This is a genomic window from Mycobacterium sp. NGS45 (genome assembly GCF_059812645.1).
Genome location: NZ_JCALDB010000027.1, coordinates 1 through 49291 on the forward strand (window position 1 = coordinate 1; position 49291 = coordinate 49291).

At 67.8% G+C, this 49291-nt stretch carries 48 protein-coding genes; 17 read left to right on the forward strand and 31 right to left on the reverse strand.

Annotated elements, in window-relative coordinates; all coding sequences use genetic code 11:
- Positions 1-108 precede the first annotated feature (108 nt).
- Entirely contained in the window at positions 109-642 is a 534-nt protein-coding gene (locus AC5Y3P_RS19980; protein ID WP_500047676.1) for a peptidase, read from the forward strand.
- 464 nt (positions 643-1106) lie between these two features.
- The gene (locus tag AC5Y3P_RS19985; protein WP_500047677.1) at positions 1107-1505 is read left to right on the forward strand and encodes a transcriptional regulator; all 399 of its coding nucleotides are present in this window, start codon (positions 1107-1109) and stop codon (positions 1503-1505) included.
- Here AC5Y3P_RS19985 and AC5Y3P_RS19990 read toward each other — a convergent pair.
- Genes AC5Y3P_RS19990 through AC5Y3P_RS20000 form a run of 3 tightly spaced genes read right to left on the reverse strand, consistent with a single transcriptional unit; the run spans position 1502 to position 4359 of the window.
- Positions 1502-2602: a hypothetical protein gene (locus AC5Y3P_RS19990; RefSeq protein ID WP_500047678.1), complete on the reverse strand. Its 1101-nt coding sequence runs from the start codon at positions 2600-2602 to the stop codon at positions 1502-1504. The genes AC5Y3P_RS19985 and AC5Y3P_RS19990 overlap by 4 nt on opposite strands.
- Positions 2599-3090 carry an ImmA/IrrE family metallo-endopeptidase gene (locus AC5Y3P_RS19995; RefSeq protein WP_500047679.1) on the reverse strand — a complete coding sequence of 164 codons (492 nt, stop codon included), beginning with the start codon at positions 3088-3090 and terminating at the stop codon, positions 2599-2601. Before AC5Y3P_RS19995 ends, AC5Y3P_RS19990 begins: the two co-directional genes overlap by 4 nt.
- 48 nt (positions 3091-3138) lie before the next feature.
- Positions 3139-4359 (reverse strand): hypothetical protein, encoded by a 1221-nt coding sequence (locus AC5Y3P_RS20000; RefSeq protein ID WP_500047680.1) that lies wholly within the window; start codon positions 4357-4359, stop codon positions 3139-3141.
- 203 nt (positions 4360-4562) lie between these two features.
- Between AC5Y3P_RS20000 and AC5Y3P_RS20005 the strand changes: the two genes are divergently transcribed.
- From AC5Y3P_RS20005 to AC5Y3P_RS20020, 4 genes are all read left to right on the forward strand, one after another.
- Positions 4563-5219, forward strand: a complete 657-nt coding sequence (locus tag AC5Y3P_RS20005) for a DUF6474 family protein (RefSeq protein WP_500047681.1) — start codon at positions 4563-4565, stop codon at positions 5217-5219.
- A gap of 147 nt (positions 5220-5366) precedes the next feature.
- Complete coding sequence (locus AC5Y3P_RS20010; RefSeq protein WP_500047682.1) at positions 5367-5603, forward strand: type II toxin-antitoxin system antitoxin MazE7; 237 nt, start codon at positions 5367-5369, stop codon at positions 5601-5603.
- The gene (locus AC5Y3P_RS20015) at positions 5590-5943 is read left to right on the forward strand and encodes a type II toxin-antitoxin system PemK/MazF family toxin (protein ID WP_500047683.1); all 354 of its coding nucleotides are present in this window, start codon (positions 5590-5592) and stop codon (positions 5941-5943) included. Before AC5Y3P_RS20010 ends, AC5Y3P_RS20015 begins: the two co-directional genes overlap by 14 nt.
- 100 nt (positions 5944-6043) lie before the next feature.
- The gene (locus AC5Y3P_RS20020) at positions 6044-6598 is read left to right on the forward strand and encodes a hypothetical protein (protein ID WP_500047684.1); all 555 of its coding nucleotides are present in this window, start codon (positions 6044-6046) and stop codon (positions 6596-6598) included.
- Positions 6599-6671: 73 nt separating this feature from the next.
- Here AC5Y3P_RS20020 and AC5Y3P_RS20025 read toward each other — a convergent pair whose 3' ends face one another.
- Complete coding sequence (locus AC5Y3P_RS20025; RefSeq protein ID WP_500047685.1) at positions 6672-8141, reverse strand: flavin-containing monooxygenase; 1470 nt, start codon at positions 8139-8141, stop codon at positions 6672-6674.
- A gap of 86 nt (positions 8142-8227) precedes the next feature.
- Between AC5Y3P_RS20025 and AC5Y3P_RS20030 the strand changes: the two genes are divergently transcribed.
- Positions 8228-8857: a TetR/AcrR family transcriptional regulator gene (locus tag AC5Y3P_RS20030; RefSeq protein ID WP_500047722.1), complete on the forward strand. Its 630-nt coding sequence runs from the start codon at positions 8228-8230 to the stop codon at positions 8855-8857.
- 158 nt (positions 8858-9015) lie between these two features.
- Positions 9016-10035, forward strand: coding sequence for an alpha/beta hydrolase (locus AC5Y3P_RS20035; RefSeq protein ID WP_500047686.1), 1020 nt, complete (start codon positions 9016-9018; stop codon positions 10033-10035).
- Between the two features lie 27 nt (positions 10036-10062).
- On the opposite strand, the gene AC5Y3P_RS20040 is transcribed toward AC5Y3P_RS20035, so the two are convergent.
- From AC5Y3P_RS20040 to AC5Y3P_RS20050, 3 genes are read right to left on the reverse strand one after another with little or no spacing between them, the layout of a single operon-like run.
- The gene (locus AC5Y3P_RS20040) at positions 10063-10491 is read right to left on the reverse strand and encodes a hypothetical protein (protein WP_500047687.1); all 429 of its coding nucleotides are present in this window, start codon (positions 10489-10491) and stop codon (positions 10063-10065) included.
- A gap of 52 nt (positions 10492-10543) precedes the next feature.
- On the reverse strand, positions 10544-11548 hold the full coding sequence (locus AC5Y3P_RS20045; protein WP_500047688.1) for a PHP domain-containing protein: 1005 nt from the start codon (positions 11546-11548) through the stop codon (positions 10544-10546).
- Positions 11549-11582: 34 nt separating this feature from the next.
- Positions 11583-12044, reverse strand: a complete 462-nt coding sequence (locus AC5Y3P_RS20050) for a hypothetical protein (RefSeq protein WP_500047689.1) — start codon at positions 12042-12044, stop codon at positions 11583-11585.
- Positions 12045-12129: 85 nt separating this feature from the next.
- On the opposite strand from AC5Y3P_RS20050, the gene AC5Y3P_RS20055 reads away from it, so the two are divergent.
- Positions 12130-12450: a WXG100 family type VII secretion target gene (locus tag AC5Y3P_RS20055; RefSeq protein WP_500047690.1), complete on the forward strand. Its 321-nt coding sequence runs from the start codon at positions 12130-12132 to the stop codon at positions 12448-12450.
- A 3-nt stretch (positions 12451-12453) separates the two neighbouring features.
- Entirely contained in the window at positions 12454-12747 is a 294-nt protein-coding gene (locus AC5Y3P_RS20060) for a WXG100 family type VII secretion target (RefSeq protein ID WP_500047691.1), read from the forward strand.
- 29 nt (positions 12748-12776) lie between these two features.
- On the opposite strand, the gene AC5Y3P_RS20065 is transcribed toward AC5Y3P_RS20060, so the two are convergent.
- Positions 12777-13127 (reverse strand): hypothetical protein, encoded by a 351-nt coding sequence (locus tag AC5Y3P_RS20065; RefSeq protein WP_500047692.1) that lies wholly within the window; start codon positions 13125-13127, stop codon positions 12777-12779.
- A 64-nt stretch (positions 13128-13191) separates the two neighbouring features.
- Here AC5Y3P_RS20065 and AC5Y3P_RS20070 point away from each other — a divergent pair, with 64 nt between their 5' ends.
- The 4 genes from AC5Y3P_RS20070 to AC5Y3P_RS20085 all read left to right on the forward strand — a co-directional run bounded on the left by AC5Y3P_RS20070 (position 13192) and on the right by AC5Y3P_RS20085 (position 15840).
- The gene (locus AC5Y3P_RS20070; RefSeq protein WP_500047693.1) at positions 13192-13467 is read left to right on the forward strand and encodes a hypothetical protein; all 276 of its coding nucleotides are present in this window, start codon (positions 13192-13194) and stop codon (positions 13465-13467) included.
- Positions 13460-13807 carry a YbaB/EbfC family nucleoid-associated protein gene (locus tag AC5Y3P_RS20075; protein ID WP_500047694.1) on the forward strand — a complete coding sequence of 116 codons (348 nt, stop codon included), beginning with the start codon at positions 13460-13462 and terminating at the stop codon, positions 13805-13807. The genes AC5Y3P_RS20070 and AC5Y3P_RS20075 overlap by 8 nt, the downstream gene beginning before the upstream one ends.
- Positions 13808-13888: 81 nt before the next feature.
- Positions 13889-15214, forward strand: a complete 1326-nt coding sequence (locus tag AC5Y3P_RS20080; RefSeq protein ID WP_500047695.1) for a putative toxin — start codon at positions 13889-13891, stop codon at positions 15212-15214.
- A complete protein-coding gene (locus AC5Y3P_RS20085) occupies positions 15211-15840 on the forward strand; it encodes a HEAT repeat domain-containing protein (protein ID WP_500047696.1) in 630 nt (209 codons plus the stop codon). Before AC5Y3P_RS20080 ends, AC5Y3P_RS20085 begins: the two co-directional genes overlap by 4 nt.
- Positions 15841-16203: 363 nt before the next feature.
- Here AC5Y3P_RS20085 and AC5Y3P_RS20090 read toward each other — a convergent pair whose 3' ends face one another.
- The 3 genes from AC5Y3P_RS20090 to AC5Y3P_RS20100 form a co-directional block, all read right to left on the reverse strand.
- The gene (locus tag AC5Y3P_RS20090; protein ID WP_500047697.1) at positions 16204-17673 is read right to left on the reverse strand and encodes a glutamate synthase subunit beta; all 1470 of its coding nucleotides are present in this window, start codon (positions 17671-17673) and stop codon (positions 16204-16206) included.
- Positions 17666-22252, reverse strand: a complete 4587-nt coding sequence (gene gltB, locus AC5Y3P_RS20095) for a glutamate synthase large subunit (protein WP_500047698.1) — start codon at positions 22250-22252, stop codon at positions 17666-17668. The genes AC5Y3P_RS20090 and gltB overlap by 8 nt, the downstream gene beginning before the upstream one ends.
- Positions 22253-22941: 689 nt before the next feature.
- Positions 22942-23298, reverse strand: a complete 357-nt coding sequence (locus AC5Y3P_RS20100; protein WP_500047699.1) for a WhiB family transcriptional regulator — start codon at positions 23296-23298, stop codon at positions 22942-22944.
- A 421-nt stretch (positions 23299-23719) separates the two neighbouring features.
- Between AC5Y3P_RS20100 and AC5Y3P_RS20105 the strand changes: the two genes are divergently transcribed.
- Positions 23720-24898, forward strand: a complete 1179-nt coding sequence (locus tag AC5Y3P_RS20105; protein ID WP_500047700.1) for a MinD/ParA family ATP-binding protein — start codon at positions 23720-23722, stop codon at positions 24896-24898.
- A gap of 428 nt (positions 24899-25326) precedes the next feature.
- On the opposite strand, the gene eccA is transcribed toward AC5Y3P_RS20105, so the two are convergent.
- The 14 genes from eccA to AC5Y3P_RS20175 all read right to left on the reverse strand — a co-directional run bounded on the left by eccA (position 25327) and on the right by AC5Y3P_RS20175 (position 44156).
- Complete coding sequence (gene eccA, locus AC5Y3P_RS20110; protein WP_500047701.1) at positions 25327-27183, reverse strand: type VII secretion AAA-ATPase EccA; 1857 nt, start codon at positions 27181-27183, stop codon at positions 25327-25329.
- Between the two features lie 9 nt (positions 27184-27192).
- Positions 27193-28728, reverse strand: coding sequence for a type VII secretion protein EccE (gene eccE, locus AC5Y3P_RS20115; RefSeq protein ID WP_500047702.1), 1536 nt, complete (start codon positions 28726-28728; stop codon positions 27193-27195).
- A complete protein-coding gene (mycP, locus tag AC5Y3P_RS20120; RefSeq protein ID WP_500047703.1) occupies positions 28725-30410 on the reverse strand; it encodes a type VII secretion-associated serine protease mycosin in 1686 nt (561 codons plus the stop codon). Before mycP ends, eccE begins: the two co-directional genes overlap by 4 nt.
- Positions 30407-31888: a type VII secretion integral membrane protein EccD gene (gene eccD, locus AC5Y3P_RS20125; protein ID WP_500047704.1), complete on the reverse strand. Its 1482-nt coding sequence runs from the start codon at positions 31886-31888 to the stop codon at positions 30407-30409. Before eccD ends, mycP begins: the two co-directional genes overlap by 4 nt.
- Entirely contained in the window at positions 31888-32916 is a 1029-nt protein-coding gene (locus AC5Y3P_RS20130; protein WP_500047705.1) for a MinD/ParA family ATP-binding protein, read from the reverse strand. The genes eccD and AC5Y3P_RS20130 overlap by 1 nt, the downstream gene beginning before the upstream one ends.
- Before the next feature lie 35 nt (positions 32917-32951).
- Entirely contained in the window at positions 32952-33785 is an 834-nt protein-coding gene (locus tag AC5Y3P_RS20135; protein ID WP_500047706.1) for an ESX secretion-associated protein EspG, read from the reverse strand.
- Positions 33786-33857: 72 nt separating this feature from the next.
- Positions 33858-34145, reverse strand: coding sequence for a hypothetical protein (locus tag AC5Y3P_RS20140; protein ID WP_500047707.1), 288 nt, complete (start codon positions 34143-34145; stop codon positions 33858-33860).
- A 39-nt stretch (positions 34146-34184) separates the two neighbouring features.
- Positions 34185-34550, reverse strand: coding sequence for a hypothetical protein (locus tag AC5Y3P_RS20145; RefSeq protein ID WP_500047708.1), 366 nt, complete (start codon positions 34548-34550; stop codon positions 34185-34187).
- 217 nt (positions 34551-34767) lie between these two features.
- Positions 34768-35967, reverse strand: a complete 1200-nt coding sequence (locus AC5Y3P_RS20150; protein WP_500047709.1) for a PPE domain-containing protein — start codon at positions 35965-35967, stop codon at positions 34768-34770.
- 2 nt (positions 35968-35969) lie between these two features.
- Positions 35970-36275 carry a PE domain-containing protein gene (locus AC5Y3P_RS20155; protein WP_500047723.1) on the reverse strand — a complete coding sequence of 102 codons (306 nt, stop codon included), beginning with the start codon at positions 36273-36275 and terminating at the stop codon, positions 35970-35972.
- 72 nt (positions 36276-36347) lie between these two features.
- Positions 36348-40475: a type VII secretion protein EccCa gene (eccCa, locus tag AC5Y3P_RS20160; RefSeq protein ID WP_500047710.1), complete on the reverse strand. Its 4128-nt coding sequence runs from the start codon at positions 40473-40475 to the stop codon at positions 36348-36350.
- 3 nt (positions 40476-40478) lie between these two features.
- Positions 40479-41969 carry a type VII secretion protein EccB gene (gene eccB, locus AC5Y3P_RS20165; protein WP_500047711.1) on the reverse strand — a complete coding sequence of 497 codons (1491 nt, stop codon included), beginning with the start codon at positions 41967-41969 and terminating at the stop codon, positions 40479-40481.
- 182 nt (positions 41970-42151) lie between these two features.
- Entirely contained in the window at positions 42152-42469 is a 318-nt protein-coding gene (locus tag AC5Y3P_RS20170; RefSeq protein WP_500047712.1) for a DUF2710 family protein, read from the reverse strand.
- A gap of 82 nt (positions 42470-42551) precedes the next feature.
- Positions 42552-44156, reverse strand: coding sequence for a DUF5631 domain-containing protein (locus AC5Y3P_RS20175; RefSeq protein ID WP_500047713.1), 1605 nt, complete (start codon positions 44154-44156; stop codon positions 42552-42554).
- A 112-nt stretch (positions 44157-44268) separates the two neighbouring features.
- On the opposite strand from AC5Y3P_RS20175, the gene AC5Y3P_RS20180 reads away from it, so the two are divergent.
- Positions 44269-44412: a hypothetical protein gene (locus AC5Y3P_RS20180; protein WP_500047714.1), complete on the forward strand. Its 144-nt coding sequence runs from the start codon at positions 44269-44271 to the stop codon at positions 44410-44412.
- A 16-nt stretch (positions 44413-44428) separates the two neighbouring features.
- Here AC5Y3P_RS20180 and AC5Y3P_RS20185 read toward each other — a convergent pair whose 3' ends face one another.
- From AC5Y3P_RS20185 to AC5Y3P_RS20210, 6 genes are all read right to left on the reverse strand, one after another.
- Positions 44429-44722, reverse strand: a complete 294-nt coding sequence (locus tag AC5Y3P_RS20185) for a DUF2694 family protein (RefSeq protein ID WP_500047715.1) — start codon at positions 44720-44722, stop codon at positions 44429-44431.
- Entirely contained in the window at positions 44719-45036 is a 318-nt protein-coding gene (locus tag AC5Y3P_RS20190) for an ESX-1 secretion-associated protein (protein WP_500047716.1), read from the reverse strand. The genes AC5Y3P_RS20185 and AC5Y3P_RS20190 overlap by 4 nt, the downstream gene beginning before the upstream one ends.
- A 9-nt stretch (positions 45037-45045) precedes the next feature.
- A complete protein-coding gene (locus AC5Y3P_RS20195; RefSeq protein WP_500047717.1) occupies positions 45046-46644 on the reverse strand; it encodes a DUF4226 domain-containing protein in 1599 nt (532 codons plus the stop codon).
- A gap of 85 nt (positions 46645-46729) precedes the next feature.
- Complete coding sequence (locus AC5Y3P_RS20200) at positions 46730-47104, reverse strand: DUF4226 domain-containing protein (RefSeq protein ID WP_500047718.1); 375 nt, start codon at positions 47102-47104, stop codon at positions 46730-46732.
- Between the two features lie 56 nt (positions 47105-47160).
- Positions 47161-47991 (reverse strand): C40 family peptidase, encoded by an 831-nt coding sequence (locus AC5Y3P_RS20205; protein WP_500047719.1) that lies wholly within the window; start codon positions 47989-47991, stop codon positions 47161-47163.
- A gap of 11 nt (positions 47992-48002) precedes the next feature.
- Positions 48003-48419, reverse strand: a complete 417-nt coding sequence (locus AC5Y3P_RS20210) for a WhiB family transcriptional regulator (protein WP_500047720.1) — start codon at positions 48417-48419, stop codon at positions 48003-48005.
- A gap of 139 nt (positions 48420-48558) precedes the next feature.
- Between AC5Y3P_RS20210 and AC5Y3P_RS20215 the strand changes: the two genes are divergently transcribed.
- On the forward strand, positions 48559-49291 hold a 733-nt coding region (locus AC5Y3P_RS20215), incomplete at its 3' end, for a helix-turn-helix domain-containing protein (protein ID WP_500047721.1).

Genomic DNA, 49291 nt, shown 5'->3' on the forward strand with positions numbered 1-49291 from the left:
GGCACTCGTGTCCTCTTGCGTGCCAGCGGCCTGGTGCCTCATCCTGTAGCGCACCGACCCGCAGTCGTGTCGCAGGTAGTTCACCGCCAGAGCACTCGCGGAGGGCAGATGGAGTCAGGGTCTGGGCGGGCGATCGGCCTCGCTCCCTTTCATTCTCGTGGTGCGCTGAAGGGCTTCGTGGTCTCTGGCCGGTGGCCGGATTCCACCAAGGAATGGGCGCAACTACTGATGGCTGCCGTACGGGTGGCCTCGCTGCCGGGATTGTTGTCCACCACGACCATCTTCGGGGTGCGCGAAGAGCTGCCCGAAGCACCCGAGCCCGGGACGGTCGGACTGGTCCTGGCCGAGGGCACCGTGGTCGGTGATGCCGCCATTGCGCCGGGCCATTTCGCCGACCACCAGCCGCCGGCGCTGCTGATGCTGCATCCACCGTCGGAAACCACGCCGTCGCTACCGGAATGCGTGGGCGCGGCGTCCGGGTGCGTGCTGCTGCCCGGACTGCCGCACCTTGGTCTCGAACATCGGGCGGCGTGGGTCGAAGCCGAGTCCGACGGCACCATCACGTCGATGGTCAGCCGGATCGGGGTGGATCCGATCAGTCACCCGGACACCGCGATCCTGGCGATGCTGCTGGCCGCCTGACCCTGGCTCAGTCGGCGGATCCGCGCTTGAGTTACCACGCGAAAGTCGGACAGGTGTCAAAAAGATAGCTTCAGTTGTTCGCTGACCGCTCCCGGATCTGGTCTCACGGGTCACCAAATTAGACAATTTTAAGCGTCTCCAGCAAACGCCGACTCCGGCATTTGCGCATGCACTGCCGGTTGCCCTGACGCTGCCGTATTCGGGGTCGAGCACGGCTCGATTTCGGCGCTGCCATGCAAGAACTTCCGTAAGTCGCGCAATGTTGTAGTGCTCATTGCCCCTTGAGCCGTGCCGAACTCACGCACCCGTCGCACAGTTCCGCTACGCACCCCCAGCCACGCTCGCGTCAATTTCCCAAAGGTTTGCACTTGGTTAACAGGAATAGAGTCGCTACGATGGTCAGCAAAGGAATCGGGGAAGAGCACTGAGAGAGCACTGAGTGCTGGTAGGTGGAGGTCGATACGATGAGTACAACGTTCGCTGCGCGATTGAATCGCCTGTTCGAAACGGTGTACCCCCCAGGGCGCGGCCCGCACACCTCGGCTGAGGTGATCGCCGCGCTGAAGTCCGAAGGTGTCACCATGTCGGCGCCGTACCTTTCGCAGCTCCGCTCGGGTAATCGCACCAACCCGTCGTCGGCGACGATGACGGCCCTGGCCAATTTCTTCCGCATCAAGCCGGCCTACTTCACCGACGACGAGTACTACGAGAAGCTCGATCGGGAACTGTCCTGGCTGGCCAACATGCGCGACGAAGGCGTCCGTCGGGTCGCCGCACGCACGGTCGGACTGTCCCCGGAAGCCCAGCAGGATCTGGTGCAAAAGGCCGAGGAGTTGCGTCGCCGCGAGCAGCTGCCCGACTAGTCTTCCGGCGCCTCGTCGAGATCCCGGTACTGCCGCGCGATCTCGATGATCCACTCCCGGTCCGAGTAGTCCTCGGGCTGGCGTAGCCACTCCGGGCCCGGGAAGGTTTCCGCGCCATCACGATCACCGCGCCCGTTGCGGATCCACTCGGCCACGGCTCGGGCCTGCGCACTGCCGGAGACCTCGGGTCGCTGCGCCGTCGCCGCACCGGAGCCCGGCCGTCGGTGCAGGGCCGCGCTGGCTTCCAGGTACAGCGCGTCGGAAATCAACGACAGCCGCTCAGCCACCCGATAGACGATCGGCCCGCGCGGCCGCACACCGATACCCAGGTCCGGCTGCCGACGTTGCAGCTCGGTCAGCAGCGGTTCGGTCAGGGCCAATTCCCGGCGTCCGGCGAACCAGTCCTCGATGGTGGGCAACAGCGACCCGGCGCCGATCACCGCCATCGCAACCCCCAACAGCACCAACGCCGAACTGACCGGAAGCAGTGCTGTGGTGCCGCTGGCCCGCAGCACGAAGTACGCGGTCGCCAGCAAGATCAGCAGCATGCCCAGGGTGAAGACGAACAGCGCCCGGCCGCGCCGGGTTCGATTCGAATGCCGCACCCCGGCCACCGAGACCACCGCCAAGGCCAGCGCGATGTAGAGCAGCGGCAGCAGCCACGGCAACGAGACGCTCGGCGAATCCAGATTGTTGGCCAGGTACTCGGCCGGCGCCACCTCCGGCTGGCGCGCGGCGCGGAAGAACAAGACCAACGTGATGATCGCAACCAGCGTCGCGATTGCGTACTGCGCCAACGCTATTCGACGCACCACCGGCTGCGGCCAGCGGGCGGCCACCGCCGTGATCATCACCGAACTACCCGCGGCGCACGCGATCAGCGCCACCTGGCTCAACGCCACCGACACGTTCGGCCAGCCCACGGCGTCGTCGATGAACAGCGTCAGCGGCGGCCAATTGAATGCGGCCACCAGCGCCAAGCTGCCCAGCGCAATGATCATCGCGGCACTGACCAAGGACTGCTTGTTGACCAATGCCCAGCCGATCCGGACGCCGGTGGCCAACGCCAGCAGCCCAGCGATCACCCAGACCGTCAACCAAACGCCTCGCCAAGCCGAACCTGAACGATCGACGACCGATCCGACGGCATCCGGCCCAGTCGGTAGATCAACAGCGCCGCGAAGTCCTCGGCCTCCTGCTCGACGTCCTCACCGCCCGGCCCCATGCACCCGCTGCGCTGATGCAGCATGTACTCGATCAACGAGTCGCCGGCCAGTTCGGTGGCCGCCCGCGCCACGTCGGCGATCGGGACGCCGTCATGGCCGAGCACCAGGTGCCCCAGCTCGTGGGCCAGGGTCCGCTCCCAGGTCGGCAGACCCTGCTGGATCAGGAACACGTCCCGGTCGGCGTACTGGCGCCACTGCCCGCACACACCGTCGGGCAGTTCCTCGGTGCTGACTTCGATCGGTCGCCCGCGGCTGACGCCGACGGCGTCGACCAGCCGGTGCAGCGTCACCTCGCCCCGGCGTGGCGCCAGGTCGACCACGTCTCCGACCGCGCGGGTCACCCGCCGACTGGTCGCCATCTCAACTCGCCGAACTCGGGCATCGCCCAGCGACGGCCACAACGCCCGTCATTGCAGGAACCTCGCGGTGCCGGCGGCGCGCACCGCCAGCCCGGCCCGTGCCTGCCGATAGCCGATCACGCTGCCGATGGCGGTCAGGATGGCCAGGCCCGCGACGCCGGTGAGCGCCAACCCGGCCAATTGCACCGGTTGCACGCTGCGCAGGTACTCCGGGTAGCCGGCCCGGAACGCCACCGGGGACACCGGTGTGCGGTCGACGTCGAGCGTCGGGGCGGCCGGCGCTTCGGCACGTACGGCCGGGCTCTGCGGTGTCTGCGGAGCGGGCGCACTCGGCGGAGCCACCGGTACGGCCGGCGGCGGGACCACCGGGACCGCGACGGGCGGCGGCACCGCCGGCACCGGCGCCGCGGGCGGCGGACTCAGCACGGCGGGCGCCTGCGGCGCAGCAGGTGCGACCGGCGTCTGCGGCGCAGCCGGCGCCGGGCGCAGGATCTGTGAAGTCTGCTTTCTGGGGACCAGGGTGGTCGCCGGCTGATTCCCGGGGGTGCTCACGGTCGGAGCGTTCGCGGTCTGCGGCGTGCCCGCCGGGGTGCTGCGGGGCGCCGGATTGATCCGGCGCGGTCCCACCGCGAATGACAGCGGAGCCAGGCCGGGGCGGCCACCGGCCATCGGCCCACCGCTGGTCTGGGCGCCGCCGCCGCCACGGACCTCGGTCGCGGCGGCCGGAGCATCGAGGGACCAGTTGCCGAACAACGGGACCGATCCGACCGCGTCGCCCAGGTCGAGGTGGACCTCGATACCCACCGACAGGTCGGTGGTCGCAGGGTCGGAAGTGTCCGACTGGTCGGTCTGGGCGGGCTGTGCTTCCTGGTCGCCGCGGCCCGGCTTGACCTGACCGCGGTTCACCTTGACCGAGCCGCTGGCCACGCCGTCGACGGCGTCGTCCCGCCGACGATCCGCCGCGGTCTGCTGCGTGGTCGCGCCCTTGACCACAGTTCGTGGCCGGACCCGGTCGGCCGGCCCGGTTCGGCCGTCCCTGCCGTTGCGGAAGGCGTCACCTGCGCCGACCCGGTCGGCACCGAACGACGCGCGCGGCCCGCCCGAGACCGGGCGGTCCTTGTTCTTGTCGTGTCGGTCGTCGCCGAACAGCCGGTCCAGGATTGGGAGGGCGTCGGCGGTGGCGATGCCGAACCCGCCGGAACCGCCTGCGAGCAGACCACACGCCAGCACGCTGCCGATGACCGCGCTTCGCAGCCGTGAGGTCTCCACCGTCTCTCCGCGCTCTCGTATCGTGGTCTGTTCCCGCGGGCGTGACGTCGCCGTCACCCTCGGTCATTGTCGCATATTCGCAGGTGGGGAATTTCGGTCATTGGGCCAACCGCTAGGGTTGACCCACCGCTGGTGGAGGTACCCCGCCACGAGCGGATCCGCGACGACGCACTGCCAGCGACGACATCGGAAGGCGGCCAGGCATGGGCCTGTTCAGCAAGCGAAAGAGCCGAGCGACGCGCCGCGCCGAGGCGAAGGCACTCAAGGCCAAGGCCCGGTTGGAGGCCAAGCTCGAGGCCAAGAACGAGGTGCGCCGAATCAAGGCCACGGCCCGTTCGGAGAACAAGGCCCTCAAAGCTCAGCTCCGAGCCCAGCGCAAGTCCGACCAGGCCGCGCTCAAGATCGCCCAAGCCGAGTTGAAGGCCGCCCAGGAGGGCAAGCTGTTCTCCCCGACGCGGGTTCGGCGCACGCTGACGGTCGCGCGGCTGCTGGCGCCGGTGCTGGTCCCGATCGTGTATCGCGGCGCGACGGCGGTGCGCGGCCTGCTCGACGAGCGGCGCGCCGAGCGCCTCGGCGTGCCGTTGAGTCAGCTCGGTCAGTTCTCCGGGCCCTCCGGCGAGCTATCGGCTCGGATCTCGGGGGCCGAACGTTCGCTGCGCACGGTGGCCGAGAAGAACCCGAAGGACGCCGAGACCAAACAGTTCGTGGCGGCCATCAACGCGCGGCTGACCGACCTCGCGGCGGCCATCGGCACCGCCGAGGCGATGCCCGCCGGCCGTCGGCGAGCGGCCCAGACCGCCATCTCGGATCAGCTCGACGGGATCGAGGCCGATCTGCTGGCCCGGCTCGGGGTGCTCTGACGCAGCCTCGGGCCGAAAAAGGCCCAAGAACTTCTCACCCTCCCACCTCAACCGCAGGCTCAATCAGCGGCTACGAACCAAACGGTCAGCACTTACCAGCCGAATTCGCCGGCCCGGCCACTGTGTAGACGAGTAATATCTACGCATATGGCTACGCAAACCACGACCATCCGCGTCCCGGTCGAGACACGCGACCGCCTCAACGCACAAGCCCGACACCGGGGCATCTCCATCACCGCCCTCATCAACGAATGGGCCGCCCGCGAAGAACGCGAAGCCGCCTTCGCCGCCGAACGCGCCGCCACCCGCGCCGAATCCACCAGCCCCGACGCCCTCGCCGAGGACAACGACTGGGCCGAAACGGACACCGATGGCATCGACTAAAACTCCACGCCGCGGCGAACTGTGGCTCGTCGCACTCGGCGCCGGCCGACCAGGAGAACCCGCCAAACACCGCCCCGCCGTCGTCGCCTCAGCCGACGACCTCCTCACCGGCGAGCCCACCGAACTCATCGTCGTAGTACCAGTGTCAAGCTCTCGCACACCAACACCGCTGCGACCCACGATCACCCCAGAACAAGGCGTCGAAACCAACAGCGTCGCAGTCTGCCGCGCCGTACGCGCCATCAGCCGAGCCCGACTCCTCCAGCACCTCGGAACACTCGACGACCAGACCATGACCCAGATCGAGAAATCCCTGGCACTCATCCTCGAAACCAACTGACCAGCACCAAAGAAGACCACAGCATCCGGCCCAGTGCAGCCCAGCTGGCATGATGGCAAGCACTGCCGGCGAACGATCTCAACTGCAAAGGAGCAGCCCCATGGCCGACCAGCAGGACCTGCCCGACCGCGCGGAGCCCGCTCCGCCGCCGGCACCGGCCGCCGAGCCTGCCGCCGAGAAACCGCCCGCCGCGCCAGCTGCGGCTGATCCGGCAGCGGCCCAGGCAGAACCGGCCCAGGCAGAACCGGCCAAGAAGGCCGCCGCCAAGAAAGCACCCGCAAAGAAGGCGCCGGCCAAGGCCGCCAAGAAGGCCCCGGCCAAGAAAGCACCGGCCAAGAAGGCGCCCGCCAAGAGCGCTCCGGCGAAGGCCACCCCAGATACCCCGGCCGAGCCGGCCGCCAAACCCGCAGCTGCTCCCAGCCCGGCGCCGCTGTCCGCGTCCAACGGTCCGGCTGCTCCGTCCGAAGCCGCCAAGGAAGTCGCCGCGCAGGCCAAGTCGACGGTGCAGACGGCCAGCGACGCGGCGCGCCGGCCCGCCCCGGTTCCGGTCGACGGCGTCGGCCGCTCGCCGGTGCCGTTCATCGTTGCGCTCGCGGTGAGTGTGCTGGCGGTGCTGCTGGTGCGCCGCCTGCGCCGGCAAGCTGACGAAGACTGAACGACGCGGTATCCGCAACGACAGAACGCACCCGGAACCCGGGTGCGTTCTGTCGTTCCGGACCTGACCGCCGCTAGGCCGTCACGGCTGCCCGGTGCCTGCTGAAGTGCAGGGCCGGGTCGTCGATCGGACGGCGCCGCAGCGAATCCATGTCCAACAGGTAGTTGTGCCGGATCTGCCAGGGCCCACGCGATCCTCGGCGCGGCAGCAGATGCATCGACCGAGCGAAGTAGCCCGAGGACATGTCGGTGAACGGCAGCCGTTCCACGTCGTCGCCGGGGGTCTGCGGTTCGACCACGTCGTAGCCGTGCGCGTCCATGTAGTTCAGCAGTCGGCAGACGTACTCCGAGACCAGGTCGGCCTTCAGCGTCCAGGACGCGTTGACGTAGCCGAAGGTGAAGGCAGCGTTGGGTAGCCCCTCGAGCATCAGTGCCCGGTAGGCCAACCGTTGACCCGGATCGACGGTCTCGCCGTTGCGGCTGACCGTGGCGCCGCCGAAGAGCTGCAGCTGCAGCCCGGTGGCCGTGATGATGATGTCGGCTTCCAACTCTTCTCCGGAGCTGAGCTTGATGCCGGTGGCGGTGAACCGCTCGATGGTGTCGGTGACGACGTCGGCCTTGCCGGCCCGGATGGTCTTGAACAGATCTCCGTTGGGCGCCAGGCACAGCCGCTCGTCCCACGGGTTGTAGCTGGGCCCGAAATGCTTCTCGACGTCGTAGCCCTCCGGCAGCCGATGCTTGGCCATGGTCAGCAGGGTCTTGCGCATGTAGCCGGGGAACCACCGCGACAGTTGGTATTGCGCGGTGCTGAACGTGATGGCCTTGATCCGGTTGACGATGTGCGCGAGTTTGTCCGGTAGCCATTTGTTGGCCCGCTTGGCCACCGGGTCGATCAGCGGCAGCGCACCGACGTAGGTCGGCGAGCGCTGCAGCATCGTCACGTGCCCGGCGCCGGTGTTGGCCAGCGCGGGGATCAGCGTCACCGCGGTGGCACCGCTGCCGATCACGACGATCTTCTTGCCGGCGTAGTCGAGGTCTTCGGGCCAGTGCTGCGGGTGGATCAGCGTGCCCTGGAAATCGGCCACCCCGGGGAATTCCGGGGTGTAGCCCTCGTCGTAGTTGTAGTAGCCGCTGCAGGCGAAGGCGAAGCCCGCGTGGACCTGCTCGGTTTCGCCGTCCCGTTCGATCGTGATGGTCCACTGGTTGTCGGTGTCCGACCAGTCCGCGGCGGTCACCTTGGTGCCGTAGCGGATGTGCTTGTCGATGCCGTTCTCGACGGCGGCTTCCTTGATATAGGCCTTGATCTCGGCGCCGTCGGCGATGCCCTTGGCCGAGCGCCACGGCTTGAACCGGAAGCCCAGAGTGAACATGTCGGAGTCCGATCGGATACCGGGGTACTTGAACAGGTCCCAGGTACCGCCGAGGTCGTCCCGGCGCTCCAGGATCACGAAGGTCTTGTCCGGGCACCGCTGCTGCAGATGCCAGGCCGCGCTGATGCCGGAGATCCCGGCTCCGATGATCACGACATCGAAGAATTCGGTCATGACGCGAGAGTATCAACGCACTGTCGATGTGGTCAACAGTATGTTGAGTAAACTCGACACCGTGTAAACTCGGCGGCGTGGCAACCATGGACACCTCCCGTCCCAGCCGGGGCAGACGCACCACCCGCCCCTCCGGCGACGACCGAGAACAGGCCATCCTCGCCACCGCGCACAAGCTGCTCGAGCACAAGTCGTTTGCCGAGATCTCGGTCGATGACCTGGCCAAGGGCGCGGGCATCTCACGGCCGACGTTCTACTTCTACTTCGCCTCCAAGGAAGCCGTCCTGCTCTCGCTGCTCGACCCGCTGATCCAGCGGGCCAACTCCGGCTTCGCCGGGGTCAGCGCATTGCCCGCCGATCCGCGGCGCGCCTTCCGGGACGGCATCAACACCTTCTTCACCGCGTTCGCCGCGCATCCCACGTTGGCGCGGGCCGGCGCGCAGGCCTTGACCACCAACGCCGAGGTGCGCCAGTCCTGGTCGGCGTTCATGCAGCAGTGGATCGACCTGACCACCGCGCTGATCGAAGCCGAGCGGCAACGCGGCGCCGCGCCGCACACCATCCCTGCCGCCGATCTGGCGGTGGCGCTGAACCAGATGAACGAGCGCGCGATGATCGCGGCGCTGGCCGGCGAGCGGCCGGCGGTCCGCACCGCCGACATGGTGGACACCCTGACCCACATCTGGATGACCAGCATCTACGGCGAATCGCCCTAGCCGGATAAAGAAGTGTGGCGGTTCCGCGACGGCGGGTAGCTGGCGGTCGGTGAACCTGCAGCTAGCTGCATTTCGCCTGCCGGGTAATGCATCCCGGTGCGCGCCCGGCGCCGGAATGATCGCTTGCGGGCGTCATCGGCGCTGCCCATAATCTGTCGGTGAACAAAATTCGGGGGATCGTCGCGGCGTTGGCCGCGACCGCCATGACATTTGCCATTTCGATTTCCACGCCGATCGCGCCGTTCGCGCAGGCCGACCCGGCTGAACCCGCCGCGCCGACCGGGCAGGGCCCGCACATCACCGGCATTGAGCACGTCACCGACCGGTGGGACAAGGTTTCGGTGTATTCGCCGGCGATGAACAAAGTGATCGTCAACGACGTGTTCAAGGCGCCGCGCAGCGGTGCGCCCACCTTCTACCTGCTGCCCGGTATCGACGGCGGCGACAACCTGGACCCGGGTGGCCACTGGGCGCCGGGCACCAAGAGTTGGTTCGGAATGACCGATGTTCAGGGCTTTTTCGCCAACAAGAACGTCAACGTGGTTTCCCCGCTGGGCGGCCAGTTCAGCTGGTACACAAATTGGGTCAACGATCCCAGCAAGCAGTACCAGACCTACATGACCTCCGAACTGCCGCCGCTGATCGACGCGCAGTACAACACCAACGGACGGAACGCGGTCGGCGGTTTGTCCAGCACCGGCGGCACCGCGGTCGACTACGCGGTCCAGGCGCCGGGCCGCTACCGGGCCGTGGCGTCCTACAGCGGTTTGCTCACCCCCGCCGACGACGCCCAGCAGGTGGGCCTGACGCTGATGGGCGGCGGCGTGAGCGCCGACAACATGTGGGGCCCGCAGGGTGGCCCGCTGTGGATTGCGCACGACCCGTCGAAGAACGTCGAAAAGCTGCGCGGGGTCGCGATTTACGCTGCGGCGTCGGCCAGCGGCAACGTCGGCGAGGTGGACCGGCTGCCCGAAGGGTTCGGACCCAACTTCACCGGCGGTTTGATCGAGCGGATCGTCGCCGAAAGCACCCGCCGGTTCGCCGACGCGGCCAACGCCGCAGGTGTGCCGGTCACCTACGTGGTGCGTCCGGACGGCTCGCACACCTGGGGTCTGTTCGAATCCGAGATGCAGGAGTCCTGGAACACCACCGTCGGGCCGGCGCTCGGCGTGGCCTGACCGGTTCCGGCCCGGTGGCCGCCCGGTTCAGAACTGGGCGGCCACGAAACCGGCCAGCAGCACCGCGAAGCCACCGACCTCACCGATGATCAGGGCGGCCATCCCGACGTGCAGGAACGCGTCGGGATGGCTGAACTGGTTGGTGGTGTCCCGTTTGGCCCCGTGCAGGATGTAGCTGGCAATAGCGACCACGAAGAAGAACACCAGCACGCCGGCCGCGCCCAGGTTCACCGCCGTCGGCCACGCGCTGAGCTCGACGAAGACCGCTGCCAGCAAGGTGGCGAAGGAGTACAGCAGCGCCGCCCGGTGCGCGATGTCGACGTACGGGTGCGCCAGGTGGTTCTCGTTGACGGCCATCTGCCGGTACTTCCAGATCCCCAGGATCAGGGCGAGCAGGAAAATCAGCCCGGCGGCCAGCAGCGTCAGCCGGGTGTCGAGTCCGAGATCGAGGGCCATAGCCGGGCAGTGTAGCCACCGGCGGTGGCCGCCCCGACCGGCAGCGCGTCGGTCAGCCGGCCGCCCAACTCAGCAGTCGCTCGACCGGCCAGGTGTTGACGATCCGCTCGGTGGGCACCCCGTTGTCCAGCGCGCGTTGCGCGCCGTAACCGAGGAAGTCCAGCTGGCCGGGTGCGTGCGCATCGGTGTCGATCGCGAAATCGCAGCCGATCTGCAGCGCCAGCTCGATCAGCCGGGACGGCGGATCCCGGCGTTCCGGGCGGGAGTTGATCTCCACCGCGGTGCCGTGGTCACGGCAGGCGGTGAACACCTTCTCGGCGTCGAACTCCGATTCCGGCCGCATCCCGCGCCCGCCGGTGACCAGCCGGCCGGTGCAGTGACCGAGCACCGAGACGTTGTGGTCGGAGACCGCGCGCACCATCCGGCGCGTCATCGCCGCAGCGTCCATCCTGAGCTTGGAGTGCACGCTGACCACGACGACGTCGAGCCGGTCCAGCAGTTCGGGTTCCTGGTCCAGGCTGCCGTCGTCGAGGATGTCGACTTCGATGCCGGTCAGGATCCGCATCGGTGCGAACTGCTCGCGCAGTTCGTCGATCACGTCCAGCTGGCGCCGGAGTCGTTCGGCAGACAAACCGTTGGCGATCTTCAGCCGGGGCGAGTGGTCGGTCAGCGCACAGTATTCGTGGCCCAGGGCTCGCGCGGTGGCCATCATCTCCTCGATCGGCGCCGAACCGTCCGACCAGTTGGAATGCAGGTGCAGGTCGCCGCGCAGTGCCGCCCGGATCGTGCCGCCGCCGAGATCCTTTGCCGCCGCTCGTAATTCAGCCAGCGTGTCGGGAACTCGACCGGCGCAGGCCTGGGCGATCACTTTTGCGGTCTTCGGTCCGATCCCGGGCAGGGTCTGCCAGCTGCCGGCCGCGGCGTGCCGGCCGCGTTCGTCGTCGCTGAGCGCGTCGACGACGTCGGCGGCGTTGCGGTAGGCCATCACCCGCCGGCTGTCCTCGCGCGCGCGATCTTTGTAGTAGGCGATCTGCCGAAGCGCCTCGACCGGGTCCATGTTTCCAGTGTGGACCAGTGCGCGCGCGGCTGGTCTAGAGCGACCGAACCGTAGGTCCCGGCATGGGCCAGACCCTGCGCACCGCGGAATGCGCGGCGGGGGCCTCGACGTCGTGGCCGCCTGCCGCGCCGCGCGTGTACGGGAACACCAGGCCGATCGCGATGCCCTCACGGTGTTCGACGGTCAGCTCGATGCCGTCCTGGCCCCGGTCCGGCAGCCGCACGTCGACGGCCACCGCGACGGCCCGCAGGGTGTGCTTGACCTGCACTACGGCATCCCACTGCGCGGCCAGCTGCGCGGCCCCGTCCAGGTCGGTGTCGTCGGAAAAGTTCGCCGCGACGACCTGTTTGGCGCCGTCGAGGCTGACCGCCAACGCGAACGGCACGAACCCGCCCTGGTCGTCGAGCTGGCGGACGGCGAAGTCGACCGCAGCGCCAGTCAGATCATCCAAGTCGTCCTGCGCCTCTTGGCTCACCGCATCACGCCAACCGGCCACGCCTCGCCTCCTCGAATTTCGCGTCGCAGCCCACTCTAGGGGCCGACTACTCTGACTGCGGACACCAGTTGCAAGGAGCAACCCGATGACGCCTGACGGGAACGTGGTGCGCGCGCATTTGGGCGATCTGCTGCGCGCCAGCCAATGCGCCCAACACGCCTATGCCGAGAGCGACGGCAAGCGCCGGCAGATCAACACGCAGGTGGCGGGTATGCGCACGTCGTGGACCGGGCCGGCCGCTTCGTCGTTTCTGTCGAAGTGGGAAGAGATCGATGACGAGTGTGCCGAGATGCTCGCGGATCTGAGATTCATCGGCGCAGCGCTGTCCAGCAGCGTGAAGGTCTACGCCGAGTTGATCGGCGAGCATGTGGAAGCGCTGACTGCCATCCCGAACCGAAATCTGTGAAACATGGCGCGCCGCACCGTCAATGAACCGGCCCTGGCCGATATGGCCGACGAATTGCAGCGGTTCGCCGTCGTGATGCAGCAATGCCTCCAAGACGCCGAGGCCGAACTGCGCGGTTTGCATCGCAGCTGGGGCGGCGTCGCCTATGCGGCGTTCGCGCAGCGCTTGGTGTATTGGAAGGAATGGGCCGAGGAACTCGGCGAGGAAGCCGGCCGCATGCAGCGCAACGCGCACATCACCCACCGCAACTACTCGCACAACAATGAGGTGAACACGGCGATGTGGGGTGGCGCCTGAGCAGCGCCGAGCCCATCCGAGGCAATTGGTCAGTCGAGGATCGCTGCGGTCTGTTCGTCGTAGACCACGCCGCCGGATGCCGCCGCGAGAGCACGGGCAAAGCTTTGCGCGGTGCCGAACTGGTCGGGATCACTGCCCTCCACCACCAGCTGCCAGGCCACCGCCGGACGCGGCTGGGTGCCGGCAACGGCATCCGGTAGCTCCGCGGAATCGACGTCGTCGGGTCCGAAGACGGTGAACGAGTATCCGCCGTCGCTAAGGACTTTGACTTCGTCGCCGCACGCATCGTCGAGTTCGAGGTCAGCCATCGATGCGACCAGGGTGGTGAGTTCGCCGACATCGAGCCTGCGGGTGCCGTAGACGCTCAGGTCGTAGGACATCGAACCTGCGCCGCCGGGCCGGAGGTGCGCTGCCGGGTCATGCCCGCAGCCTACTGTTGTTGTGGTGCGCTTCGCTTTCAAGACTTCACCGCAGAACACCACCTGGGCCGAGATGTTGGCGGTCTGGCAGGCCGCCGACGACGTCGGCGGAACGCCGGAGGAGTTCGCCCGCAAGCGCGACGTGCTGGCCGCGCACTGCGCGGACCTGGGTCGCGACCCCGCCGCGCTCGGCGCCGAGCGGCTCGACTTGGCGATCAGCTATTTGCCGCAGCCCTACGACCCGGCCGTGCTGGAGCCACTGGCCGAGGCGAACCGGGATTCCGGATTGCGCGATGGTTGACGACGGTTTCGAAGACCTGGCCCGGCAGTGGCAACAGGTCCGGGCCAACGCCGACGATCTGCACCGGCAGATCCGACAGCTCGCCGACAGCCATTACGTCGCCGCGGACGCGGCCGGAATGGTCGAGGTCACCCTCAACGGCAATGGCCGGCTGATCGGGTTGCGCCTCGACGACCGGCTGTGCGCCCTCGATGCCCGCGAAGCCGCTCACCGGATCAACGAGGTGCTCTGGGCTGCCCAGGAGCTGGTCGACGAGACGTATGCCGGCGCCGAACCGGAACTCGAGGCGCAGGCCGAACAGTTCATCGCGCGGTTCAAGGCCGAACACCACCTCGACTGAGGACCGGACTTTCGGTGCGTCGCTGCCCGCGACTTCGCCGTTAGGGTTTGAACCAGCCATCCACGACTCGGGGAACCTCGCATGACAGACGTCGATCCGGAGCTTTACTACGACACCGCCGCGGCCTACAAAGGAGACAGCGACGGTGCCGGGAACGCCCTGGGCACGCTCGGCGGTGCGTTGCAGACGGCGAACGCCGCTGGCAGTCACGGGGTGGGTCCGCAGTGGGCCACCGCGTATGACACCACCTCGGATCAGGCCGCACGGGTCGCCCAGCGGATGGTCAACGCACTGCATAACATCGGCAACCTGCTGCAGCAGACCGGCATCAACCACGACCAAACCGAACAGGCGTCGGACCTCAATCGGCGCGACGCCGACGGCGACCCGGTCACACCCGTCGGCGAGACCGAGGGCACCTATCTCGCCGGTACCCCAGACCTGCCGTCGGCCGCCGGTGGCACCACCCCGGAGCCGACCGGTTGGCATTGGGTGGCCGAGAAGGTCACCGACGGCTGGCCCAATGGCAATCCGGACACGCTGCGAGCCGCGGGTGCCGCTTGGCAGGCGTTCGGTCTCCGGCTGGTCGAAGTGAACGACGCCGCCGGCCCCGAAGAAATCAACCTGCTGATGAATGTCGACACCGCCGAGATTGCCTCGGTGGCGGCGAAGATGAATACAGCGCGGTCGATCGGCGTCGACGTCGCCGCGGCTGCCGGCGATCTGTCCCGGGCGTGCACGGATTACGGCAACAAGCTCGACCAGGTGCAGGGTTTCATGCGCACCACCTTGATGGAACTCAACCTGCTCATGGTGTTCGGCGGGTTGGGCCGGTTTGGCCGGCTCGCCAAGATCATCAACAAGTTCCACATCGAGCTGGCCGCCTCGCACTGCAACAACCTCAACGAGGGGCTGCGCACCGAGGCCACTCGCACCATCAAAGACCTGGGCGTGGCGCAGACCTCCTTGGCCAAGGCCTTGACCAGCGCCGACACCCTGCTGGCCCTCACGCCGCGGAAGGTGGCGCCGACCCCCCGGGAGCGTCTGGCGGAGAATCGGCGCAAGGGCATGGCGGCCGAGCAGCGGTCCGGGATCCAAAGCCAGCAGAAGACCCGGATCTATCCCTACGCCAACGACCAGAACGCCACGCCGAAGCAGCGCGAGAAGTACCGGATTCCCGACGTACTCGACCCGACCACCAAGACGCTGACCGAGATCAAGAACGTACAGCGACTGAGCGCCACCAGCCAGCTGCGCGATATGGCCAAGTGGGCGCAGGAGAACGGATACACCATGGTGATCGTCACTGATGTCGACCGCACCCAGGGCGCCGACGGCGTCGAGCAGAGACTCGAGGAACGCTATCCCGGCCTCGATGTCGTGATCAGACCCGAGGCACTGTCATGACGTCGGCCGCATCGCCCGAACAGCGGATGCGGGCCGACCTGGAGGCGGCCGGCATTTCGGAGGAATCCCTTGCCGCACTGCTGAATTCCCGCACCGACTATCCGCAGGCCGTGCCACTGATGGTGGATTGGCTCGAGCACCTCGACGAACGGGTGCCCGCCGCGGACAACCGGGATGGTTGGCGGGCTGCGTTGCTGCGCAACCTGATCACCAAGCACGCCCGCGGTGACCAACGCGCGTTCGACGTCGTACTGGCCCAGTTCCAGCTGGATCCACCGCTGACCAATCACGAACTCGAGGCCGCCACCCTGGCGCTGGTCGAGATCGGCACCGCCGCGCACGTCGAGGCCGTCGGCGAGCTGCTCGACCAACTCGGAACCAGCCCGCGCCGTTGGCATTTGGTGAAATGGCTGGGCAAGTTCAAATCGCCGGCAGCCATCGCGCTGTCCGAGCGGCTACTTCGCGATCCGGATGCGGCGGTGCGCTATCAGGCCGTGCAGGCGCTGGCCCGGCAGCGGGCGCGGGGGGTGCGGGAGCAGGTCACGGCGTTGCTCGATGATCCGGACCCGGACGTTGGGGCAGCGGCCCGACAGGCGTTGACCAAACTCCCCGCCGCAGACGGCTGACGCAGCAAATTGCGCGGGCGTCAGGCGCCCGAGACCGGCCGGCCGTTCGGATCCGCTCAGATGCCGTAGTGCAGCAACTCGGCCCGGGTTACCAGGCGCTCGTGCTTGGCGGGGAACTCGCGGCTCTTGACCGGATGACGGAACAGGGACCACGCGATTCTGCCCACCCGCGTGCGAGTCAGTGACGTTGTGTGCACCGCTACCACTCCTGCGCTCGGAAATAAGCTGGACCCAGGGGCCCTACCATATCGGAGCGCCCGCTGTCTGCCATTAGAACGCCGGCTTCTGGCAAACTGGCCGAGGCGCGCCGAGAATAAATAAGATGATTTTATTGAGACAGGTGTGACTGGTGTGACTGAAACGTCAGCGCTGCGGGGCCGCGGTCGGCTTGATCGGCGCCGGTAGCGCCGTCTCGCCCACCAGGTAGCGGTCCACGCCGGCGGCCGCGGCCCGGCCTTCGGCGATCGCCCACACGATCAGCGACTGCCCCCGGCCCATGTCACCGGCCACGAAAACGCCCGGAACCGAGGTCTGGAAGTCGTCGTCGCGCGCCACGTTGCCGCGCTCGGTCAACTCCACACCCAACTCGGTGAGCAGGCCTTCGCGTTCGGGACCGACGAAGCCCATCGCAAGCAGCACCAGGTCGGCCTCCAGTTCGAAGTCGGAGCCTTCGATCCGCTCGAACTTGCCGGCCTTCATCTCGACCTCGTGCAGTTTGAGCGCACGCACCCGGCCGTTCTCGTCACCGAGGAACTCCTCGGTGTTCACCGAGAACACCCGCTCGCCGCCCTCCTCGTGTGCCGAGGACACCCGGAACATCAGCGGATAGGTCGGCCAGGGAGTCGACTCCGCGCGGGTGGCCGGGGGTCGCGGCATGATCTCGAGCTGGTGCACGCTGGCCGCGCCTTGCCGGTGTGAGGTGCCCAGGCAGTCGGCTCCGGTGTCACCGCCGCCGATGATGACGACCTTCTTGCCCTTGGCCGTGATCGGCGGCTGGCCGTTCTCGTCGAGCACGTCGTCACCGAGCTGCACCCGGTTGGCCCAGGGCAGGAACTCCATGGCCTGGTGGATCCCGTCGAGTTGACGTCCGGGCACTGGCAGGTCCCGCCAGGCGGTGGCCCCACCGGCCAGCAACACCGCGTCGAAGTCTTCGCGCAACTGCTCGACGGTGACGTCGACGCCGACGTTGACGTTGGTGCGGAACTCGGTGCCCTCGGCGCTCATCTGGTCCAGACGACGGTCGATGAAGTGCTTCTCCATCTTGAATTCCGGGATTCCGTAACGCAGCAACCCGCCGATCCGGTCCGCGCGTTCGAAGACCGTGACGTGATGTCCGGCCCGGGTCAGCTGCTGGGCGGCCGCCAGACCTGCGGGGCCCGAGCCCACCACGGCGACCTTCTTGCCGGTGACCACGTCCGGTGGCAGCGGCACCACCCAGCCCTCGTCGAACGCGTTCTCGATGAGCTCGACCTCGACCTGCTTGATGGTCACGGCAGGCTGGTTGATACCCAGCACGCAGGACGCTTCACACGGCGCCGGGCACAGCCGGCCGGTGAACTCCGGGAAGTTGTTGGTGGCGTGCAGCCGCTCGATGCCTTCCCGCCACTGACCGCGGAAGACCAGGTCGTTCCATTCCGGGATCAAGTTACCCAACGGGCAACCGTTGTGGCAGAACGGAATACCGCAGTCCATGCAGCGCGATGCCTGCACCTGCAGGGTGTCGTGGCTGAAGTCTTCGTAGACTTCCTTCCAGTCCTGCAGTCGCAGCGGGACCGGCCTGCGCTCGGGCAGTTCGCGTTCGGTGTGCTTGAGGAAGCCGCTTGGATCACCCACGAGCGGCCGCCATGATCGCTTCGTTGACGTCCGCGCCGGCCGCCTCGGCCTCTGCCACCGCCGCCAGCACGCGTTTGTAGTCGCGCGGCATCACCTTGACAAAGTTCGCCTGCTGCGCCGGCCAGTCGGACAGAATGCGCTGTCCCACCGCCGAATCCGTTGCATCGACGTGTGCAGTGATCATCTCGTGCAGCCAATCCACATCGTTGGCGTCGGCCAGGCTCTCCAGCTCGACCATTTCCTTGTTGAGGTTGCCCTCCAGCGCCCGGTCCGGGTCGTAGACGAAGGCGACTCCGCCGGACATCCCCGCAGCGAAGTTGCGTCCGGTCCCGCCCAGGATGACCACCCGGCCGCCGGTCATGTACTCGCAGCCATGATCACCGACACCTTCGACCACCGCGTGCGCACCGGAGTTACGCACCGCGAACCGCTCGCCGACCACGCCGCGCAGGAACGCCTGGCCGCTGGTGGCGCCGAACAGGATCACGTTTCCGCCGATGATGTTGTCCTCGGCGACGTAGTCGGCCGGTGCCCCATCCGAGGGCCGCACCACGATGCGCCCGCCGGACAGACCCTTGCCGACGTAGTCGTTGGCATCGCCGTAGACCCGCAGCGTGATGCCCTTGGGCACGAAGGCGCCGAAGCTGTTGCCGGCCGAACCCTCGAAGGTGATGTCGATGGTGCCGTCCGGAAGTCCTTGCCCGCCATAGGCCTTGGTGACCTCGTGACCGAGCATGGTGCCGACCGTGCGGTTGACGTTCGCGATGCTGGTGCGCAACCGCACCGGCGTGCCATGGTCCAGGGCCTCCCGGCACTGCAAGATCAGCTGCTGGTCCAGCGCCTTCTCCAAGCCGTGGTCCTGACCCGACGTGCAGTACAGGTTCTGGTTCATGAACGCCGATTCGGGCTCGTGCAGCACCGGCGACAGGTCCAGCTTGTAGGCCTTCCAGTGCTCGGCAGCCCGCGTGGTGTCCAGCGCATTGACCTGACCGACCATCTCGTTGACGGTGCGGAAACCCAACTGCGCCATGAGTTCGCGAACCTCTTCGGCGATGAACAGGAAGAAGTTCTCCACGAATTCCGGCTTACCGGTGAACCGTTCCCGCAACACCGGGTTCTGGGTGGCCACGCCCACCGGGCAGGTGTCCAGGTGGCAGACCCGCATCATGATGCAGCCGGACACCACCAGCGGCGCGGTGGCGAAACCGAATTCCTCGGCGCCCAGCAAGGCCGCGACCACCACGTCGCGCCCGGTCTTGAGCTGGCCGTCGACCTGCACCACGATCCGGTCGCGCAGTCCGTTGAGCAGCAGCGTCTGCTGAGTCTCGGCCAGGCCGAGCTCCCACGGCGCCCCGGCGTGCTTCTGCGAGGTCAGCGGGGTGGCACCGGTGCCGCCGTCGTGCCCGGAGATCAGCACCACGTCGGCGTGCGCCTTGGAGACCCCCGCGGCCACCGTGCCGACACCGTTCTCCGACACCAGCTTGACGTGGATCCGCGCGCCCGGGTTGGCGTTCTTCAGATCGTGGATCAGCTGCGCCAGGTCCTCGATCGAGTAGATGTCGTGGTGCGGCGGCGGCGAGATCAAACCCACCCCCGGCGTGGAGTGCCGCACCTCGGCCACCCACGGGTAGACCTTGTGGCCGGGCAGCTGCCCACCCTCGCCGGGCTTGGCGCCCTGGGCCATCTTGATCTGGATGTCGGTGCAGTTGGTCAGGTAATGGCTGGTGACACCGAACCGCGCGGAAGCCACCTGCTTGATCGCGCTCCGCCGCCAGTCGCCGTTGGCGTCCGGCTCGAAGCGGTCGGCGTCCTCGCCGCCCTCACCCGAGTTCGAGCGTCCGCCAAGGCGATTCATCGCGATCGCGAGCGTCTCGTGGGCTTCGGCCGAGATCGAGCCGTAGCTCATCGCGCCGGTCGAGAAGCGTTTGACGATCTCGCTGGCCGGCTCGACCTCGTCGAGCGGAACCGGTTCGCGGACGTCGTCGCGGAACTTCAGCAGACCGCGCAGCGAGGCCATCCGCTCGCTCTGGTCGTCGACCAGGCGGGTGTACTCCTTGAACACCGAGTACTGGCCGGTGCGCGTCGAGTGCTGCAACTTGAACACGGTGTCCGGGTTGAACAGGTGGTACTCACCTTCGCGACGCCACTGGTACTCACCGCCCACCTCGAGTTCCCGGTGGGCGCGCTCGTCGGGCCGCTCCAGATAGGCCAGCTGATGCCGCGCCGCGACGTCGGCGGCGATGTCGTCGAGATCGATACCCCCGGTGGCGCAATGCAATCCGGTGAAGTACTCGTCGAGCACCCGCTGGTTGATGCCGACCGCCTGGAACAGCTGGGCGCCGGTGTAGGAGGCCAGGGTCGAGATGCCCATCTTGGACATCACCTTGAGCACGCCCTTGCCGGCCGCCTTGACGTAGTTCGCCTTGGCCTCGTCACTGGTCAAACCGGTGATGAAGCCGCGGTCGATCATGTCCTCGATCGACTCGAAGGCCATGTACGGGTTGATCCCGGCCGCGCCGAAGCCGCACAGCATCGCCATGTGGTGCACCTCGCGGGCGTCACCGGTCTCGACCACCAGACCGACCTGGGTGCGGGTGCGTTCCCGGACCAGGTGGTGGTGCACCGCCGAGGTGCTCAGCAGCGACGGGATCGGCGCCAGCCACTCGTTGGATTCGCGGTCGGACAGCACGATGATGCGCGCGCCGTTGCGGATCGCCTGCGAGACCCGGGAGCGCACATCCTCGAGTGCGCGGCGCAGGCCCGGGCCGCCGTCGGCGACCGGGTACAGGCACGGGATGACCGCGGCCCGCATGCCGTGCTTGCGGCCCCGGATCTCGTGGTCGGGGTCCACGTTGATCAGCTTGGCCAGCTCAGCGTTACGCAGGATCGGCTGGGGCAGCACGATCTGGCGACACGAACTCTCGTCCGGGTTGAGCAGGTCACCCTCGGGCCCCACACAGCCCTGCAGGCTGGTGACGATCTCTTCGCGAATGGCGTCCAGCGGCGGGTTGGTCACCTGGGCGAACAGTTGCTGGAAGTAGTCGTAGAGCATGCGTGGCCGCTGCGAGAGCACCGCGATCGGAGTGTCGGTGCCCATCGAACCCAGGGCCTCCGCGCCGGTCCGCGCCATCGGCGCCACCAGCAAGTTCAACTCCTCGTAGGTGTAGCCGAAGATCTGCTGGCGGGCGACCACCCGGTGGTGCGGCATCTTGACGTAGTTGCCCTCGGGCAACTCCGAGAGCTGGAACAGACCTGCGTCGAGCCACTCCTGGTAGGGGTGCTCGGCGGCCAGTTCGGCCTTGATCTCCTCGTCCGAGACGATGCGGCCCTGGGCGGTGTCGACCAGGAACATCCGGCCGGGCCGCAGCCGCAGCCGCTGCACCACCTTGGCCGGGTCGATGTCCAGGACGCCGGCCTCCGAAGCCATCACCACCAGGCCGTCGTCGGTGACCCAGATCCGGGAGGGCCGCAGACCGTTGCGGTCCAGTACTGCGCCGACAACGGTGCCGTCGGTGAAGCACACCGACGCCGGGCCGTCCCACGGCTCCATCAGCGAGTCATGGAACTCGTAGAAGGCACGCCGCGCCGGGTCCATGTCGGTGTTGCGTTCCCAGGCCTCCGGAATCATCATCAGCACCGCGTGCGCGATCGAGCGTCCACCCAGGTGCAGCAGTTCGAGTACCTCGTCGAACCGGGCGGTGTCCGAGGCGCCCGGGGTGCACACCGGGAAGATCTTGTTCAGATCGTTGTGGTAGCCGAATACATCGGTGTGGATCAGCGCTTCGCGGGCCCGCATCCAGTTCTCGTTGCCGGTGACGGTGTTGATCTCACCGTTGTGCGCCACCCGCCGGAACGGGTGCGCGAGCGGCCACGACGGGAAGGTGTTGGTGGAGAACCGGGAATGCACGATGCCCAGTGCACTCTCCAGCCGCTCGTCCTGCAGGTCCAGGTAGAACGCCCGCAGCTGCGGCGTGGTGAGCATGCCCTTGTACACCAGGGTCTCACCGGAAAGGCTTGGGAAGTAGACGGTTTCGCGTCCGGGACCGTCCTGGCCGGGGCCCTTGGTGCCGAGCTCGTGCTCGGCGCGCTTGCGGACCACGTAGGCCCGGCGCTCCAACGCCATGCCGTCGGCACCGCCGATGAAGATCTGCCGGAAGGTCGGCATGGCGTCGCGGGCGAGCGCACCCAGCGAGGTTTCGTCGGTGGGCACATCGCGCCAGCCGAGCAGCTCGAGTCCTTCGGCCTCGACGATCTTTTCCAGTGCCGCGCAGGCCGCCGCGGCGTCCCTGGACGACTGCGGCAGGAACGCGATGCCGGTGGCGTAGTGGCCCGGCTCGGGGAGCTCGAAGTCGACGACCGCGCGCAGGAACTTGTCCGGGACCTGGATCAGGATCCCCGCGCCGTCGCCCGTGTTCGGCTCGGCGCCTTGCGCTCCGCGGTGCTCCAGGTTGACCAGCGCGGTAATGGCCTTGTCCACGATGTCGCGGCTGCGCCGGCCGTGCATGTCCACGACCATCGCCACGCCACATGAATCGTGCTCGTTAGCGGGGTTGTACAGCCCGCTGGGCGCTCTTCCCACCGGAAAACCCACCTGACCCTTCACTGAAGATATTGGGGACGCATCGCCGGACGCGTCCCATATGTCGGTGCAACAACACCGCACCCCGGAGGGAGCGGGCAGTGCTCCTCGGTATGTCCTGGTACGCATTGCCGGGGACCCGAAGCTTCCGCACAGCGCTGGACGGCGGCCCCTGTGATCGGGTCACGACAAGTGAAAAAACGATAAGGCAATAACCACCCGACATGCCAACTTAGCCAGCCCTAACTCGGCTGCTGCGTCGAATGCCTGATCACGGCCCGGTTCCGGCTGCCCAGACCTCGAATAGCGCAGGAGCGCAGCTACTTTCAGCTTAATTACGTGCTCGACCAGCCGGGTCAGTGCCGGTCGAAAAATGTGTCGAATTCTTAGAAAATTTGCCGCTTCCGGCGTCGGGCCGCCCGCTTGCCGCTGGCATTGGGCCTCACCTGCGGTTATTCAGCTCGGCCTGACCGAGCGCCGGACCGCACCGGTTTGCGCAATGCTGGCCGGTTTCTTAGAACTGGGCGAAATGGCGGCCGGTGGCGTAGCTACCCCTCGGTGCCCGGTGCTCAACAGCTACGCCACCGGCCGCAACAGCTGGTGGATCAGTGGAACTTGTTGTGGTTTACCGGCTTTGGTTGGGTTACGGGAAGTTCGCAGCCCCAGCTCCGGGTTGCCGCGGTGGAGGATCAGAACGCGTCGGCTTCGGCGCTGCCGTCGTCGTCGGCCTGCACCACCCGACGTCGGGTGGGTTTGCGGATCGGGTATCCGCCGCGCTCCGCCAAGGAGCGCAGCTGGCGCAGGGCGAAGGTCCGCCCGCGACCGCCCTCCGGAACGACGATGCCGGCCCACAGGCCCTCGGCGCCCGGGGTCTCGACGGCGTCGCGTGCGCACAGCCAGCGCCGTGGGCAGCCCCGGCAGATCGCCTTGGCGTCGTCGTCGGGCGCGGTCATCCAGCGCTCCGGGTCTTTGATGCAGGCGCCAACGACCTCGAACGGTGTTGCGCCCCCGTAGGCCGGGGTGCCGGGCTTCAGTGCGCTTGTCATGGAAGTTTCCCTTCGGAAGGCGTGCTCGATGTTTCAAACCGTAGCACTGCTCCACGTAGCACCGCAACACTTCGGATTCTTTTCCCGCTCTGGTGCTCTGATTTCGTAGCGTTGCTGCAGCGCCGCAGGACCGGCGCTTCGCACGCTGAGCTGCTTTTTTGTCGGCTGGGCCGTGTCGCCACTGCGAGCCCCGCTGCCGTTGCACTGCTGCCGAATCGGGTTTCGGTAGCGGCGCGTCCAGCACGGTTTCGTGCCACGGTTTCGCAGGACAGCGGCCGCGCGGTGGTACCCCTCAGGCAGTTGGACCCGGCGCCGCCGGCCCGCGGCGATGTCCGATACTGGTGGGAGTTCGACCGGCACGATGCATAGCGAACCGCGCTGCGGTGGCTGCGGCAATTCACCCTGAGGAGGCTCGAGGTCCGTGACCGAGCGCGAAGAGTTCTTGCGCGACCGCCAGAATCCGCCTCCGCCGCCCGCGGAACCCGCTGGCTGGCCGGCGCCCGCGCCTCCGCCCGCTCCGGCGTCGACTGTCCCACCGCCGCCCGGCGCGACGCCCGGTGTCCCACCACAGCCCGGCGCGGCCTTTGGTACCCCCGGCGCGACGCCCGGTGTCCCACCACAGCCCGGCGCGCCCTTCGGTACCCCCGCGGCGGCCCCGCCCCCATGGCCCGACCTCACAACCGATCCACCCGCGCCGCGTCCGCCAGCACCGCCCAGCGGTTGGCGCCGCCTACTGCATACCGTCACGTTTGGCCTGGTCAACCTGGGGCCGTCCGCGCTGCAGCGGCGGCAATTGGGCTTCGAACAGGCGGTGCGGGAACCCTTGCGGGGCTACTACAAGGTGGGCGTGCTCGGCAAGGGCGGGGTCGGCAAGACCTCGGTGGCGGCCAGCGTCGGGTCTGTCTTCGCCGAACTGCGCCCCGGCGACAAGGTGGTTGCCATCGACGCCGACACCGCGTTCGGGCGGCTGGGCAGCCGCATCGACCCGCGCAACCAGGGCTCCTATTGGGAGTTGGCCGCTGACCGCAATCTGCAAACCTTCGCCGACGTGCAGGCCAGGGTCGGGCACAACGCGGCCGGGCTGTACGTATTGGCCGGGGAGTCGGCCTCAACGCGGAAGCGGGTTCTGGATCCAGCGATCTACCGGGAAGCCATCCGGCGACTGGACCGGCATTTCACCATCACCATCGTCGATTGCGGATCCACCATGGACGCCCCAGTCACCCAGGAGGCGCTGCGGGATCTGGACGCGCTGATCGTGGTGTCCTCGCCGTGGGCCGACGGTGCCGCCGCGGCCGCCCAGACCATGGAGTGGTTGGCCAACCACGGGATGACCGATCTGCTGCGTCGGGCGGTGGTGGTACTCAACGACTCCGACGGCCATTCCGACCGCAAGACCCGGTCGGCGCTGGCCCAGCAGTTCACCAGCCGCGGCCAGACGGTGGTCGAGATCCCGTTCGACCCGCATTTGCGTCCCGGCGGCGTGATCGACGTGCGCGGCGAGATGGCGCCCAAGACCCGACTGGGCTTCCTGGAGGTGGCCGCCACCGTCGCGCAGCACTTCGCACACTCGCCGGCCACCGGTCAGCCACTGTCCTGAATCACCCTGTCATCGGCACGCGCCAAATCGAGCTCGTGCGGATCAGCCGTGACATCCTGCAGTCCCCTGCCGCGTTGGCCGCAGTGTTCGCAGCCGCTCGCCGGGTTTCACGTCACCGAGGTGGCGTTCGGTGCCGGGTATCTCGCACGGGGCCAGGTTCGTTGGCCTCAGCCTCCCGCGCAGCTCGTTACGCCGAGGATCCTGGTCAACATTCAGCAAAAATCCTCGGCACAAACACGCACCGCAGATCACCCAACGCCCAAACGGTAGCTCCACAACCCCGCACAACTCGTTACGCCGAGGATCCTGGTCAACATTCGACGAAAATCCTCGGCACAAACACGTACCGCCTGTCGCCAAAGTTCATGTTCGACGCGGGTGCCCTGCGCGGGGCCGGGCCGAGTCCAGCCCGCGCTCAGCGCAAGCGGTCAGAGCGTGATCGGGACGTGTTTCTCGGCGCAGGCGTCTTTCACCGCGGCGACGACGTCTTGGGTACGGATCGTTTCCAGGTCCGACACACTCACCGATCCCCGGTCCATCCGGTGCTGTGCAGCCACCCGTGAATCCCGCAGCCGCTCAGCACGTTCGACGACATTGCGGGCGAAGCGGCCGTTCTGCATGACGTCCACCCCGTGGGTTCCGTCCGGCCCCACGTGGGCCCGCAACCGGCGGCATGCTGCATTCAGCGCCGCGCGGGCGTCCGGCTCGATCACCGTGGCCCGCGGCGCGCCGTAGCGCACCGCGATCTCCACCAGCTCTTCGGCGGAATAGGACTCGAACCGCAACTTGCGGTTGAACCGGCCGGCCAAACCCGGGTTCACCGTGAGGAATTCGTCGACCTCGCGTTCATAGCCCGCGCCGATGAAGCAGAAGTCGAACCGGTGCACCTCGAGGGCGACCAGCAGCTGGTTGACCGCCTCCATCCCAATCATGTCGGGCCGACCGTCCTGGTGTCGCTCCACCAAACTGTAGAACTCGTCCATGAACAAGATCCGGCCCAGCGAGCGATCGATCAGCTCGTTGGTCTTGGGCCCCGACGAGCCGATGTGCTCACCGCAGAAGTCGGCGCGCTTGACCTCGATGATCTCCGGGTGGCGCACGATACCCAGCCCGGCGTAGATCTTGCCCAGCGCCTCCGCGGTGGTGGTCTTGCCGGTTCCCGGCGGTCCGACCAGCAGCATGTGGTTGGTCTGATTGGTCACCGGCAGTCCGTGCGCCAAACGCAATGCCCTGACTTCGATCTGGTCCTCGAGCTCGGCCACCGCACGCTTGACCTCGCTGAGTCCCACCTGGTTGTCCAGCAAGGCGCGGCCATCCTCGAGCAGCTCCGCGCGCCGCTCTTCATTCTCCTCGAGCGCACGTTCTTCGGAGCTGCGCTGGGTACTGACGTCCCACCGGTTGGTCCGGCTCTCAATCGTCTCGACGTCGGTGACCGCCAGTTGCAGCGCCGGGTCGGCCAACGCCTCGCGAGCCGGAGCGATCAAAGCGCCGTTGACCGTGGCCCGGGACAGCCAGACCTGCGCCTTCTCCTGGTCACCGAGTTGGCGGTGCACCATACCGCGGACGTAGGCCAGATCCGCGTTGATCAACGGGAACTCGTTCGGATCGATGATCGCGGTCATCGAGTCGGTGAGATCGCTGCGCTGACCGGCCAACGAGTCCCGTCCGTTACGCAGCTGCACCCGATCAGCCCAGTCCAGTGCCACCAGCCCTTGGCCGAGGTGCGCGGCAGCGTGGGCGGCCAAGGCGTTGATCGCCGCGGTGACCGCGGACATGATGAGGGCCTGCGGCGGCAGCACCCGAGCAGCCTCGGCGATCACGTCGGGCCAACGCTGGGTGACCAGCATCAAGTAGCTGCGGATGTACTGCTGCCATTGGTGGTTCTCCCAGGTGTCCAGCAGGGCCGGGTCCGACAGCAACGCATCGGCCTTCTCGTACTGTCCGTCATCGATCAGCGCCGACGCCAGAGCCAGGCCGGCGTGCGAAGCCTCGGAGACCGAAATCGCCAAGTACGGACCTGCTTTGACGTGTGCGGTGAGCGTGGCGCCGATGCGGTTGCTCTCCCGGTGCAGGCGGGCACCGAAGGCGTACACCTCTTGCAGCGTGCCCAGCGCCATATCGCCGGCAGCAATCCGGCCCAGCCAGGCGTCCGCCATGGTCGGATCGATCTCGGTGGCTTCTGCGAATCGGGCCAGCGCCGCCTCCGGCTCGGCTGCCAGCAGCTCCATGGCTCGATCGAACTGGCGTCTGGCCGCGGCGATGGCACTGCTGCTGGTCGTCGTCATCGGGCGTCATCACCGCCTGTCATCGGCGTACTCCAATTCGGTTCGAAGTGCGGTCGGTTCCGCCGACACATAACGGTTCTCGGCTCGGAACAGCTCCACTTCGACGGGGTAGACCGCACCGCCGCAACTGATCTCCACCACAGCCGGCCCGACCTGGGTGATCACCACATCGGCGCTGCCCCGATGCGGCTCGCCCGGGGCACCCACCGAGATCAACACGTTGGGTCGCGGCGACGGGGCCAGTGTCCCGTCGACCACGCTCACCGTCGTCCCGGCCGCCGGCCTGGTGCCATCCGTGACGGCCACGTCCTGCATCCGGACCGTCGCCCACCGGTGCGGATCACGGGTGTGTACCGTGACCCGCTCGCCTGCGCCGGCGACGCGGATGATCAGCCGCTTGGCAATCGCGTCCTCGGCCGCGATGTGCACCCGGGTGAAGTCAGCCGGATCGTTGAGCGGCAACATCATTCGATCGCCCGCGCCCACCTTGCCGAGCAGCACGCCGGACGGCCCGACGGGGAGCTCGGCGTCCGGGACCGGTCCGCGTCCGACTCCGCGCAACTCCGGCAGCGGTCCACACAGCGACGCCACGACGGCTGCCGCCTGTTGCCCGCACAGGGTCCGGACCAGCACGCTGGGCGGCGCGGGCGGCGGGTGGGCAGTGCGGACGGTCAACGTCGTGGTGGCCGTGCCGTCGGCGAACAGCGTGACGTTCTGCAGCACGGCGTCCACCCGCAGCGACCAGGCCTGTGCGAACACGTCGGCGTTCACATCGCGCGGGCGGTAGTGGTAGCTGGTGAGCCAGCCTGCGTCACTGCGCACCGAACGCCACTTCTGCCGACCGGCTGCCAGCGCACCCCGACCGATGCGGCGGTCGATTTCGGCAATATCAGTCGCAGTTGCGACCCGAGCCCGGATTCCGTGCTGGCTCAACGCCGCACTGACGCGTTGCGCTGCAGCCAGCGCGGCGGTGCCCAGCGTCAGGCGCCACTGCAGGGCCTCGGCATTCGGCAGGGCCGGAATCCGAATGATCAGCCAGGTTTCTCGGCTGCCGGCGTACGGCGGTGTTCCGATCAAGGTGTCATACACCCGTGGGTAGTCACCGGAGGCGCGGCGCCGGCTACCGGCAGTGACCACGCTGATCGAGTCGATGGTCAAACCCAGGCTTTGATGCAGCAACCCGCCGAGCTCGGAGATGTTCAGGGTGTTCTCGGTGTAGGTCGACGTCGAGCCGGTGAAGAAGGTTGGCGTATGGGCTTTTCCGAGGACTTGAACGGCGACGACGGCGATCCCGTCCTGGTATCGGACCCCGCCGCCGGAGCGGTCGTTGGCCACCGTCACCGGATCGCTCCATTCGATCGCGTGGTTGCGCCGGCGTACCAGATCGAACCAGGACCACAGGTGTTGTCCGCGCCACCGCACCAGGAGCAGCAGCATGGCCAACAACAGACCGGCCGCGGCACCCGGTAGTGCAGCCAGCGCCCAACCGGCCAGGCCCGCCAGCAGCACCACCAGGGTCAAGACCAGTCTCAGTTGCCCGCTCATCGGGCCCGCCTGGCTCGGGCCACCAGCGCCGCGATCGCGGCTACGGCGGCGACCAATCCGGCGAACGCCAGTGCAATGTTTCGCGCCCGATGATCCGGCGGCGCGGGCGGCGGCGGGGCGACGACGATCCGGCTTTGCGATCCGGGCGCCAACCGCTCGCCCGGCGGCACGTCGAATGTCAAGGCGGCCACCGGATCCACCACGCCGTAGCCCACCTGGTTGTCCACGCCGCGCGGCGGATTGTGCGCGGTCTGCAGGATGCGGGTGATCACTTGATGCGCCGTCAGGTCCGGGAACTTGGCCCGCACCAGGGCCGCCACCCCGCTGACATAGGCCGCGGAGAAACTGGTGCCCCAGAACGGGGTGTTCGCATCACCGGCACGTGCCGGTGGGTAGGCATTGACCGGTCCGCCGCCCTGCGGCGACAGTCCCATGATGCCGATGCCGGGTGCGGCTGCCGCCACCCAGGGACCCGCCAGGCTCTGCGACAGCGGCGCGCCGGCATTGTCGACGGCGCCGACCGACAACACGTAGTCGGAGAACCACGACGGCGAGGAAATGGTCTTGACTTGCTTCCAGTCCCGCGGATCGTCGGTGTTCAGCGGATCGAAGAGCGGGTTCTGCGCGCAATTGTCCTGTCCGCCTTCATTGCCGGCGGCCGCGACCACCACGGCATCCTGCACCGTCGCGGCATACCACACCGCGGCGCCCAGCGACCGCTGGTCCAGTGTGTCGGCAGCCGAGATACATGCCGTCACACTGATGTTGATCACCTTGGCGCCCAAATTCGCGGCGTGCACGACGGCCTGTGCCAGCGAGGCGACGGTGCCGGCCTTGCGGCGCGCTTCGTTGTCGCCCGGTTGCGGCTCGACAAATTCGTAGGCCTGTGACGACTGCCGGATCGAGATCAGCACGGCGTGCGGCGCAACGCCCACCACGCCGTCCGGCTCACCAGCAGCCGGCGGCGGAACCGCCGGCGAGTCGGTGCCGGTGGGATCGCCCGGGGCGTTGGCCGGCGCAACTGGTGCATCCGCTGGAGCTTCCGGCGCGGGCGGCGGCGCCGGCTCGGCCGGTGGCTCCGGCGGGGGTGCGGGTTCGGTCTTGGTGACGGTGACCGGGGCCGGCGGCGGCTTCGGTGTGGGCGGAGCCGGTTGTCCGGTCGGCGGCAACGGCGCGGTGGTGACCCGCTCGGGAGCCCGCGGCGGCGGGAACGCTGCGCGCGCCGGCATCGGCGTCGGCATTGGGGAGCCTTGCGGTGCCGCTCCGATCAGCGACGCGATGATGGTGCCGTGCGCGTCGCAATCCAGCAGTCCGTCGCCACCCATGATGTAGTCACCGCCGGGTGCCACCGGAAGCCGCGGGTTGGGGTTGACCCCGGTGTCGATCACCGCCACCGGCACACCGTGGCCGGTGGAGTACTTCCAGGCCTTGCTGATGTTGAGCATCGTGAATCCCGGCGCCGGCGCCGACACGTTGGGGTCATCGACGGTGATCGGCTGCGAGCACATCGCACTTTGCCGCATGGGTTTCTCCGGTCCCGGCTGACCGTCCGCCGGCACCATGGCCGGATCCACCACCGGTGGTGTGATCGCCTGCGCCAGTGGGATGTTGGCGTTGATACCGAGTAGGGCGAAGGTGGCCAGGAACGCCCCGGCCCGCTGTCCGCACTGCGCCTTGTTCATCGCATCCGCACCCAGGTGAACAGTCCGCTGATCCAGGCGACCAGTGGTAGCGCAGCCACGATGGCCAGCAGTTCGATCCATTCGGCCAACACCCGCACCAGCGGCGTGAACCGGGTGACCGGCACCAGCAAGCCGGCCAGCAGAGCCAAGCCGGCGAACAGACCGACCGCCAGCGTGCCCCAGAGCAACGCGGCGCCGGAATCCGCAGGCGCGGCCAGCACGTACTTGGCCACACCTGCGCACACCGCCGCGGCCGCACCGCACACCAGCGCGACACTTTGGTGTTTGTCGGCAAAGTTGCGCGCACGGCACACGAAGATCAGGGCGAACAAGCCGGCCACGATCGCAGCGTGGGTGGCTCTGGGCTGACCCGGCATCAGGGTGGCCCAGCCGGCCACCGGCAGCATCGCGGCCGCGGCCATGCACAGGCCGGTGAGCACTTGATTGGCGCGTCGGGCCGCCCCGGCGATGTCCGCACCGCTGGGCGTGATGTCGGACTGCGGCTCTTCTTCGAGCTCGTCCTCGACCGGTACCACAGCGTCGACGGGCATGCCGTCGTCACGCCGGAACAGATCGCGGCCGGTGATCGAACCGAAGTGCGGCGGCCGGATCCGGGCCGCCCACAGGGTGATCGTGGGGGCGAAGGTCAACAAGAAGAGCAGCCCGACCAACGTGCACATGCCCAGCAACTGCACGGGTACCGGTCGCCACATCCGGGCCAGGGCCAGCACGGCGCCGAACACACCCAGCGTCACGATCACGGTGGCCACCGGGATGTGCCGTCTGGTTGCGGTGAGCAGCGCGGCAACGCTCAACACTGCGGTCAGGGCGCCGATGAACAGATGCGGGGCTCCCAGCCCGCCCGACGCCGCGGCGGCAGCGGCGATGGTCAGCAGCGGAACGGCAGGCCAACCGAATCCGGCCAACAGGTCGAAGCGCTCCGGCCACCACTGCCGGATCGCGGCCGCGCCCCCGGCGAGCAGCAGGCCGAAGACACCCGCGGCCACGGTGGCCAGCAACGAGTCGACGGCCAGCCGGTTGCGCACGGCCGCAAGCGCTGTCACCGTCGCCGCCATCGCGACGATCGCGGTGGCGGTATGTGCTGCGGTGGCTGCGGAGACCGGCTCGAACAGCTTCTTGCCCACCCGGGCCAGGCCGGTCGACAGCGATTCGTACTGCGGCTGAAAGGACTCGCCCGCAACGGCCGGAACCAGCACCAGCGTGGTGCCGTCTTCCACCGCAAGCTCGTCGAGCGTCTTGGTGACGTCGAGCCGAGTTCCGTTGGCCCGCTGCAACTCATAGGCCAAACCAGGCTCCAGGCCGGGGAGTCCGCGCCGTTTCAGCTCGTCGCCGAGCAGTTCCACCACGTCATCGATGAAGACTTCCACCGGTACTGACGCGGGATACACCTGGGAGATCAGATGCTCACCGCAAACCACCGCTACGGCGCAGCGCGCCGGAAAGGAAACCTTCGCCATCAACGCGGCCTGTCGGCATCCGGGGTGTACTTGTCGGCGAGCGCGGCAGCGATCTCGAAAAGCCGGAGGCGAGTCTTCTTCTGCAATTCGTTCTGGACGTCGATGATGCCGCCCTTGGCCAAATGCGGGTCGTAGGGCATGAATTCGACTGTCGCGCCGGATTGCGAGAATCGCTCGGTCAGATAAGCGCGTGCGTTGTCGTCATAATTGTTCCGACTGTCATTGAGGATGACCGTGCTCCGGGACACCAGTTCGTGGTAGCCGAGCGCACGCAGCAGATCGATCCCGCGGGTGACCGGCAACGAGGTGTCCGCCGTCATCCCCGAGACGAAGACCAGCGCGTCGGCGGCCTCGAACACCGCCTTCATCACGGGGTGTTCCAGATCGTCGGCGGTGTCCACCAAGATCACGTTGTGGGTGCGTCGCAGTCGCGACAGCACCCCGGTGAACATCGACGGAACCAGCGGACGCGGTTGATCCGAGGCCCGGTTACCGGCTAACACATCCAATCCAAGGGCGTTCTGCCCCAGGTGTTCTCGGATGTCCGCATAGCCTTGCACGTCGGTGTCGTTGAGCACCGCACCGTAGTCGCCGGGCGGGTTCTCGTCGATTCGCCCGGCCAGGGTGCCGAACCCCGGGGCCGCGTCGATGGCCACCACGTTCTCCGGACGGCACTCCCGGAACACCGCGCCAAGGCTGGCCGTCATCGTGGTCTTGCCGACCCCGCCCTTGCCGGAGACCACCGCGATGACGTACTGCTTGCGGATGTGCCGTCGGATCCGCTCGCGCAACTCGCGGTAGTGCCGTTCGGCCCGGGACTCGCCGAGGTTGACCAGATGGAAACTGGTGGCATAGCAGAACTTACGCCATCCCGAGCCCGGCGGAATTTTCCGTGGCGCGACCATGTCGGATATCCGCAACGTGCCGGATACCGATTCTTGGTCACGGTGTGGGGGCGGGTAATTCTCCCGACGTGTGGTCTGGCCACGATCCGGCGAACTCACCGGGACATTCCACGAATGCGTCACGATTTCGAACCTAACATGGTGAATTCCGGCCTCTTCTACACAATCTTGCGGTAGGAATGCCAATCCTCTTCTGCCGGTAGACAACGCACCATCGCGGTGATCGCCCTGGCCACGTTGCTCGGGCCGCCCGGGCTCAGGACGGTCCACCGCCGGCCGTCTCGCTCCAGATGCTCGGCGAGCACCCGGCCCTCGGGGGTGTCGATGACGGTGACGACGCTGGGCCCGATCTGGGTGCGCAGCACCGAGCCGTTGTCCACTCCGCACTGCACCGCGACCACCGAGGCCTGCGCCGACCGGTCCGGATCCGCGGCCAGGGCGAGCAGCTGAATTTGGTCGGCGTCCAGACCCTGTGCGATCAGATGCCGGCGCATCTCGTCCGGCCCACCGAACCCGGCCGCCATCGCCTCGGTGTCGAGCGTGACCGGCCGCAGCGGAGCGGGCGCCGCCGCACCGCAGAGTCGGTTGATCTGTTCGCTGATGATCAAACTCGCGGCACCCTCGTCGGTCGCGGTACCTACCGAACTGATGCGCACCAACTCATTCGAGCGTTCCAAGCCCACCCACCACTGCGCGAACCTCGCCAACAGGACGCGCTGCGGGTACTCGACACCGGGGACGCCGACCTGGACGACCAGCCCGACGTCGCGCCGGGCCACCACGGTCAACCACTCCAGCACCGGTTCGTCGACGTTGCCGTCCTCGTCGATCACACCGTGTTCGCGCAACTCCGCAGCCACCGGGTGATCCAACGCCTGCTGCCTGGACTCGGCGCGTGGAAGGTGCGGGCGCAGGCCGAGTTCCGGCGCGAGCACCTCGATGCCGGCGAGTACCTGCAGCACCCACAGGCCGTCGATGGTGGTGGTCAGCATCATCTACTCCCTGAACATTGCGCCGGGGCACACGCACATTGCGTGCACCCCGGCCGCCCCCAGTCCGGGCGACTAGACCAACCACGACCTGATGGTCTGGTCGACACCCTGGGTGGTCGAGGCGATGTTGTTCACCGTGTGACCCTGCACCTGCACGGTTTCGGCCAAGTTCTGGAAGGCGGCCAGGAACCGTTCCGAACGGATCATGTACTCATTGGCGCCGACACCCCGGAAGGCGTCCACCAGCGAGTGGATCTTGGCTTGGATGTCGCCGCGGACGTCCTCCATGGACGCCGCACTCTGCACGGTGAACGTACCGGCATCGGTCAAAGTCGGGATGGAATAGGTGAATTGGTTCATGATTGCCCCTGGGGATCGAAGTGGTAAACGGTTCGGTGGTCAGAGCTCGATCGGGCTTGCTGCGGTGTCGCCGGTCGCGGCGCCGCCGGTGCCCCCCAGCACGCCGCGGGCCATCGCCGACATGTCGCTTTCGTGGGCGATGGAGGCTTCGGCGATCTTGTTCAGCGCGTTCGCCAGGAAACTTCCGTCTTCGATCACCTGGCGCAGGTCGCTGTCGATCTGGATGGTGGTCTGCATGTTGGCCACCGCGGCGTCACCATGCCAGCTACCGGGCTGGCAGGTGTTCTCATGGGTCGACTTCCACTGCGCCACCAGTGCGGTGGCGCTGTCGATTCCGGCCTGAAATGCGGAGGCCACGGAAAGTAAATCTTCCGGCGGTACGTCGAAAACACCGGCGTCACTCATCAATACTCCTCAGTAGTCGTCATGCTCCCCGAGGCGACGGGGACTTGCGCTGAGTCTATGTGCATCCGATGGTCTGTCACTTCACCAATTCTGCGGGCCGACACCGGCTTTCACGCCGTCGCGATCCCGGGCGCAGCGGACGAACAGCACCGGCAGCCACGGCCGGAGCCGCAGCTGCGTGTTGACCGGGAGTCGTATGTGGGCGTGCCCTTGGTGCCTATCGTTCGTCGGTTCGATCGCCGGCCAGCACGATGCGTGCCCGGGTGGTTTCGTCGCGGGTTTCGTTCTCGCCGGCCTGCCGACCCAACATTCCGGGCGCCATCGGCATGCCGCCGACGCCTGCGGTCGTGGTGGTCCGACCGGAGTTGTCCAGCAGGCCGGGACCTTGCAGGCCGGTGGGTCTGCCGCTGCCCTCGGAGTTGAAGCTGCTGACCGGGCGGGTGTAACTGGTCAGCCCCGGCGTCATCGGGGCGCCGACACCGCTGGTCGGGACGCCGCCGCCGGGGCCCGCGGTCGGGCCGAGCCCGGTATTCGCCAACGCCGTTGCGCGCGCCGTGGTGGCCTCCGACAACGCCGGGTTGTTGGCGCCGCCGAAGTTGCTGAACATGCCCATCAGGCTCTGCAGCGGCGACATCATCGACTGTCCGAATTGCATTGGTATACCGGCGAATCCCTGCACGAGCTGCGGCATAGTTCCGACCAGCGATTGCACCGGCTGCAGGAAGGACTGCGCTGCCTGCATCGCCCCGCCCGGCCCGCTCGCACCCACGTCGCCGACGGACTGAGCCATCTCGGCCGGTGCCGTCACCGCCTGGGTCGCGGTGGTGACCGCGGCATTCTCGGCGACCGCCGCCGCTGCCTGCGCCGGTGCCGCCGGCGAGCCGCCCATCGGCGCGAACGGCGGCGGAATGGCCAACGTCGCCATCAGCGAGTTCAGGGTCAGCGAATACGCGGTGCCGGCACCGGCGTTGGTCGGCCAGAAATGGCCGAAGTACTCCATGTCGGAGGCGATGATGGCGCCGGTGAAGAAGCCGAACGAGGGCGGGTTCCAGGCGCAGAACAGTCCCCACCATTCCCGGTTGAGGTCGCAGACCGGGGTAGGGATCATGGTCGAGAACGCGGTCATGAACGCGTTGACCGCGGTCGCGACCACCGGCGGTTTCTCGGCCAGCCAGGCGGTCAGCAGATGCGCCGCGGCGTTCAAGGCCGTTGACGTGGCGGTGTTCCCGGTGCTCGCGGCGCCCTGCCAACTGGCGTTCAGCGCAACGTTGTTACCCGTCGACACCCCGGCGATGGTTTCGGTGTTGGCCGCCTGGGCGGCGAACGCAACCCCGGCGGCAGCGGTCGGTCCGGGACCGGCCCCGGCCGCCAGGATGTCGTAGTTGGCCTGGGGCGGCCGCGTCGCCCAGATGTCCACCGTCAGATGGCAGTCGTGGCGGTGCGGAACGCCGCCGCCGCCTGGTTGTAGCCCTCGTTGGTGACGTAGACGCCGGAGGCCAGGCCCTGTCCGACGGCATGCAGACCGCGCTGCGCCGAATGTTCGGCGGCGCCCGCCAAGTAGGCGGTGCCGGTGGCGATCAGTGCGGCGCTGAACGCCACCGAGTCCGGGTCCAACCCCATCGGCAGCACCCCGAGCATGGCCGCGGACATACCGCCCGCGGTCGCGATCTGTTCCACGCTCAGCGCACCCTCGGTCGCCGATGACAGCGCGACCAGATCCGGCATCACATCCAGGAAATTCACGACCTTGCCCTCCGTAGCTCATCGTGCTTGCGCACACAACGACATTTTCGAATCTTAAGCGGGTTCCGTCGGGTCATTCGACACCAATTTTTCGTCCTGTGGATCAACCGGCTGACCCACCAGAACGCCCTCGATGACGCCCTCTGTGGTGACCAGCTGACCGCGGCCCGGCGGTAGTTGTTGGGCCGACACCCGGCCGAACACCTTGACCGCGGCCGGATCGTTGTCCATGTACAGCGTGGAAGCCCGGGACGCAGTCATCTTCTGCAGCATCGGGTTCATCACCGCCTGGCCGGCCCAGTTGCCGGGCAACCGGGAGGCGATCACGTGCAGGCCCACCTCACGGCTGCGTTCCAGCAGTGGCCACAGCGGTGCCGAGGCCGCGCTCTTACCCAAAACTGCCCCATTGGGCCGCAATTCGTGCTCGTCATCGATCAGCACGAAGTAGCGCGGGCCGGTCCAGCGCGGCCGGGCCAGCAGTTCCTCCTGGCTCAGGCCGGCCGGTGGCAGACGCTCGTTGAGCTTCCTGGCCAACGCGTCCATGATGGCGTCGATGTCGTCCTGGGTGTACGCGTAGGCCCGCACGTGCGGTCCCTGCACCTTGCCGATCAGGCTGGTCTTGGGGTCGACGATGATGATCTGGGCCTGCTCGGGGGTCAGCCTGCTCATCACCGCCTGCCCGATGGTCGCCAGCGCGGAGGTCTTGCCGCAACCCTGGCGGCCCACCACCAGCAGGTTGGGCACCGTGCGGGTGGTCAGCGCGACCGGCTGCAAACCGGTCTCGCCCAAGGCAAACGGGATGTTCCAGGGCTCGCGCGCCTCCGGCGTTGCCGAGTAGGCCGTTATCAGTTCCGCTAGCGCGACCCGCTGCGGCAGCCGGGCGAGCGTCTCGACCCGGCCGGCGCCGGTGACCGAGGCGATCACCTGACCGATCTGGCGAGTTCCGATCAGCTCTGCGTTCGGCCCGGTGATCTCGGGTCGCCCGACCAGCAACTCGTGGTTGTCCTTGGTGACCCCGAAGCCCGGTCGGTCCAGCACACCGCGGGCCGCCTTGCGGTGCTCGATGCCGGTACCCATCTGGGTCTCGTCGGGATTGCTCAGCCGCAACTGGATTCGCGCGTTGGACACACTGACCAGGGCCTGACGTTGGCCGATCAGCCAACCGTTGGAACTGGTCATCACGTGCACGCCGTAGGACAGCCCCTGCCGAGCCAGTGCGATCACCCGGTCCCCGGCGGTCATGTCCTTCTCGTAGAGGTCGCCGAAGTTGTCCACCACCAAGAAGACGTCGCCGAACTTGTCGTCCGGATCGGTGCCGCCGCCGCCCGAGTTGCCGAACCGGCGTTCCCGGAATTCACCGATGTCGATCTGATAGCGCTTGAAGGCGGCCTCCCGCGCCCGGATCAGGCCCTCGATGGTGGCCAGTGTCCGGGACACCCCTTCGGAGTCGGTGACACTCACCACGGCCGCCACGTGCGGCAGGTCCTCGACCGGATACAGCGTGGCGCCGATGCAGAAGAAGGCCACCCGCTCCGGCCGGTACATCAGTGCCGCGGAGGTCATCAGGGTCATCAGCGTGGTCGACTTGCCGCGTTGTGCGGTGGCGACCACCATCACGTTGTCCATCTCGACGTCGAGCACGTGCACCACCTGCTGGTGGTCCTCGGGGATGTCCTCGACACCGATCGGGAACACCAACCCCGGGTTCTGTCCGTAGTCGACGTGCCAGGGCTTGCCTCGCCACCGCGCCACCAGATCGTCGGCGCCCTCGGACTGTTCCAGCGGCGGCAGCCAGATCTGGTGCGGCGCCCGGGCCGGGTGCGCGATCAGCGAGTCCCGGATCACCTCGCAGAGCTTCATCTTCTTGAAACCGTCTGAGTGGTAGATGAACTCGTCGGGTTCATCCGGCTCGTCGGCGACTGCCAAGGCGGCGTTGTCCTCGTCGGACAGCGGCTGATACTCCCAGGTCAGTGCGAGTGGCTGACGGAAGCTCAGGTCGACGGTCTTGTCAGCGACGGCGGTCTTCTTCGGCACCACGAACGGCGCCGAGACGTAGAAGCAACGAAACTGTTCGAGGTCCCGGGGGCCCACTTTGAGCAGCGCGTAGCCGTTCTCCTTGGACGGCAGATGCAATGCCGCATCGCTGCCGATGACATCGCGGGAGTCCTCGGCGGTCTCAGCGCGCAGCGCAACCCGGAAGGCGATGTTGCTCTTGGCCTTGCTGAGCGAGGACAGATCCAGGCGCTGACCGCCCAGGGTGAAGAAGACGTTGCAGCCGCGGCCTTCCTGACCGATGTGGATGACCAGGTCGATCCAGTCCGGGTGATGGTGGAACAACTCGAGGTATTCGTCGATGATCACCAGCAGGATCGGCACCGGTTCCAGGTCGCGGCCGGCCAGCCGCATCTCCTCGTATTCGTTGGCGTCGCGGGCGCCGGCGTCCTTGAACAGTCGGTACCGGCGGGCGATCTCGCCGTTGACCGCCTTGCGCATGCGCTCGGCCAGGTGCCGTTCGTCCTTGCCCAGATTGGACAGCGACGCGGCGACGTGCGGCAGCCCTTCCAGGTCCTGGGCTGCGGATTCGAACTTCATGTCGACGAAGATGACGATGAAGGTTTCCGGCGAGTGTGTGAGCGCGATCCCGTTGCACAGCGACAGGAAGTATTCGGACTTACCCGAACCGGACGTGCCGATCACCACCGAATGGAAGCCGAAGCCGCCGAAGTCCTTGGCGCGCAACACGATGTACTGCAACTCACCGCCGGTGCGGACGCCCACCGGAACCATCCCCCACTTGGGGTCGCCACGGCCGCGGCGCTCCGCCCACAGCCGATCGACGTCCAGCTGGCGGGGATCGTGGATCCCCAACGCCCGCAACAGCTCACCACCCTGGCTGTCCATCTCCGAGAGCTCACCTGCGGTCATCGGGGACCACCGGGCCAACGCACGGGCGTACCGGTCGGCGGTGCTCTCGGCGAGCATGTCGGCCACCGCGTAGAAGCCCCCGCGGTGCCGCAGCCGGCCCTCGCGCAGCTCGAAGCGTTCGTCGTCGTTGCCGAAGCCGACCCCGACTCCGGGCCGATCCGCCAGTCGCAGCACCGTGATCCCGGCCATCCCCTTCTGTCCGGTGACGCCTTCCCACTGTTCGGGGGTGCCCACGTTGTCGTCGACGATCACCCAATGCGGACCCAGGCCGGAGCCGGCCGCTTCGATCGGCGACGGCATGGAAACCGGACTGCTGTTGGCCGGCGGCGCCCACGGGCCGCGGCCCTTGCGGTGCAGTTCGGCGTCCAGTGCCCCTTCGAGTTCGGTCGGTGAACTGAACACCAACCGGCGCAGCCCACACGCGTCGAACATCTCGTCATGTTGGTTGTGCGGCAACCACACCAACCAGGACCAGGCTTCCGGATGTCGGGTGACCACCATCAGTTTGACGTCGTTGGGGCTGTGATACACCGCGATCGAGCTCAACAGTGCGCGCACCAGGCCGCGCAGTTCAGCTGCGTCGTCGCCGATGAAGCTGAACCCCGGGCGAGACCGCAGGCTGACCACCTTGCCGATGCCGCGGATCTTGCTCTGCTCGAGGATGAAGTCGCGCAGCGCGCGACCGGTCACCGGTTCCAGTTCTTCGCCGATCGGCACCTCCGGCCATTGCAGCGAAACCGCGGACTCGCTGGACTGTTGCAGGCCGATGCCGAGCCGCACGTCGAGGAAGTCGACGTCGGTGGGCCGGCGCTCCCACATCCGCGGGCCACCGATCACGGTGTCCAGGGTCTGTGGATCGCAGTGCACGAACGCCTGCGCTCGTCGTTGTTCCTGTGCGGCCCTTTGGATCTCGTCGCGGTCCTCATCGAGCTGACGCAGATAGATCCGGCGCTGCTTCTCCTGCTCACCCCAGCTGATCTTGCGGGAGCGGCCGAACCGACCACTGAACATCATCGCGCCGAAGGCCACCAGCCCGATCATCGGGAAGAAGCCCGAGCGCAGCGAGCGCACCCCGGAGGTGTACATCACCACCAGTGTGCCGATGATGGCCACCAGCAGCGCCGGGATCGCGATCATCAGCAGGATGTTGCGGGGTTCGCGCTCGGGTAACTCCAGCGGCGGGGCCACCGCGACGCGCGCCGGCGGCACCGTCGGGATGGCGGTGCGAGCGCCCCGCACGAAGCCTTTCTTCGACACGGGCTAACCTCCTGTCCCGGTTTGGGTGTTCGGTATCGGTCCGACGGTTCCGCCGTCGGGCAGCGTGTCACGAGCCACCAAGGCGGCGGCCTTGCTGATTGCCGGCCCGGCCGCGAACACCCGGACGATCGGCCAGGGCGCCTGCGCGGCTGCGTTCGGGTCCAGACCCAGAGCCTGCAAAGTGTCGGTGCTCCAGTCGATTCCGTATCGCACGCCCTGTGGTGAGACCCAGTACAGGCTCTCTCGGGTGTCCGCGGTGATCACGCCGCTGGTGGTGGCCACGAAGTTGGCGGCGCCGGGCAGCATCAGGGTCCGGTTGGCCTGCACCGAATCCGGGTGCCGGTCATCACGCACCAGCGTCACCACCCGGCTGTCCATACTCTCCGGGACCGGCAGCCCGCGCCCGTTGAGTACCGTCACGGTGGCCTGCCGGTCGGTGCCACCCTTTTCCCAGCCAACGCAGGTGACCGGGTTGGCCTCGGTATCGATGAAGTTCAGCTTGCCGTCCGGGTAGAAGTCGACATTGAGCTGGTGCACCTCGGGAATCTCGACCAGCTTGGCCGGCGCGATCAGCTTGGGCGCTTCACCTGTCTGCTGCATCGAGGTCCGCAACAGGTCGGCGACGAAGGCCGTGATCTTCTGCACGCCGCCGGGCAGCAGCACATAGAAGCCCGTAGTGTCACCGGCGGCGTTCCGGCTTTCCAGCACCGTGCCCAGCGGTGTGCCGGGCAGCCATTGCGATGGTCCGCCGACCTCCGGAATGGCCGGAACCACAATTGGTTCGGTGGCGGGCAGCGCATCGAACAGCGCGTTCGAGATCTCGATCGGGAAGGTCACGCCGGGGTCCAGACCCAGGTTGAAGGTCAGCGACCGATCGGCGGGATCGATCTTGGAGCGTTGTCCGCCCCAGATGACGTAGGTGGCGCCGTCATGGACGGCCAGCACTGCCCGGGAGTCGTCCATCGGCGCAGCCCGGCCGACTTTGGTGAGCTGGCCCGCGATCGCGGTCACCACCGGATCGAAGCCGGTGCCGCGTGGCGCGGCGGTGTCACACACCGACCAGGCCGACGTCCCGGGGCTGACCGTCATCGCATCGGGCGCACCCGGAATGCCGATCATCGGCCCTGTCGGATACTTGGCGATCTCGGTGGATTTCACCCAGGTGGGTTCGTTGGCCGAACCGGTGGCCAGGCGCGCCGAGGTGAGGTTGAGTGCCGGGTAGAGCCGGCCGTCGATCTTGGCGTACACCGCGCCGCTCTGCCGATCCCCGATGATGGCCGAGTCACCCACCTGTCCGGCCGGTTTGAGCAAGTGCAGCAACGCCATCCAGCCCACACCGATCAGGACGAACACCACTGAGAGCGCCAATGCCGCCTGCTGTTTGCGGTCATCATGCTTCATCCGCACCGAGAACCGCGTGATGGCCGCCCGCAACCGTCGGTTGTAGAACAGGTGACCGGAGTTCTGGTCACGGTTGGACAGGTTCAGCGGCACGCTAGGAGATCCTTTCGGCGGACGGGTCAGCCCGTGTCGGCTTCCTCAGGCCGGAGCGCACCGTCCACGAATAAACCCTATTCGCGCTCGGCGCAGCCCAATGACACGAAATTCCGGCCATCCACAACCGCACGGCGGCCCGGTGCTGCACGGGGTTCGTCGCGGGTATGGGATGGCCGGCATCAGTGCAGTTCGCCGCCGTACCTGGCGAGGTTGTCTGCCTGTGCTTCCTGGCGCAGTGCGCCGAATGCGACGTTGAGCCGCTCGGTCAGTTCGGAGTGGGTATACCGGGTCATGACACGGGGGTGCAGCGTGAGTTCCACGAGTCTGCCGTCGGCGTTCGCCACGGCGCGCAGATCGCCCAGATCCACTGCGTAAGTGACCCTTTCAGCCTCAGCTACCAGGGCTTCCCACCTGTCGGCGGCTTCCCGCAGCTCCCGCAGAACGGTGTCAACCAGGTCGTTGTCGGTCAGTTTGCCGTCGCCGCCCGACCCCGCCACGCCGAACAGTATGTAGAGCGAAATCGATCAGCGTCAATTCATTCCGCCGAAAAATTTTCGTGTCGGATCGGAAGTCCGGCGGCTACCCGGTGCCCCAGCTACTGGCCGGCGGCGTCGCGAGCTCCAGGTACCAGCTGAAGTGATAGTTGGCACCGATCCGGTCACCAGTGCCGATCGCCTCGCTGGCCGCCAACAACAGGCAGTTGAGCAGCAGTGCGGAGTCCTGTTCCGGGTAACGGGCCAGCAGCTGGTAGCGGGCGGTGTCCAGATGTACCCGCAACACCTCGAGCTCGGCTTCAACCACTCCGGTGCCCGCTGCGCCGGCTTTGGCGATGGTGTGCGCGATCCTCGACAGACCGTCGCGCCACTGGGTCGCCTCGCTGAGTTGCCAGCCGAGGTCGTCGACCTCCGGCAGCCGCCGGGCCGCCGCTGACGGCCGGGTCGCCTGCGTCGACGAGTGCCCACCGAACCCGTCGCCGGGCACGTACTTCATCGTCGGTTCGGTCGGACCCAACAGCACCGTGATGTTGCCATTGCGTCGTTGCGGCCCAAGTACTTCGACGCCGTCCGGGAGTTGGACACCGGATGGGATCCAACCGTGCGCCAGGTCGGTGACCACCAGGACGGTGCCGTCGGCGCGTTGACCGACCGCCCAGCGCAGCCCCGGCTCCTGGCGGGCAACGAAATCCAGGATCCGGCGGCATCGCTGTTCGGGGGTTTCTCCGGCGGTCGGCGGCACCGGCCGGCTTCCAGCCGGCGGTGGCAGTGGCGGCCTGGGCGGCGTCGGTGTCACCGGGGCAGTCGGCGCGACCCGGGAAGCCGGGGGTGCCAGTGGTGCCAGTGGTGCAGCCGGTGTCGGTCGGGGCACCGGCGGTGCGTGCGGGGAGGCCGGCGTCAGTGCCGGGGCAGCCGTCGGCACTGCCGGTGCGGACGCCGCTGCACCAGGTGCGCCGGTGACCGCCACGCCGGCCAAGGCCGGCTCGGGTTCGACTACCTGGTAATCGGATTCGCCGTTCTGAGGTGCTGGTTCGACATCCTCGGAGGTCGGCTCGCGCGGCTCGCCGGCAGCCTCCGCAGCCACCGCAGCCGTGGTGACCTCGTCGGTCTGCGGGGTGTCGGGTCCGGCCACCTCGGCCGCCTGGCCCGCGGGTCCGGCCGCCTCAGCCACTTCGGCCACCTCGGCTGCGTCGGTATCGGGGTCCACCACCTCGGTACTTGCCTCGACGACGTCGGTGGCGGAGTCGATCACCGCGGTCTCGATCACCACGGTGTGCTCGACCGGTTCGACGACCTGCGGGGCCGGACCCAGACTCAAGTATTCCGGGGAGAAACTCAGCGGCTCGCGCCGCAGTTGGCGCACAGTCGATTCCACCCGCAGCACGGCGAAGGCGCGGGCGACGTTGACTATCCGGTCCTCTTCGATCTTGCGGACCGAATCGGCCAGTCCGGCTTCGTACAGTGCGCGCAACTTCAAGTTGGCAGACTGGGCAATGCGCTGCAGGTCATGCTGCAGGTACTCCGCCGTGGTCGCAGTGGCCGGCGTGATCTCACGCAGCTCCGGTGGCCACAATCCGCCCAGCACCCACGGCGTGCAGTCGGCGGGCGTGCGGAATGTCGGCACGGACAGTGCCTGCTCCGTCGCCCGGCGCATCCGGCGCCGGGCACTCTTTCGACCGAAGATCGCCACGGCGCAAGCGTACCGGGGTCAGCGTAAGGGTCCATTCACCGAATTGCCTGCCATCCACCGGGGCGCGCCAGTTGAATTGTGTCGGATCCGGCAGCTGGGTACCGTTCCCATCATGGCCGATTCGTTGCTGCAACAGCAGCTGGACGAGGTTCGCGCACTCCTCGCGCGAGCGCGGGAACTGTTCGGCGACAACCCCGTCGAGCCGCCCACCGACATCGCACCCCCGGCTGGCACGGTTCAGCGCTGGGTCCGCTGACCGAGAGGCCGGCGCGTCAGTCCAGCCGGTGCTCGAGCAACCTCTCGGTGGCCGCTGCCAATGCGGATTCGTCCGGCACCTCGTCGGTCGGAGTATGCCCGGCGGCCAAGATCTCGGCGCGCACTTGCATCAACGCTTTGAGGTAGGACACCTCGGCGGTCCGGACGATGCCTTCGGCTAGCGTCTGGGCGTCCGAACTCAGCGCCTCCTCCGACAGCGTGACGCTGTGCAGATACCCGCCGCGGGAACTGCGGAACAGGACGTGCCCGCTCGGGTGCACGGCGTCGAAGTCCGGATCGGGCTCACTCATCGTGTTTCATCGAGGACCGCGCGCAGCTGCTGCACGTTGTTCGCCTCGTGTTCCTCCCAGTAGTTGGCTGACTTCAGCAAGGTATCGGCAATCGCTGCGTGATCATCGGCCTGCTGTTCATAGCACAGCCGGCGTTCCTCGAGTAGTTGTCGCCCGGCTTCGGCCAGCTCCCCGAAGATCGGGCCCAACGAGTCGAGGCTGTCCTGGATGGCGCCGTGGCACTGGGGCACGGTTCGGAGTTGTTCGGCCGCCGCGCTGTGCTGGCGGGCTGCCTCCCGCAGTTGCGCGGCGTCCACGTGGACGTTGTCTGCCATCGCTTCCTCCTAGCGTGCGTAGCCGTATGCGGCGGGTCTGGTCTGCGTGGGTCCATCCGCGGGCGCGGCAGGCCCGGTGGGCGCGACCGCGACTGGCTCCGGTGGATGCTGCCAGCCTAGAAAACTGGGCCCGCTCACACTGGTGACCGGTTGGATCTGCCCGTCGAGGACGGCCCGCTGAGGTCCCAGCGCGACCGCGATACGGTCGACGAACATGCCGATGTCGCCGGCGCCGAGCCGATCGGCGGCTACCGGATGCTCAACCGCGGTGCCGGGTGCGGGCAGCGTGATGCCCTGCTGGTGAAAGGCCTCCGCCACCGGTGTTCCGGCCAGCACCTGCCGCACCGCACCGGCCAGTTGCGGGGTGCGCGCGGTCACGGTCTCCCCGTCGGGCAACTCCACACTGGTCGACGGTGACTCCGGGTCGTGCTGGTGCTCGGCGCCCTGGTCGGCGGTAACGGGTTCGGGCTCATCGAGGTCGACGGACGGCTCGGTGAGCTCGAGGTCTGGTTCGGTCAGCGCTTGCTCTTCGGCCAGCAGCTCGTCCAGGTCGAGACCCGCCAACGGGTCGGTGCTCGGGTAGGACGACGGTTTCAGCAAGTCCGACCCGGTGCCCGGTGCCGAACTGCTCAGCGAGGGTAACGTAGCCGGGCTCCCTTGTGAGCCAGATGGACTGCTCGACAAAGGAATCGAGGGTGTCGTCGGCATCACGGCACTGGCCGGCGTGGTAGCAGCCGGCGGAGTGCCGCTGCCCGCCAACGGGTCGGCGCCCAGATCCCCGAGCGCGTCGTAGGGCAGCAGGCCGGTGTCGTAGGGCAGGGACGCCGGCTGGCCGGACTGCACCGGAGCCGACCCGCTCGGCGCCGAGGCCGGGTTGGTGGATCCGACGTCGGTGGCGGCCTCGGATGCAGGCTCCGGTTTCGGTTGCGCCCCATCGGACTTCGGAGGCCGCGGATTCGGATCCTCCGACCCCGGATCGGCGGTCGGGGCTGCCTTGCTCGCGGCATACAGTGCGGCCCGGGCGCCGGCCAGCGCGGCCTCCGAATTGTCGTCCAGAGCGGCGCTTTCGACCACCTCGGCGATCTGCCGCAGCTTGCCGATCAAGAAGCGCTGGAAGTCGCGGGCCCCCGCCGGGGTATCCAGGTCGGTCCGCGTGCGCACCGCCTGCTCGATCTCTCGTTGCAAGGCTGCCAGCTTGTCGGTGCCGGCCGCCGTGGTGGCGTGCGCGGTCAGAATCGCGGTCACCACCAGCAAGTCCAGATGTGCGCAGGCCGAGTTCTGGTGCGCCAGCGCGGCTTCGGCACTCTTGATGGCCTCGGCCGCAGCTCCGCGCTGGCTCTCCGGCGAGGCGGGTGGAAGCTCGTTCTTGGGGTCCAGGGGGCTGTGCGGCACCTTCTTCGGGGCCACCGGTGCACCGGTCCGGGTGTCGAACAGTCCCGGATGGGCGGCCCGGATCTTGGCGGCCAGTGTTTCCAACCGTTGCGGATCGTTGCTGATCCCGGGTGCCATCAGCACTTCGCTCGGGTGCAGTCCGCGGGTCCAGGCCGCCGGGTCCCCGGTCCATCGTTCCAGGTGATCGAGGATGTCCTGGAACTCTTCCGGCGTCATCGGCGACACCTGATCGGCGCGTCGCCTCCGTGGGTCATGGCGCGGACGTTACGACGCGCCGCCGCCGCCGACAATTCACCGTCGGCTAATCGGTGGATGAATCGCTTTCGGCGGCGTACCGGCCCAAGAGTTCGGTGACCGCCGCGGCTTTGGCGGCGGCGTCGGCTGCGGTTTCCGAGACCACGTCGGCGATTTCGCGTTGCTTGGCAACGAGATAGCGTTGCACTTCCCGCGCGCCGGCCGGGCTGTCGAGCGGCAGCTCTGCTTGACCGTCGACGATCGCCTCGACCTCGGCCTCGATCCGGTCCAGGCGGCGCAAGGCCGCCAGCGTGGCGCTGTGGGCGTCGACCAAAGCGGCGGCCAGGGACTGATCGGAATCGCTGGCGGCCCCGGTCCGCGCGGAAAGCGCTTGCCGACGTGCATCCAGGGCGGATGTGGAGTCTCGGGCATCGTCCGCCATGCGCGCCAACTTACCCGTCCCAGCCGACGGCAACAATTCGCCTGGCGCGCCGGCCCTCAGGCCAACGGCCGCCGGATGGCGATCGCGTCACCGAGCGCGCTGATCCGCACCGACGCTCCGGCAAACGGCGCTTCCACCACCTGGCCGTTGCCGATCGCAAGCTGGACGTGGCCGCGGTTCGGAAAGACCAAATCGCCTGGCTGCACTTGACTTCGAGGCACTGCAAGGCCCTGGTTGATCTGGTCGTAGGTGGTGCGGTCCAGCTGTACTCCGGCACGCTGATACGCCCACTGCACCAGTCCGGAACAGTCGAATGCGTCCGGGCCACTGGCGCCCCAGACGTAGGGCCGGCCCAGCTTCGACAGCGCCGCCCGCACCGCGATGCCGGCGCGGGTGTTCGGTAGCGGGAGCCGCAGGCCCCGGGCGCGGGCCGCACGCCGGCGTCGGGCCCGGTAGCGCAGCAACCGTAGCAGCAACAGCCGTCGGGCCGCCCGGCTGCGCGCGGTGCGCACATGTCTGTGTTGCGCCCGCAGCCGAGCGATACTGCGCCGCAGCGCTTCCCGCTGCGCCACCGGCGAATCCGACCCGGCACCGTCGTCGGCCCGGGCAGCAGCCAGGACCTGCGCGGTCATGGTCCGGGCTGCGGTGTGATCGCGCCCCGCACCATGCAGTACCCGGCTCAGTGCTGCATCGGTGCGCGCCGCCGCCAACAGGGTGGCCCGGCTACCGGCGGCGACTTCGGCGTAGCGCCGCTGGAATGCCCCGGCTGCTGCGGCGTTCGGTGCGGCGCCGACGGCGTCGTGACCTACCGCGGGAACCACCGCGGGCTGGGCGGGACCGGCGAACAGCGCGTGCGCCCGGTCCAACAGTTCGTACTCTCCCACCATGGCGCAGCGGCTCAGGCCGCCGAAGCCCCGCCGGCCGGTCCGGACAGGTGGAACACCGTGGCCACCACCGGCAGTACTTCACCTTCGCGGCGCTCCAACAGTGCAGCGTTGTCCGGCAACTGCCGCGGGGTGAGCTCGCCGTCGGCGATCCGGCGCAGGTCGGCCAGCGCACGTTCGAGGTCGTGACGCTTGCGGTACTGGTTGCCGGGCAGTTTCACGCCGGCCCACACACCGAACTCCACACCGTGTTCGACGGCGTAGGCCGCGCAGCGACGCTGTTGTGCCAGCGGGCACCGGCGCAGGCACAAGGTGCGCGCTTGGATGGCCGCCGACTCGTACGACCGGGCCTTGGCCGCACCGTCGGCGCCGTCGTCGTCGGAGTAGCCAAACCACAGATCCGGGTTGGCCGAGCAGGGATGGTTGGTCATCGGTGGTCCTCCCGTCCAGAAAAACGTGATGGAAGCGTATAGCTCGGTTGGGCGCTGCACAAGAAAACAGCTATAAAAACGTATATTCGTTGTGTACGGCCCAGGCCGGTACGATTCGGGGCATGGCCGGAGCACCGCCGTGAGCCGAGAAGCGGCTGGCGCGGCGATCAGAGCGCTCCGAGAGGCCCGAGACTGGTCGCTGGCGGACTTCGCCGCCGCCACCGGGGTCAGCGTGATGGGTCTGAGCTACCTTGAGCGTGGTGTCCGCAAGCCGCACAAAAGCACAGTTCAAAAGGTAGAAAACGGCCTCGGCTTACCGCCCGGCACCTACTCGCGGCTGGTGGTCTCCGCAGCGCCGGAGGCCGAGCTGGCGCAGCTGCTGGCCGAACCGCAACCTGTCCCCGAGCGTGTGGATCCGGCGGACGTGGTGGTGGATCGCGGCACCGATACCTCGGTGTTCGAAGGTTATGCCGAAGCGCAGCTCGAGGCACTAAATGCAGTGATCGCCCGGCTTCCGGAACCGAATAGTCCGGTATACGAAAACGTCGTCTATTCCGTGATCGCACAGTGCCTGAAAGCTGAGCTGCTGGCAGCCAACTCCTGGCGGGTGGCGATCAACGCCGGGGCCGATCCGCGCGGTCCACTGCTCGCTCACCTGCGCAGTCTGGAGCAGACCCGCGCCGCGCTGTTGGCCCGGGTGCCCGACAGTTTGGGCGCCCGCCTCGACCACGCCTGCGCGTCCTCGGCGCTGCCCGAACACGTCGTCGCGGCGATGCTGGGACTGTCCGCAGAGCAGATGTGGGAGATCCGCAATGGCGGTCCGGTGCCGCCGGCGGCGTTGAGTCGCGTGCACGCGTTCGTGGCGGCTGCCG

What these genes read in the sequence shown, in the direction of transcription:
- AC5Y3P_RS19980 (WP_500047676.1), top strand. Translation starts at nt 109, where the DNA reads ATGGAGTCAGGGTCTGGGCGGGCGATCGGCCTCGCTCCCTTTCATTCT.
- AC5Y3P_RS19985 (WP_500047677.1), top strand. Translation starts at nt 1,107, where the DNA reads ATGAGTACAACGTTCGCTGCGCGATTGAATCGCCTGTTCGAAACGGTG.
- AC5Y3P_RS19995 (WP_500047679.1), bottom strand. Translation starts at nt 3,090, where the DNA reads ATGGCGACCAGTCGGCGGGTGACCCGCGCGGTCGGAGACGTGGTCGAC.
- AC5Y3P_RS20005 (WP_500047681.1), top strand. Translation starts at nt 4,563, where the DNA reads ATGGGCCTGTTCAGCAAGCGAAAGAGCCGAGCGACGCGCCGCGCCGAG.
- AC5Y3P_RS20010 (WP_500047682.1), top strand. Translation starts at nt 5,367, where the DNA reads ATGGCTACGCAAACCACGACCATCCGCGTCCCGGTCGAGACACGCGAC.
- AC5Y3P_RS20015 (WP_500047683.1), top strand. Translation starts at nt 5,590, where the DNA reads ATGGCATCGACTAAAACTCCACGCCGCGGCGAACTGTGGCTCGTCGCA.
- AC5Y3P_RS20020 (WP_500047684.1), top strand. Translation starts at nt 6,044, where the DNA reads ATGGCCGACCAGCAGGACCTGCCCGACCGCGCGGAGCCCGCTCCGCCG.
- AC5Y3P_RS20025 (WP_500047685.1), bottom strand. Translation starts at nt 8,141, where the DNA reads ATGACCGAATTCTTCGATGTCGTGATCATCGGAGCCGGGATCTCCGGC.
- AC5Y3P_RS20030 (WP_500047722.1), top strand. Translation starts at nt 8,228, where the DNA reads ATGGACACCTCCCGTCCCAGCCGGGGCAGACGCACCACCCGCCCCTCC.
- AC5Y3P_RS20040 (WP_500047687.1), bottom strand. Translation starts at nt 10,491, where the DNA reads ATGGCCCTCGATCTCGGACTCGACACCCGGCTGACGCTGCTGGCCGCC.
- AC5Y3P_RS20045 (WP_500047688.1), bottom strand. Translation starts at nt 11,548, where the DNA reads ATGGACCCGGTCGAGGCGCTTCGGCAGATCGCCTACTACAAAGATCGC.
- AC5Y3P_RS20055 (WP_500047690.1), top strand. Translation starts at nt 12,130, where the DNA reads ATGACGCCTGACGGGAACGTGGTGCGCGCGCATTTGGGCGATCTGCTG.
- AC5Y3P_RS20060 (WP_500047691.1), top strand. Translation starts at nt 12,454, where the DNA reads ATGGCGCGCCGCACCGTCAATGAACCGGCCCTGGCCGATATGGCCGAC.
- AC5Y3P_RS20065 (WP_500047692.1), bottom strand. Translation starts at nt 13,127, where the DNA reads ATGTCCTACGACCTGAGCGTCTACGGCACCCGCAGGCTCGATGTCGGC.
- AC5Y3P_RS20075 (WP_500047694.1), top strand. Translation starts at nt 13,460, where the DNA reads ATGGTTGACGACGGTTTCGAAGACCTGGCCCGGCAGTGGCAACAGGTC.
- AC5Y3P_RS20080 (WP_500047695.1), top strand. Translation starts at nt 13,889, where the DNA reads ATGACAGACGTCGATCCGGAGCTTTACTACGACACCGCCGCGGCCTAC.
- AC5Y3P_RS20085 (WP_500047696.1), top strand. Translation starts at nt 15,211, where the DNA reads ATGACGTCGGCCGCATCGCCCGAACAGCGGATGCGGGCCGACCTGGAG.
- AC5Y3P_RS20100 (WP_500047699.1), bottom strand. Translation starts at nt 23,298, where the DNA reads ATGACAAGCGCACTGAAGCCCGGCACCCCGGCCTACGGGGGCGCAACA.
- eccA (WP_500047701.1), bottom strand. Translation starts at nt 27,183, where the DNA reads ATGACGACGACCAGCAGCAGTGCCATCGCCGCGGCCAGACGCCAGTTC.
- eccE (WP_500047702.1), bottom strand. Translation starts at nt 28,728, where the DNA reads ATGAGCGGGCAACTGAGACTGGTCTTGACCCTGGTGGTGCTGCTGGCG.
- mycP (WP_500047703.1), bottom strand. Translation starts at nt 30,410, where the DNA reads ATGAACAAGGCGCAGTGCGGACAGCGGGCCGGGGCGTTCCTGGCCACC.
- eccD (WP_500047704.1), bottom strand. Translation starts at nt 31,888, where the DNA reads ATGGCGAAGGTTTCCTTTCCGGCGCGCTGCGCCGTAGCGGTGGTTTGC.
- AC5Y3P_RS20135 (WP_500047706.1), bottom strand. Translation starts at nt 33,785, where the DNA reads ATGCTGACCACCACCATCGACGGCCTGTGGGTGCTGCAGGTACTCGCC.
- AC5Y3P_RS20140 (WP_500047707.1), bottom strand. Translation starts at nt 34,145, where the DNA reads ATGAACCAATTCACCTATTCCATCCCGACTTTGACCGATGCCGGTACG.
- AC5Y3P_RS20145 (WP_500047708.1), bottom strand. Translation starts at nt 34,550, where the DNA reads ATGAGTGACGCCGGTGTTTTCGACGTACCGCCGGAAGATTTACTTTCC.
- AC5Y3P_RS20155 (WP_500047723.1), bottom strand. Translation starts at nt 36,275, where the DNA reads ATGCCGGATCTGGTCGCGCTGTCATCGGCGACCGAGGGTGCGCTGAGC.
- AC5Y3P_RS20180 (WP_500047714.1), top strand. Translation starts at nt 44,269, where the DNA reads ATGGCCGATTCGTTGCTGCAACAGCAGCTGGACGAGGTTCGCGCACTC.
- AC5Y3P_RS20185 (WP_500047715.1), bottom strand. Translation starts at nt 44,722, where the DNA reads ATGAGTGAGCCCGATCCGGACTTCGACGCCGTGCACCCGAGCGGGCAC.
- AC5Y3P_RS20190 (WP_500047716.1), bottom strand. Translation starts at nt 45,036, where the DNA reads ATGGCAGACAACGTCCACGTGGACGCCGCGCAACTGCGGGAGGCAGCC.
- AC5Y3P_RS20195 (WP_500047717.1), bottom strand. Translation starts at nt 46,644, where the DNA reads ATGACGCCGGAAGAGTTCCAGGACATCCTCGATCACCTGGAACGATGG.
- AC5Y3P_RS20200 (WP_500047718.1), bottom strand. Translation starts at nt 47,104, where the DNA reads ATGGCGGACGATGCCCGAGACTCCACATCCGCCCTGGATGCACGTCGG.
- AC5Y3P_RS20205 (WP_500047719.1), bottom strand. Translation starts at nt 47,991, where the DNA reads ATGGTGGGAGAGTACGAACTGTTGGACCGGGCGCACGCGCTGTTCGCC.
- AC5Y3P_RS20210 (WP_500047720.1), bottom strand. Translation starts at nt 48,419, where the DNA reads ATGACCAACCATCCCTGCTCGGCCAACCCGGATCTGTGGTTTGGCTAC.